This is a genomic window from Fibrobacterota bacterium (assembly GCA_019509785.1).
In the GTDB taxonomy this organism is placed as follows: Bacteria; Fibrobacterota; Fibrobacteria; order UBA11236; family UBA11236; genus Chersky-265.
This window is the reverse complement of the sequence record JAEKLQ010000028.1, coordinates 57,672-106,463: the sequence shown is the minus strand read 5'-3', so window position 1 is coordinate 106,463 and position 48,792 is coordinate 57,672. Positions and strand designations below refer to the sequence as shown.

Genomic DNA, 48,792 nt, shown 5'->3' with positions numbered 1-48,792 from the left:
AAAGATCAGCAAATGGCTTCTGCTGTCCCTCGAAATCGGGAACCTGCTGCATTGCTTATGCGAATTCGGGAACGCCCGGAATTCTTCGGACAAGCTTTGGGGCGCCGGTGAAATCGCCAGCGCCATATCCGACAGCATCCAGGCCCTGTGCGGCTTGCTTAAGCAAACCATAAAAAAGCTCGGCGCGGAACTGGCCGGATTGATCCTTGGGGTAATCGGGGTCCTGATCGACGTCGTCCTGAATACCCGGAAGGCGATCCTGAATTTGGGGAAGGGGCACTACGGTCTTGCGGCCGGTTTCGCCTTGACGGCGCTTTCTTCCGTCGCGCTCGGCGTAGGGGGCGTTTTGGAATTTCTCGGCGAAGGCAGCGCCTTCTTGGGAATGGCGGCATTTCCATGGTTGCTGATCGGGGGATTGCTTTTGATCGCGGGCACGGCCTTGGTTTACCTCTTCACCGAGTCGGATCTGGAGGAGTGGGCCAAAAATTCCTGCTGGGGCAAGCGGGGCAACCGCCAATCGGGAAAAGGGGATTTGGGCAAGCAGATCTACCGCTTGCACGAGATCCTGGCCAAGTTCAAAATCGATTGCTACGTGGCGCCCGGCGAAATCCTCTCCGAGTCGATCGGCGAGAACGGATCCTTTACGGAATACCAATATTATCTGGTCCTTTGCGTCGAGGCGGGAATGTTCCTGGACGGGAAATCGCGCTTCAAGGTTCGCCTGGAAGCGAAGGACGTCACCATGCTCTTCGAGGAAGACATCTACTTCTCCCGCAAGGAAAAGGAGATATTGATCCCGGAAACGCAGACGGTGGAAGCCAAGCCGGAGCATGAAGGGGAAGAGGGCGGCCGGAAATTCTTCAAGCGCTGGAAGTTGGACGATCCGCAGGCGAGCTTCCGCGCCAATAACGGCAAATACAAATATGACTTGGTGGCGCAACTGGATTTGAACGGCGATGGCAAGACGCTTTTACCCTCAGAGCCACTAGTCCAAAACGGAAGCTGCGGATACCTTCCGCCCTGGAGAAGATAATGATTCGTTCCGTCTCGGGTGCAATCGTTATCCTCATGATCCTCACCCTCTGCGCCTGCCGAAAGCAGGAGGTAACCCTGCCGATGCCGCCCGCCCCAAAATGGAAGCCCAACCGGGATTCCGTCATGGCCCATCCTCCCAAGGGCATGCGCTTGATCAAAGGCGGAACCTTTCGGATGGGAGGCCTCGACGGGCCCTATGATTCCCTCGCCGAGGCGAAGCATATCGCCGATTCGGGGATGAGCGTAGGGATCTCCCATCAATTGCCGAGCCATTCCGTCGTAGTCGGGGATTTCTTCATGGATACGGCGGAAGTAACCGAGGCGGACTGGAACGCCCTCCTAGGCAAGCCTCCCGGAGATCGCCATGGTGGCGCATATCCCGTGTTGCCAAGCTGGTATCAGGCCATCCTTTTCGCGAACGCCAAAAGCCGGCGGGACGGCCTGAAGCCCGTCTACAGCTTCTCCGGGTGCAAGATAGTCGAGAGGAGATATTCCAAAGAGCTCGTGATCAAGGACTCCATCCTCACCGGGTTGGCCGTGGACATGACCGCAAACGGGTATCGTCTACCCACCGAAGCGGAGTATGAATACGCGGAAGCCTCCGGGGGGGATACGGATCGCCCCGCCGACAACGACTCTTCATTGCACCCCGCGGCCTACGGGCGGCCCGATTCCTGGGGCGTTCATGATCTCCTGGACAATTTCAAAGAATGGGTAAACGACGGGTACGATGAGAATTATTACGCGACGTCCATTCGCGAAAACCCGTATGGACATGACGATACCCGCACCCGGGGTATCGCGTTAATGGAAGCCGGTGTACCTGAGCCCGGCATATTCACGGCCCGATCCGATCTTGCCGTTATGCGGGGCCCGGAATTGAACGTTCCTGGCAGCATAACCAGGAGGGTCAGGAACCGGCAATACAGCGACCCGGACGATCGGGGAAGCTTCCGCACCGTCCTTCAAGTCCGCTGAAAGCCGGAGTCCATGCAAAAGAAATACCTGGGCCTATTGCTCATCGTGACCGGCGCCTTCGTCCTCGGCATCGCTTGCCTCAAGCGGGGGTACTCGCCGGGCAGCCCCCTCTTCGCCAATTTCCTGCTAGGCTCGGGGGTTTTCGCCCAAGGGGTATCTTACATGTTACAGGGCGGGTCCGCTTCCGCCGGAAGCGGCTCCCGGCGCAAAGGCATGGCCTTGGTCTTCGTGATCTATTACATCGGCGTCGTGGCGTGGATGCTGGCCAGGCGATGAAGCCGGAGGGAACCGGATTCGATTTCGACGACACCCTTCCCATCGAATCCATGGACGGAAACCGGCTTGAGATCCGGGCGACCGACATCAGGCTCAAGTCCTATATCCGGGCTTTCGCGGTCTTCGCCATTTTCCTTGCGGTCCTGGTTTTCTGCATCTCCAAGGACAGGGAGTTCCAATTCGGAGCGTTCGCCGTGTTTACCGCCGGCCTCTTGACCCTTAAGTTCGTCCCCCGCGAGATAACCCCCATCCTCGTTTTCGTCCGAGGCTCCCGTGAGATTCGGCTTCGCCGCGGGTCCTTGGAAAGGACATTGGAGTTGCTCCCGGATCCTTTCGAAGTCCATACGGTAGGAGGAAGGGGGCCCCGGGTAAGGGCAATCCGGATTCATTGCCGGGATAGGAAAGGCGCGCAAATCTGGTGCAAGGGGTTCCCGCCCGTGGATCAAGTCGTGACCGTAGCCGCTTTCCTCGATGCCTTCATCCATGGCGAGGACCCGCCATCCCAAAGGCACGTCTCGAGGATCAAGACAGACTGAGGGAATGGCTACCCATGGCTTGGCCCGCCCGTAGGGTCCTGGCGAAATCCCCATCCACCCCTGGTTCTCCCTGATAGGATGTTGATGGCCGTCACATCCCTTTTGTGTCCGGCTATATAGATTCCTCAATCAGAGTCTGATGCCGCCCCAAGAGCCAAGCCATGACCAAGAAGACTGCGGTAAAGCCTATTCGGTATTGGAAGCCTGAACGCCATGGTTTGTATCAAGAATTTTTCGGAGGGGCGAATTCCCTCCAGGCCCCGCCCCGCTTGGCCTCCCAGATAACCGCCCCTGGCCGAATCCCAGTGCCATCAATAGTCCGGATTAATAGTTTGCAGGTAGAATCGCCCGAACCGCCGCCCCCTCCGGGAACGGTTTCCGGCCCTACGAAGCCTTTCCCTCGGAGCGCGCCTTGATCGACAAAGACCGCGAATCCTTCCGAAGCAAGTTCGATGCGTTGCGCACCGGGACGGGCGGAGCGCAGTTGCGATCGTTGGACGAGGCGCTCAAGAAATTCAAGAGCGGCGGCGCAGGGCGTTCCTATAAACCCTTGGAGGAGGAATCTTCCCTGGAGGATAGGCTCCTGGATACGGCCCCGGTCGAGCCCCCGCCGGAAGAGCCCGTCAAGAAGTCCGCCGTGCGGCTCTTCAATCCGGTCTGGGACGCGGAACGCGGAGTCTTCAACCAGAAGATGGGCTTTTCGGTGGAAGGGGAGTTGCCGCCGGAAAGCAGCCACCTTACCCGGGTGGGCTTCACGGTGCATGCCTTGCTCCCGAACGGGGAACTGGAGAAAATCGCCTCCATGGACGGGTTTCTCGATGGCGGCAAAGCCAAGGCCGATACCACGCTCTGGACCCCGAATTACAAGGACGCCAAAGGGAAGAGCCTGGAAAACTGCAATTACGTTTTCCGGGCCAAGCACCGCGACAGCGCCGAACTCCAATCGGGCCCTTTGCCGGTGGGCGGGCCCAAGGACGTCGCCCATCGCGTGCGCTTGATGGGAATGATCTTCGACGCCAATAAAAGCTTCCTGCTCCCCCAGGCCCTGCCGGGGATCAAGAAAATCATCGCCAAGCACCAGGCCTTTCCGCAGGCCCAGGTCCTGCTGGTCGGCCATGCCGGCGGAGACGAGGATATGGCCGGTTCGGAGATCGCTTTCGAGCGCGCCCAAATGCTGGCGGCCTATCTCAAGTCCATGCCCAGCCTTTGGCTCAACCAATTCGGCCCGGACAAGAAGCCCAGGTCGCGCTGGGGCACACGGGAAATGCAATTGATGCTCTCCGCCCTTCCCGCGGGAGGCAAACCCTATTACTCGGGCACGGCCGCGGGCAGCTTATATGGATTTGAGGGGCACCACCCTGGCCGATTCCGTAACGCCGATAGCCCACGGGGTGGATGGGCATTGCAAGGATATTGCCGGCGCTTCCGGCGTGGAAGCCGACGAACGGAGATTGGAGGCTTTCTTTTTCGAGAAGGAGATCGATCCCCGCCCCGCGGCGACGACGTCCTCCTCGTCGGGCGCTTACCCGCATTGGCTCGAGAAGGTCGAAGACACCGACGATTTCGAGAACCACGGCATCCACGTCCAAATCATCGACGCCAAGAAACAACCCGTGCCGTTCGCCGAAGTCGAACTGAAAGGCCCTACCGGCGGCAGCTCGACCTGCGATGCCCATGGCTTCGTCTCTTTCACCGGGCTGGTGAAAGGCGAGTACACCCTGGCCTCCTCGAAGAACGGTTATAAGATCGGGATCTCGAAACTCAAGTACCCGACGGCCAAGACGGTGCCCGGGCACGTCAAGTCGTCCAACGGGGCTTAAGGAAGGGCGCATGGGATTCGGATTGAACGTAAAGGTGGAAGCGCCTAAGATCGACGTCCCCAAGGTGGACGTGGCCGGCGCGGTGGGCGGCGCGGCAGCGGGTGCCGCTGCGGCGGTAGGCGGGGCGGTATCGGGAGCCGCCGCGACGGCGAAGGCGGCGGTAAGCGGGTTGGCGAGCGGGGCCCTGGGGGCGGTAGGCAAGGTAGCGGCCTCCTTGGCCGGCGTAGCGGGGGCCCTGGCGGAAGTGGCGGTGTCTTTCAAAGGGGCGGTGGTGGATATGGCCATGGAACCCCATGTCGTGCTGGATGCCAACGCCAGCTTCGGGGATACTAAGTTCGAGAAGGGGCCTATCCGCATCCGGATAGATTTGACCCCGGAAAAGGCGCAGGCGAATAACGAGAGCCTGTATCTGCGATCCGATGATGGATCGTTCGAGGGCCGGAAGCGCATCAGCGAATTCGACGAGAAGGCGGAAAAGACGGTGGATGTGCTTTTCGAGGATGCGCCCATGGATCAGACCTATTCCTTGGACGTGATCGACGCGAGCGGCAAGTCGCATGCCATGTTCGCCGAGGTCGCCTACGGCGATCTCCGCAATTCCCAAAAACGGTTCCAGGCCTGAGGGGTATAAGATGTTCGCGCGCGGATTCGGTTGGGATGGCGAAGTGCCCGGGGCGATGGCCTATCTCGCCTGCAGTTACCGGATACGCCTCACCGATCCGTTCAAGGATCCGCTCCCGTACGCGAAGTGCCGGATCGCCGATGCGCCGGATACCGTGTATACCTGCGACGAATACGGCATCGCCGAGATCCCGATCGAGGATCACAGCCTCGCCACCCTCTCACTGGAGTGGGAAAGCGCGGATGCCGAATCCGGGGACCCGGGGGATCGCTTCCCCTGGAGCAATACCTTCGATGTGGGCGTCCGTTCCGCCGACGATGAGGCCTGCGTAAAGCGCCTCACCCATCTCGGCTATACGGGAGCGACCTTGGCGGATCAAGTCATGGCCTACCAGACGCATTTCGGCTTGGAACCCACGGGCGAGATCAACGACATTCGCGATGCCCTCATGGATTGGCATGAAGGCGGCACCTATCCCGGCCAGCCCGAGGCGGACGATTCCGGCGCGCCCGCCAGCCCGGGCAAAGGGGACCCGGTCGGATATTCCATCCGCCTTACCGACCCGCATGGCAACCCGATCCCGAATACGGCCTGGAGCGGCGAAGGCGCGGACGGCGCGACCCGCAACGGCACCGCCGACGGGGAAGGATGGGCGGAGTTTACCGTTCCGGATACCCTGGAGTGGATCGATCTGGCCTGGGAGGATCCCAACGGGAAGCAGGGTGAATCGTACCGCAACAAGATCCATCTCCGCATCGGCGACGGGGATGCCGGCGTCCCGTTGATGCTGGCCAACCTGGGCTATCTGGGATCGACGCGCGAGGAGCAGATCGCCGACTTCCGCAATGATTTCGGTTATCCGCCCAACGTGCAGGACGAGAAGGTCCTGTCGGACATGACGGCATGGCATGACGGCGGCGACATGCCTCCGGACGGGCACGCGGCGTCGAATCAGGGACAGGCCTGAGGAGTATTCGGATGACGACCAAGACCAAGATCACGGCGGCTCCTGGCCCGACCACGGTCACCTCGATCCGGGTGTGGGTGCGCGAGTTCCTCGACGGCGTTCCGCAGGATCCGATTCCCGATGCCAAGGTCACGCTCACGGAATTCGCGACCGGCAAGGTGGCCGCGACGGGATTGACCGACGGGAACGGCAACTTCAAGGCCACCTTCCTCAAGGTCGGCGATTATTACGTTTCGGTCTCCAAGCCGCTGTACGGGCCGGTCCCGACCGTGGGGAACAAGCCCGCCGCGGGCGTTTGGACGAGCCCCAAGACCTACTGCGGCTCCATCGCCTCCCTGCCGAAGGATCCCAAGAAGCCCAGCGACGCCTTGCCCGTCCTCTTCGATGCGCGCATGGTCACCGAACTGGAGACCCCCAATTTCATGATGGAGTTCGGGGATCGCTTGGATTACGACTTCGGGGAATTGCTCAAGGATCTCTCCCGGTTCCCGGATGGATCGCATGCCCATCAGGTAGCGCACTTCACCCATTCCGAGATGAAGGGCGGGAACCTGATCGCCGTGGTCAGCGCCGGGAAATCGCTCACCGTATTGAAGGACAAGCTCCCGGTAGACGAATACGAAACTTTGAAGACCACCTACCTGAAATCCGGGGACATCACGGCGAACGCCTACTATTTCGGATTGCAGAACGATCCGCGACGCCGTGGCTATGCGCTTATCAGCAACTCGAACTCCAGCGTCGCGCGGGAGTCGGGGTTTTCAACGGCCAGGACCCGCCTGGCGGCGGTGTTCGGGCATGAAATCAACCATTTCCGCAACCGCGTGCTAATCGACGGAATAGGCGGGGGCATCAATGCGACCAACTTCGTCGATCCGGCCTTGGCCGGGTCCACCGACGGAGAGGGTACCCGCTACCGCTTCATCAACGAGCTCGCGGCGCGGCACGAAGGCTGGCATGTGGCGAAGGACATATCCGGTGCCAAGGGCCCGCACGTACCCGCGGTTGGCGCTTTCTGGAACAAGATCGTGGATTATTCGGCCTGGTACACCGCGTTTGAGGATTTGGGCTATATGCAGGGCCTGAGCGCTGTTGATCGCCAAAAGCAAGCCTGCATCTGGCTAACCACCTGCGCTAACGTGATGATTTACCACTACGACGACCCGGTCAACAAGGCCATCCAGGCCATGATGAAGAGCGAAGCGAATTTGGGCGTCACGAACAACTACCTGACCATTGCGGGCGTCGCGCCCGATGGACTCGCATGAAAACGTCGGGCGGCGGATGCGGCTTGGATGAAAAGGCGGGATAAGTCAGAGATGGGAGCTGCTGATTATGGCCGGTAGCGCGGATGCCGCCACCTTGGTGAAACGGCTGTACGATGCGTTCAACGATCCCGGGTTCCTGGGGCTCGGGGGAACCGACGAGGACGGGGTGTTCGCCGCCCTGAAACAGGCGCGCGACCAAGGCAACATGCGCGAGGTCGATGCGCTGTACCATAAAACCTACCCCGATGAACCGACCCTCAGGGCCGAATTGGACGACGAGCTTTCCGGCGACGACCTTACCAAGGCGGTCGGCTACTACGATGAGGGCATGAAAGGGCCGGCCGCGAAAGCCCCCGTCGCCGCGGCCCCAGGCTCCCTGAAGAACGCCTGCTGCGATGGGACCTTGACGCCCAAGGCGCGGAACTGGCCGGACGATGTCTTGGCCACCCTCACCGCCCTCCAGCGGAAAATCGAAGGCGGCTCGAAGCCCACCTTCGGATCCCCGGCGGAAAAGTTCACCCACTTCGACCAGGATAATTGGTCCCAGAATCTGAACGACGTAACCAGGGGCCACAGCGTCGCGTTCTCCCCGATCACGGCCCCCTACGCGGCCGTGGGCGCCCTTTTCGATAACCTGGAGAAATGGACCCTGGACTGCGCGACCTATGCCGAGGTCGCCCTGCTCTTGGCCTGGAGGCGATATTCGGGTAGCGAAGCGGCGTTCAATAAGCGGTTCTCCGGCTTGATCCTGCGCAACCAGCATTCCGCGGGACTCCCGATGCAAACCGCGGTGGTCCAACCCGACGAGGCGTCCCAAGCGGCGGGCTTCAACGCCGCTTGGGACGCGGCTCCTCCGGGGACCAAAATCTCCTGGAAGAATATGAGCAAGACCGTCTTCGGCACCGCTTGGGAACATGAGTTCGGGATCAAGCGTCGCTCGGATGGATCAGCGGCCGGGACGACCTATGACGCCTTCCCCCTGGGATGCGATTTGTCCGAGGATGCGGTAAAGCGATCGCTCGCCGAACAGGCTTCCGATTTCCCTATGCGTTATACCCTATCCCAGTCGGCGGTGGATGAAGTCGAAGCGGAAGAGGTGCGATTAAAGCCCTTGCACACGGCCATGGCGCAAAGCATTCCGGTGCCCCCCACCGATCGGATTCCCCCCGAGGTATTCCGGAACCTGAAGGACAACGTGGTCGGAAATACCTATGCCGGCTACGGTGAGTTCTTGCATGCCCTGGGAAGGGCGAAGGTCCCGCCGGGCTTCGTGGAAACCTTCAAGGGCCAGGCGTCCAAATCGGCCGATCCCGCTCTGGCGGATGCGTACGTCAAGAAAAACATCTTCCGCTACGATTTTTCCAGGCCCGTTCTCTAAGGGCGCCGCGCCGGGCGTTACTTGCGCAGCTTGGCTTGGATGTATTCGTCCAGCGCATCCGAATGCATGAGCCCGGCCAACCGTTCTATCATTGGGATCGAATAATCCGGCTTGGCCTGCTTGACGTTCTCGTAATAACGTATCATGCAGGTTACCCCCGCCTTCGCCTGCCCGAATTCCGTGGCCTTCCGGAATTCCGGCTCGGTCGCGTCCTCCGCGAAACCCACCCGCATCATGCTGGCGATGCGGCCCGCCACCGGATCCTTGGGCAGGTTCTGGATTTCCTTTTCGAAAACCTTGGCGGTGCCCAGGTTGGCGTACGGAACGTCATGGGCCCAGGTGAGGACGGTTTTCAGGCTGTCCCCCCAGGTTTTCGCGTCGGGATTGGCTTCCAACCATAAAGCCTGGCGGTGGACCATCGGAGCCGCATCGCGGAAATCCTTTTCGGACTTCCATTCCGGGTGGTCCTTGGCACGCGCGGGCGCGAAAGCGATCAGAAGCGCGAAAACGGGAGCCGTGCGGAGGGCGAAATGGTTGGGCATAGATCATCCAATGTAAGTACCCGCCTTATCCTCGTCAGCACGCTCCCATCCGCTACCGGAAAGAACCCGTCTTTAGGAAATTCACCGTATATCCGATGGCTTTCGGATCGCGCATCAGGAACGGGTGCGAGACCGGGATTTGGATATGGTCCTGCATGCCCGCCAGCTTGGTGTTCTCTACGGAAACCTTGCCATCGTTCGGGTTGGGCAGGAACAGGGATAGGAAGAGATTGATGGACCGGGTCCCGGCGATGACCCCGACTTCGAAATCGGCGGGACCTAGTCGGGCGGGGATGCCGGTCTCCGATGTCCCCAATTGCATACCTGCCGGACCGTTGTACCAGCTGAAGCCCGGCGCCCAGGCCAGCTTGTCGACTACCTGGCTCCCGTGATTGGGCGGCCCCAGCATAACTACCCGGCCCAACTTCGGGAGCCGATGGTCGTTCAGATATTGGCGGACGAGGATGCCGCCCAAGGAGTGGGTGACGAAATGGATCTTCCCGCATTCCGATGGCAGCGAGGACCGGGCGCATTGCGCGAGGGCCAAGGGCAGGAACCGGTTCGCGAGTTCTTCGATGGGGTACTTCCGGGAAGGATAGCCGTGATTGACGACCAGAAAGCCTTCCCGTTCCAGCCGGGCCTGCATGACGGACATGGATTTGTCCGTGCGGGCCAGGCCGTGGAGCAATACGACGCATTCCATAACGCGGGTATTAGACGCGCGTCTTGGGGGCGGAAGTAGCCCGCTTCGGCGCGGGTTTCTTCGCGTTCGGATGCTTCGCTTCCGGCGTTTTCGCCTCCGCGGCCTTCGCCTCCGGGGCTTTCGCTTCCATCCTCTTCGCTTCCGGAGGGAAGCCGTACTTCTCCCGGTTCCGGTCGATCAGGATCATGGCGATGATCTTAGGCACGTATTCCCGCGTCTCCGCCGACATGTATCCCATGCGGTAGATGTACCAGAAATCGCGGTCATTTATGGGATCCTCGATCCGGCGCAAGGTCTTGCGCATCTTGGTGGCGCCCGCGTTGTAGGCGGCCATGGCCAGGGGGGCGTCCCCGAAATCGGAATACAGTGTATGCAGGTAATCGGCCGCCGCGCGCGTGGCGGCCCGCGGCCGGGTCCGTTCGTCGAGGGCGGCCGGCGCCGCTTTCCAATCCTCCGGCACCTTCAGATCGAAATCGCGGGCGGTTTCCGGCACCAGCTGCCAAAGGCCCCGCGCATCGTTGCCGCTCCGCGCGGCGGAGTCCAATAGGCTCTCCTGCATGGCGATGTAAAGGAAGTCGTAGGGCAGGTTCCTTTTCTTCAGCTCCTGGCGGATGAGCGCCTCGTAGCGCGGCTTGCGCGCGAAGCAGCGCGCGAGGGTGGCGCGGTTCCCGGGCGCGATGAAGTAGTCGATCTGGCCTTGCACCGTCTTGATGAAGCTCTCGGGTACGATGAAGGCCTTTTTGCCGAGCTCCTCCAGCACTTGATGCACGTCCGCCCCCAAGGGGTCTTGATAGGTGGGCGCGCGATCGGGGAGCTTCAGTTTCTCGCGCAGTTGGAAAAGCTGTTTTTCCGCCGCCAGCAATTGGTGCACGGCCCGCGCCCGTTCCGGCGAATCCTCCCCCGCCGCCGCCGGCGCATCCAAGCCCTTCTCCAACTCGTGGATCTGGGAAAGCAAATCCCCCTGCCTCCTGATCTTCTGCCGATAGCTGAAATTCTGCCAGCCCAGCACGGATATCCCGACCATGGCGATCCCGCCGAAGGCGCCTCCGATCCATAGGATGCGCCGGCGCGAACGCGCGAAACGCGAGCCGATGCCTCCCAGCCAATCGGCCACGCGCTCAGGCATCACGCCCCCTTGCAGCAGCCGCGCCAGCCGCTCGGGATCGCGCAAAAGGCCCTGCATCACTTCCTGCGGGCTGTTGCTGCTGCGCAATCGCTTGGCCATCTCCAGGATCAGGCTGCGATTCCCGTCGCGGCGGGACTTGCGGGCGAAAAGGCCCAGCTCCGGGGCCAGCATGGTGGTGGTTTCGCGGCCCTTGGCCAGCAGGGTTTCCGAGCCGGAGCGCTCCTCGGGGATGTCCATCACCTCCACGCGCATGGCCGGCCCGTCGTGGCCCAGCATGATGATCTCGCCGCCCAACAGCTCCCGCTCGGTCACGCGGGTTTTGCCTACGAAGGTACCGTTGGTGCTGTCCAAATCCCGCAGCCACAAGGATGCGCCTTTGAGGGCCACCAGGGCGTGCCGGGCGGAAACGATGCCGTACTCCTCGCCGGTGAAAGCCAGGTCGTTGCCATGGCTGCGCCCCACGGTCACGGACGAGAACACCTCGACCTTGCGATCGATCGGGGCGCCATCGACTACGGTGAGGAAAAACCGCTTCAGGAAGCCTCCCTTCGGACTTCCTATCATAACCCGGGACCCCATCGTCGGCAATCGCTGGTTCGCCCCGGTTCCGGAATGTTGGCGCGTCGTTTCCGCGCGGATTCGGGCAATCATGCCCACGATTCCCAAACGGCCGGGCGCGCGCCGGTCTTGACTTTCCGGCGCCGGACGGGACGTATCCCATCCGGGCTTGGATCACTCCGAAAGAACGATGTTGCGTTTCTTCGGTTCCGGGTTGTCGAGGAGGATGAAGAGGAGGCCCGCGGCGCCGGCGGCGACGGCGGCTCCGCCGGCCACCCAGTACAAGGTGCGCGGATTCGAAGGCTTGGATACGGTGGCGACGGGGGCGGGAGCGGGCAGCGAATCCTTATGGGCCGCGGCCTGGGGCGCGGGAGCGGTATCGGCAGGCGCGGCCGCCGCCATCTTGCTGTGTTTGTTCTCGTACTCTTCCTGCACGTTGCGGAAGATGAGGTAGATCATGTCGCTGGCGTACATGTCGAGTATGCGCGCGGTGGGCTCGATGGAGATGAGTTGCAACATGTAGTAGCGGCCCTTCTCCCGCGTGGCCGGAGTGGCGGCGTACATGACGCCCAAGTGCTTGAAGGAGAAAACGCTATCGGCATGGCTCAAGGGCTTGCGGCCTTTCAAAGCCGTATCCAGCAGGCGGATGGCCTGGTCGAAATCGCCATCCAGGTAGAGGCCATGGACGCGAGCGGTATCGATTGCGGGCTTGGGGGCCTTGGCGGACGCGGTTCGCGGCATAGACGGGGCTTTGGCGTGTCCTGCCGAAGCGGGTTTAGAAGTATCGGAGGCGGAAGCCGCAGTCTTTGCGCCGGAGCCGACGAATTCTTCCGGGGATTTGGCGGCGCAATGGAGGGCGAACGCCGTCAACAATACGGGGAGCGTGAACCGGAATGGAGACATGACCGAGAAGGTAATCATTCCCATTCCCGATTACATGCTGCCATTGGCTACGGCCGTGATCTCGGTCTGGGAAAGGACCCGATTATAGTAGCGTAAGTCATCCAGCCTCCCATCCCAGAAAACGGAATTGAAGTAACCCAGGTACATCTGGCTCAGGTTCCCGGTAACCGTGCCGGGTTGCGGAGTAGTGGACTGTAAGACCCCATTCTTATAAATCTTGATGTCGCTTCCATCATATGTTCCGGTGATCTGGGTCCATTCCCCCACGTTGACGGTACACCACGCGCTATTGGTATTGGTCGTACTGACGGCGAAATAAATCGCGGAACCCTCCGAAGCGAAATTCACCCCGCCCGAATAGACGAAATAGCGCGTATCGGTCGAAGCGGACGACGCGAGATAAATCCAAGCGGAAACCGTAACGGAATTCCCCGTCAGAATGGAAGCGTCTCCCATGGTGATCTGGCCGTTCCCGGAAGCGAAACTCACGGCCTTGCTGGCCGCGCCGGTATGATCGGCGACGAAGGTCAGGGTACCCGAACCCGTCCCATCATTGGCATTGGGACCCGAATCCTTGAAGTTCCCATCGAATTTGTACCAGGAGATCGGACCCACGGTCACTGCGATCTTGAAGTAAGCCGTTTCGGACCAGTTCCCCACGGAATCCTCTTCCTGCACGTAGAGCGTATGGTACCCATCGGCCAAAGCCGGGGACGTGAAACTCAAAACCTTGGCGGTAACGGCCCCGGAGGTGAGGATGGAATCGTCTAATTTGTAGCGGAAGGTCCCGCTCCCGTCGCCGCCCGAAGTCCAGACCCAAGTTGGCGTGGGGGACTTGAATATCGTCGGATTGGACATCACCGGTATTCCGGGAGGCGTTTGATCCAGTCGCGTAACCGTAACCCGATAGCTTTTCCGGGAATTATCTTGCCCCGTGACGAGGATCGTGACGATGTTCTGCCCCAGATGCAGGGGGATGCCCGGGGACGACCCAGCTGGGACCCCGTTCACGGTGTAGCTGGTGCCGGGGGAATTGGGAACGGCGTTCACCGTGATCATGGATAGATTCTCCGGTACCGAAGCGGTATACGCCGTCACGGTCGGGGAAAACTCCGGCGCCAAGGTCCCGGTCGAAAGGGTAAGGCCTTTGAGGGTCGCGTCCGTGGATGCCCTTACGCTCACGATCACTACATCGGAATCCTTTTGCCCGTCATCGTCGGTAACCCGGAAGGAACAAGGCACCTCTACCTGGCCCGCCAGGGAGGCGACGAGCGATGTCTCCGGCGGGGCTACGCTATAGTTCCCCGAGCCGATCTTCCACTCCGTTTTGACCACTTTTCCTAGCCTATCCGACGCTTTGCCGTGGAGATAAACCAGGGCGCCCGCGTCAACGGCGGTATCCTTGCCTGCGTCCGCCTTGGGAGGATCGGCTTCCACTAGGACGGTCACTTGTTTGGTCTGGACTTTTCCCGCCTTGTCCGTCACCTTCAAGGTGACCGTATTGCTGGCCGCCGGTAGGAAACGCTTTCCCGCCTTCAAGGCGGCGTTCGTCCCGGATAGGGTCCCGACCAGGTCGGGCGATCCGTCTCCGTCGAAATCCCAACTGTAGGAATCGAGAGGGGCGGATCCCGTTACCGTAGCCGCGAAAGAAACGGAATCGTTAATGGAGATATCCGTGTCGGAAGGGGTGAACGCCAAGATGACAGGAGGCGAGGACTGGGTCACGGTGGGGGCGACGCTTATCATGAGCGAAGCTGAAATCCGTACTCCGGCATCATTCTCCACCGTCAGGACGACCTTGAATGCCCCCTCCTTGCCGAAGCGGTGGCCGCCGGCGATGGTCGCCGCGATGCCCGATAGGGTTCCCGCCGAGGCGGGGGATGCGTCACCGAAGTCCCAAGCGTACTGCTTGAGGGAACCGGCGTTGACTTCCGCCTTGGCCGCGAAGGAAAGCGAATCCCCTACCGTAATCGAGGAGTCCCCGGGAAAGGCCGTAATCTTGGGTATTTGGCTCGAGATCGAAAGCGCTCGGGTCGCGATGGTCTCATTGCCTTCGCCGTCGCGCACCAGGAACCGAAGCGATAGGGTCCCGGCCTGGCCGAAGGTCCGCGGGGGCGTGATCAAAACGCTGGCCTGGGAAGGCATTCCCGAGGCGGAATCGTCCCATGCGCTATCGCCGTCTAAGCTCCATTTGAAGGCGGATATGCCGCCGAATTCCTGGCGCACTTTCACCGCGAAGCTGACGATGGCGCCGATCGAAACGGCGGTATCCCCTCCCGGATCCAGAATGGGTGAATCCCGTACCACGGTCACGCGACTCGAGTCTTTGGAATTGCCGCTCCCGGCCCGGATGAAACAACTACCGGGGCCGATGGCGGTCACGAAGCCCCCGTTCACGGTCGCGATTTTCTCATTCGCACTCGACCAGGTTATGGTTTTACCCGTCCAGAATGATCCGCTCGGGGCGAGGGGGACGGCGGGGCCGCCTAGGTAAATGCGGAGAGTGTCGGGCTTGAGATCGAGCGAGGAATCGCCGCCGGATCCCGTATCGACGGGGATGACCACCACCAGGTTGGGCCCGGTCTCGGATTGGCTGCGCCCGTCATAATTCCGGGTTTCGGTCTTGGCCGGTTTTCCATCCTTGAAGCCGATCAATACGATTTGCACCTGTCGGCCGTCATAGCCTGGCGCGGGCAACTTCCGTAACTGCGAGGGGGAGGTCAACTTTCCCTTGAACAAGGTATCGATAGGGGTGCCGTTTTTCTCGGTCAGAACCACGGCTACCTGATCGAATGCCGTCCAGGTGGAATCCGCGCGTACGTCGAGGAAGGCCTGCTCTTCCCCGGTCATACGGCAAGCCCATACGAAGAGACCTAAAGCGACTGCGGGCAGTAACCTCCGGACTGCCTTACGGCACCACATAAGTCTTATCTGTGTTCTTCGGGTTCGCGCTGAAAACGAAGTAAGCGGCGATGCCCAAAGCCACCACGGCCGTGCCTCCGACCACTAAATATGTGGTCTTATGGCTGTTGCCTTCCTCCCGCCCCGCTGGGGCCGCGGGGCCGGCCGGCACGGGCCCGGAGGCGGCTTCGCGCCCTTCCCGCGACGGCGATTTCGCGGGTACGCTCACCTTCGCGGTATCCACGCCGAAGGATTGCTGGCGCGACATGAATTCCTCCCGCACCTTTTCGAAGATGCGATCGATCTCATCGCTCACGTACATATCCACCAGCTTGGCCGAAGGCAACAAGGCGAGCAGCCGGTACATGTAGTACTTGCCCTTTTCCCGCGTCTCTGGATTGGCGGTGTACACGACGGCCAGATGCTTGGCGATGAACACGCTGTCCTCGAAGCTATAGGTCTTATGGGCGGCCATGAACCCTTCCAGGGTGGCGGTCACCTTCTCGAAATTCCCGTCGTTGTAATCGGAATGGATCTTTTTCTGATCCAATCCGGCCGGATGGGAGGCGGCGGCAGAGGGCGCGGAAGGGGCCGCGGCGAAGGCGGCGGCTGAAAGAAGTAGGAAGTAGGTGATCCCGGAAAGGCTCGGCTTCATGTAAGGCCTCGAGTTGAAATGAATCGCGTGCCATCGGTCCCCTCCCCGGCGGGAGGCGTCCCCTGCGGCATCGTAACGAGGTAAAGTTAATTATCCGGGGATGGGCGGAGAGATCGGGTCATTCCCACGCATTGGGGGAACGCGCCTGATTGGTGTCCGGAACCGCCGGCCCCAATAGCATTTTCGAGAGCGTAGCCGCGTCGACGGCCGGGCGCCGGGGCACGGTCATGGGGGCGGGCAACCGGCGGGGCCCGGTTTCATCGGCGGCCAGGGGGAAGTCCTCCGGTCGGCCATGCTGTTCGCGAGGCGCCAGCAAGGGCATCAGGTCGGGGGCCATCAGCCGCAGGATGCTGACCGGAAGGGCGCTCGTGAACCCGTACTTGTCCGCCTCCTGCCCGTGCACGTGGGCGGTAAGGGTGCCGAAGAAACGATCGCCCAGGAAGAAGACGAAGGTGGCCGTGCGGTTCACCGCCCGGGATTCGATGAGCTGACCGCCCTTGCCGAAGGTCTCGAAGCGGTCGTCGCCCGTGCCCGTCTTGCCGCCCAACGGGATGTAGCCTCCGCCCGGAAGCGGGAAGGCCTTGTAGCCGCGCGCGGCCGTGCCCTTCTCGACGATGTCTAAGAGGCAAGGCATGAGGGTGCGGCAAATCTCGGGGGCCAAAAGGCGTTTGGGCGCGGCGTCGGCCCGGGAGAAGATGGTTTCGTAAGGCGTGCCTTCCGCGAAGCGGAGCCGATCGATCAGTTCGGAAGGGTATTTCACCCCATCGTTGAGGATGATGCCGACGAGTTCGGCCAGGGAGTTGGGTCGATCGGCCGAGCTTCCGATGGCGGTTGCGTAGGAGGGCACCAAGGATCCGAAGGGGTAACCCAGGCGTTGCCAGGCGCGGTGGATTTCCAGGAAGGCTTCCACTTCCATGATGCCGCGGATGCGCAGGTCCTGGGCCTGCTTGTGGCGGGTCTTGAAGAGCCACTGGTAGGTCTCCTGGATTTGGTCGCGGCTGGCTTCCTTGACCTGGCTCCAAGCGGCGCCGGGATGCGCGCGCAGGTAGCCTACCAGCCAGAGTTCCAGGGGATGCACGCCGGCCACGTAGCCGAGATCGGCCAGGTTGAGATCCTCATCCTGGTGTTGCCGGTAAAGCTGGGACAGGGACTTTTGGGGATAGAGGGAATCCCCCAATTGCCCGCGCATGAAGTCCGCGAAAGCGGAGGTGTCGGCTTTGGGATCGAGATACAGATAGGCGGCGGCCAAGCGTCGCGGCACCGGGCGGAAGCCGTGGAAGAAAGCCTCGGTGACCTGGGCGGGATCGAGTCCGCGGTACTTGCGATAGAAGCGCCCGAGGAACACCTGCCCCTCCTGTTCCGCGAACTTCGCGAGATAGGACTGGCGTTGCTCGGTAGAATTGGAATCCAGCAAGGTCGCGCGCGAGATGGGGAGCTGCGCCTGATAGTATTGGACGATCTCCCGCATCAGCCGGATGAAGACCAGGTTGACGGAGTGGCGGAAGGCCGTCTTGATGGATTGGATCCCGCCCTCGTTGGCCTCGAAGTTGACGAAAGAGTGGACGCCCCCGCCGGTGAAGAACTTCTCGTTGGTGGCTCCCGAGAACTTGCGCTCCAGCGAAGCATCGAGCATGGCCATCAGGCCTTCGTCCGACTTGGGCATGAGGGCTTTAGCAGACTGCGTTTTCGCCGCGACGGTCCCTGTTTTCGCTTTGTCCCCTTCGGCCTTAACCCTGGCGACTTCTGCTTTCGCTTTGGCGCTGTCCGGCTTGGGGGTGATCCCGGCCGCCTCGTCGGCCAGGTAACCTGCGGCCCAACGCGTGAGCGGATCGGGACCGGAAGCCTCCAGGTCCTTCAGGGTCTGGCGGTCCTTGCCTAAAAGGCTCGCCCGCAAATCGGTCATGATCTCCAGGTAGTTCACCAGGGTACGCAGCTTGGCGGTGGATCCCAGATCGAGCTTGATGCCCTCGTTGATGTTGAGCGGTTGCTCGTAGTTGTCGGCTTGCACGCGCAGCAGGTTGCGTCCCTCCACGGTTTCGTAGAGGGTGAAGCTGTAGACCACCTTGGCGGGATCCCCTTTCTCCAGCAAGCGGAAGGAATGCAAGCCTACCGAGTCGACGAAATCCGGATCGGCCAAGCGCCTCAAGGTCCGCACCACCGACTTCTGCGCCCGGCCGTCCAAGGTGGTGCCCACGGTGAGGTCGAGGCGATCGAGATCGTAAAGCCGGGGAAGGCCCAGCTGGGTGAGCAAGGTGTTGCGCACCGAGTTGACGTGCTTGCGTTCGACGAAGGCGGCGGGAAAGAAGGCCGCCGCGCGGCGCATAAGCTCCGGGTCGGAACGCAGGGCGGCGTCGCGCAATTGCGGGCTGATCACCCCATCCCGCCCCAGGATGCGCAGGTAGTTCTCGCTGATGGACTTGAGCGCGTCCCGGTGCTGCAACAGATAGGAGGTAGGGCGGCGATGGGCGATGAACAGGTTAAGGACTTGGCGGTAGCCTTTGCCCAAGGCTTCCATGTCCACGCCCGTATCTATCCCGTTCTTTCCGGCGCCATGGCTCCCGGGCGAACGCATCATGCGGTTGATGGAATCGAGGGAGGCCCCGTACCAGGCCAAAAGCCCGTCGGAGAGGCCGTTGACTTCGCCGTAACCGGGGAGCGCTGCCAAGGGTACGGTGTTCACGTATTCGAGCAGGATCCGTTTGCGCGCATCCAGGGTGTTCGCTCCGCCTTGGTACGCGCGCAAGCTGGCGGAGAGCATCTGCCGCCATTTCTCCTTGGGGCCCAGGGTGCGGCCTTCTTCGGAATGCATGTACTTCTCCAATTGCGTGGCCAAGGTGCTGCCGCCCGCCACGTTGCCCGGGTGGCCCAGCTTCTGCCGCGCCAGTTCCACCGCCGCCTTCGCCATGCGGCCCCATTCGACGGAGGGATTGCGCTCGGGCCATGCCGAATCGAGCAAGGATTTGTTCTCGATGAAAAGCAGGGTCTTGACGATCGGATCCGGGATGGAGTCGAAGGCGGGATAGATCTTCAAGGGATAGTTGACCTTGAACATCGACTGCCCGCGATTATCGAGCAACGCCAGCCCGGCCTGGGTCTTTTCGGGATAGGTCGGATTAATCCCCTTCTCGGCGAGCTTAAGCATCAACGAGGAGAAGCGGGCCTGGCTTTCCACCTGGTAGCCTTGCGCGCGCAGGTTCGCCGTGAACCCGGGGATGTCCGTATAGCCGCGACGCTCGTCGGTGGGGCCCTTGTCGGGGAAACGGATCTTGTCGGTGGCGCCCGGCCCGGGCGCGTACCACAGCCCGCGCGCGAGGCCGGCGAAATAGCGGGCCTGGAAATGCGAGGTCGAGATCTCGTAGCTGGCGAACGCGATCGCCGCCGCCCCGGCCAGGATGGCCATCGCGATCAGGTAAAGCAGGATGCGCCGGACGAAGCGGCGCTTCAGCAAGGCGGGGATAGCCGAAAAGGGATCGCCGAAGGGGATGTGCCGCGACGCGCCGCCGCGCGCAGGGGGTAACATCGACGCTTCCCCGGTCGCCGGACCGTCCGCTTGCCCCGGCCCCTCCGCGGGCTTGATCATTCTTCCTGTGCCTTCGCGCCGCGATGTACTGGAGGAGTCCATTCACTCGCCCCGCCGGCCCCGTTTTTGGAGCCCGCCGCGGCTTGGAGTATATTGTAGCATCTCGGACTCGCCGAGGCCGGGAGTGTGATTATGAAAATTGATCCCGCGCGCCAACCGGAAACCGAACACGCGGGGGGAGTGCCCCAAGGAGTCCGGGTTCTGGCTTTCCTGTGCGGCATCCTGGTCTGTTGGCTCGGCTTCAAATCGGCGCGCCAGGATTGGCGCCGCATCGACACGCTCGTCCATCTCGATCGCCTGTCCCCCGCTTCCGGGAAATTCCTCCGCGTCAACGTCCGTAAAGATACCCTCGCATCCGGGGAGGATTGGTACCCCGACGTGCTGTACGATTATTCCGTCGCCGGCCAGAGCATTTGGGGATGGCGCCTTTCCTTCGAGGAGGAGCCCAGGCCCAAGGCGTATTGGGAGGAACGCTTGAAGGGATATGCGCCGGGAGCCCCGGTCACCGTATACTTCGACCCCGCGGCCCCCAAGGAATCCATCATCGAAAAGAAACACGACGGCCTGTTCCGGGTATGGATGAAATTGGGCCTGGGAGCCGGATTCCTTTTGGTCGGGCTGATGCTATCCGGCTTGTCCCTGTCGGGATGGTTCCGGAAATGAATCCAGGCCTCTGAAATGTATCCGGGACTTTAGAAGATAAAGCCGGCCATGAGGGCCAGGTTGGCGGTGCGCAAGTCCACCGCGTCGGTCTTGTCCAGGCTCTTCTGCCCGAAGTTGACCCGCAGCTGGAACGATCCCAAGCCCCATTCCACGCCCGCCCCCACGCATAAGCTCCATTCGTACGGGGTAAGGTTCTCCGGGAGCACGATGGGCTGTTCTTCCTGGGGAACGACTATGCCGTCGGCGACGTCGATATAATCCGAATAGGATTTCCGCGAAAAGAACCATGCGAAGGAGGGCCCGCCGAAGAAGATCGGCTGGACCTCGGTTCCGGTCGGGGCGGTCACCTTGATCATGAAGGGGATTTCCAAGGCGTGCAGCTTGAAGGTGCTGACCAGCTTCCGATCGGACCCCAAGGTGGAATCGTAGACGTTCCTGCGGGTGGAGCCGCTTTTGCCCACGTAGAGCAAGTCGGTTTCGACGCCCAGGAACGCGGGCAGATGGAAAGCCAGGGAGAATCCCACGGTGGGCCAGATTTCGAAATCGAAATCCCGGACGTCCTTGCCGTAGTAAGAGGTGCTGGTGACGCCGCCCAAGAGACCCAAGGCCACGGGCTTGCGTTCGGCGGAAGCGCTCCCGGCGCCGAGGGCCAGGAGCAAGAGGACTAAGCTGGGAAGGCGGGCGTGAGTGCTCATCCGTGGGATTATCCCAATTGTCGGATGGAGCCGCAAGCGGGGTCTTGCGCCGGCGCGGAAAAGCGCCGTCAATCCCCGTCCGGCTTACTGGATCTTGACTTTCAATTCCTTGCCGAGGGCCTGGGCCACCCGTTCCAAGGTGGAGAGCTTGATATCGTCCGCATGGTTTTCGATGCGGGAGATGGCGGTGCGCTTGGTCTTGAGACGGCCCGCCAACTCTTCCTGGGAAACCCCGACGGATTCCCGGGCCTTACGCAGCATTTCCCCGACGCGGGTGTCGCCGGCGGCGCCGGTTCCGCCTTTGGCGGACGTCTTCTTCGCGGGCTTGCCTGCGCTCTTGCTCTTCTTCGCTTTTGCCATCAAGGCCTCCTTCTCGCCTCGGAGAACGTCCGTGTAACGGGCATATAGGTTAACTCCTAGGTTAACCCCTGTCAACCCTTCCCAGCCTGCCCGCGCTCGTTTCGAGGCGGCTGGCGGAGGACGGAACGAACGCGCGGGCGCATGCCTAAAGGCGGGAAAATATGGTAAATCCGTCCCTTGGCGGCTACCCCCGGGAGAGGCGCAAGCCCGGGAAAGCCGGGCGGTTAGATCCCGATGCGATCCCGCTCCAGGAGATCGGAATTCGCTTGGCGGGTACGCGGGATGCGGCCGGGCAATCGCCGCACGTTCTCGTGGATGGCGTCCAGGATCCAATCCTTCTGCGGGAAGAAATCGTTTTCCATCTCGGCGGCGGGCGTAATCCAATTGCGCGCCCCGACGGTGGCCACCGGGGCGTCGAGATCATCGAAGGCGGCCCCGGAGATGCGCGCGGCCATGGTATGCAGGAAGGACCCGCGTTCGCAAGCATCCGAGGCCAGCACCGCCGCGCCCGTCTTGCGCACTGAATCCAGGATGGGGCCGTAATCGAGGGGGTTGAGGAAGCGCGCATCGATGACCTCGGCGGCGATCCCGTAGTCGCGTTCCAACTCCTCGGCGGCCTCCAGAGCCCGGTAGAGCGTGGCTCCCAAGGTGATGAGGGTAAGATCCTTGCCGGAGCGGCGCACGGCGGGCATGCCGAGTTCGATCTCGTAATACCCTTCCGGAACGCCTCCGGGCGCGAAGCGTTCGGTCTCGGCGTATAGCCTTTGGCTTTCGAAGAAGACGACGGGATCGGTGCCGCGCAGGGCCAGGTTGAGCATGCCTTTGGCATCGTAGGGCGTGGCCGGGAAGAACACCCGCAGGCCCGGGATATGCGCGGCCAGCGAAGTCCAATCCTGCGAGTGCTGGGCGCCGTATTTGGATCCTACGGAGACCCTGAGCACCAAGGGCAAGCGCAGGGCCCCGCCGGACATGGCTTGCCACTTGGCCGCTTGGTTGAAGACCTCGTCGCCGGCGCGGCCCAAGAAATCGCAGTACATGATTTCGGCCACCGCGCGCCCGCCCGAAAGCGCGTAGCCCACGGCGGCCCCGACGATGGCGCCTTCGGAAATGGAGGTATTGAAAAGGCGATGGTAGGGCAGGCACTCGGTGAGCCCGCGGTAGACACCGAACGCCCCGCCCCAGTCGCGGTTCTCCTCGCCGAAGGCGATCATGCCCGGGTCCACGCGGAAGCGGTGCAGCATGGCCTCGAAGAGGGCGTCGGAATAAGTCAGGTGGGCGCGGCCCTTATCGCGCAGGGCCAAAAGGCGCGGATTGCGATCGGGCTCGATGCGGATGTCGGCTTCGCCCTCGCCCGTCCGTTCGGCGGTCCCGTAAGAGAACATCAATCCCCCGATGGCCTCCGCGGGAAGGCGCGGGGTCCGTTGCGGGGAGGCGCAGTGGGAAAGGGCGCGCGCCATGCGGGCTTCGGCATCCATGCGCAAGGCTTCCAGATCGCCCGGCCCGCAATGCCCGTTCTCCGCCAGGTACCGTCCGAAGGCGGCGATGGAATCGGCCTGCTGCCAGCGTTCCACCTCGTGCCGATCGCGATAGGAAGAGGCATCCGAAGGGGAATGCCCGGAAATGCGATAGGTGATGGTATCCAGCAGGGCCGGCCCCCGGCCTTCCTTCAGGATCTTGATCTTGCGTTCGAAGGCGTCGGCCAGCGCCAGGGGATGGTAACCGTCCACCCGTTCGGCATGCAGGTTTTCCGGGTTCACCCCCGCGCCGATGCGGGCCAGCACCCCGAAGCCCATGGTCTCGCCGAAGGTCTGCCCTCCCATACCATAAAAATTGTTCATGAAGTTGAAGAGCACGGGCGGGGCGCCGCCCAAGGCCGGGCTCCACAAGGTCCGGTATTGATCCATGGAGGCGAACATCATCGCCTCCCATACCGGCCCGCAACCCGCCGCCGCGTCCCCGAGGTTGGCCACCACCACGCCGCCCTTGCGTTGCACCCGCTTGTGCAGGGCCGCCCCCGCCGCGATATCGGCGCTGCCACCCACGATGGCGTTGTTGGGCATGATCCCGAATGGCGGGAAGAAGGCATGCATCGATCCGCCCAAGCCCCGGTTGAAACCCGCGTCGCGCCCGAGGATTTCCGCCAAGGTCCCGAAGATCAGGTAATCCAGCGCCAGCTCGCGCGGCCCGCCCGTGGCGGATTCTGGGTGGCCGCTTCGCATACCTTCGACGGCGCGCAAGGTGCGACCGCCGCCGTAGGCCTCCAGCATGGGAAGGATACGGTCTTCCGGCAATTTGGCGATGGCGGAGAATCCTTTGGCGAGGATCTCGCCATGGCTGCGATGGGATCCGAAGATGAGATCCTCGGGCCCCAAGGCCCAGGCCATGCCCACGGCCGCCGCCTCCTGCCCGATGGAAAGGTGGCAAGGGCCTTTGTGATCGCAAGCGATGCCTGCGTATTCTCCTTGCACTTTTATGCGCTGTAACATGGTTTCGAATTCGCGGATGAGGATCATGTCCCGGTACATGCGGATAAGCCCCAGGCGCCCGAAACGCGCGGTTTCCTCGGCGGGCGTGGCGCGGTAGGCGTTCAAGGCGATGGGGCCGATTTCCAGGACGCCGGGTTTGCGCACTTGGGCGGGCAGGATGGGGAGGCTTTTGGGCATGGGGCAAAGTTAAAAACCGGCGGCTACCTCCCCACCGAAGCTGGGATCACCCGGGGATGCCTTTAGTAAATTCTTACCTATGAAGTCCGTGCGTGTCCGGTACTACGCCCAATTGCGTGAAGCCTTGAAAACCGGCATGGAAGAGGTGGAAGTGGAAACGCCCGTGGACGAGCGCGGCCTTCTGGAGCGCTTGGCCGCATTGCATCCGCGCCAACGCGATTTGTTCCTGGCCAGCCGTATCGCCGTGGGCGACGCGTACGCCCAAGCGGGCCGGTCTTGGCAAGGTTCCGAACTCGATTCCGGCGTAGATATCATCTCCCCCATCAGCGGCGGATGACGGACGAGAGCCGGATGACGGACAAGAATATGGACGCGACCATTCCCGACCCGAAGATCGTCGGGCTCACCCCGCAGCCCCTGGATATCCCGGCCTTGCGGTCCCAAGTGGCGGATCCGGCCGCCGGCGCTATCTTGGTCTTCGAGGGGACCGTGCGCAACCACTCCGAAGGGCTAACCGGCGTCATCGCGCTGGAGTACGAAGCCCATCCGACCATGGCGCAACGCGTCCTGGCGGAGATCGTCGCAGCGGCCCATCAAAGCTTCCCCATCGCCAAAGCCGCCGTATGGCATCGGCTGGGCCGCGTCGAATTGGGCGAGCCCACCATCGCCATCGCGGTCAGCGCCGCCCATCGCGACGAAGCCTATCGCGCTTCCCGCTACATCATCGATCGCATCAAGCACGAGGCCCCCATTTGGAAACGGGAGATCTGCGCGGACGGGACGAGCGGATGGAGCCGGGGATGCACGGCGCATTCCGGGCACGGCGGAAACAGCGGGCACGTCGGGGGTTGAAACCCGCAGCGAAGCATCAGACGTAAGGACTTCCCATGGCTCCCATCGCACCCATCCTCGACAAGGCCCTTGCGGGCATCCGCCTAAGCCAAAGCGATGCCTTGGCCCTTCTCGCTTCGGACGATTGGACCGACATCGTCGCGGCCGGGCACCGGAAGAGGCTGGTCATGCACGATCCGGGATCGGTGAGCTATACCGCATACAGGGTGGTCAATTACACCAACTTCTGCGACGTGGATTGCTCGTTCTGTTCCTTCAAGGACGAGATCGAAAGCGATCGCGGCTACACCCTCACGCTGGAGCAGATCGCGGCCAAGACCGAAGAGGCCTTGGGGCTGGGCGTAGACACCATCTTCCTGCAGGGCGGCGTCAATCCCAAGCTCCCGCTCAGCTATTACGTGGACGCGCTACGCATGCTCTCCGGGAAATACCGGGTCCACGTCCGCGGATTCTCCCCGATCGAATTGCTGCGCCTGGCCCAGAAGGAGAATCTGCCTCTGCCCGAGCTGCTCGTCATCCTGAAGGAAGCGGGCTTGGGTTCGGTTCCGGGAGCCGGGGCCGAAGTCCTTACCGCGCGCATGCGCGAGATCCTCTCGCCGAAGAAGCTGAGCGCGGCCGACTGGTGCCGGGTGATGGGCGAATGCCATAAGCTGGGCCTCAAGGGATCGAGCAATATCGTGTTCGGCTCGGTGGAAACCCGGGAGGACGTCGCCGAGCATTTGTCCGCCATCCGCGATCAGCAGGATCGCACCGGCGGCTTCCTGGCCTTCATAGCCTGGGCTTTCCAGCCGCAGACCAAGAAGTTCACGGTACGCCACGTGCGCGGCTGGGAATACCTGCGCCTCATCGCCGTGGCCCGGTTGTTCCTGGACAACATCCCCAACATCGAGGTGAGCGTGCTCGGGATGGGGAAGGAACTCGGCGAGCTGGCGCTCTACTCGGGCGCCAACGACATCAACAGCATCGTGATTGAGGAAAACGTGTTGCGTTCGTCCGGGCTCAAGACCCTGGGGGCGGCGCGCAAGTTCATCCGCGAGGCAGGCTTCACGCCGAAACGACGGACCCTAGGATACGAGTTCGGCCGCTATCCGGAGGAGGAAGCGGCCGGAATCGGCAGCGCTACAGCGCCGATACGTGGGACTTGAAGCGACTGGCATAACGGGTGGCATCCCCTTGATCGGCCAGGGCCTTCAGTTTCGGATCGCCGTTGACGATCTTGGTGATCGCCTTCACCCGGTTGCCGTTGCCGGGATGGTCCGATAGCCATTGGGGTACGCCCATGCTCTTGGCCCGTTCGAAGTACTTGGCGATCCCCAGGGTATTGCGTTGCACCCTCCCCAATGCCAAGGTCCCGCCCCTATCCGCCTCGGTCTCATCGCTGCGCGAGAACTTGAGGCCGGCCAATTGGAAGGCCGCCCCGGCGGCCATCTGGCTTCCTTGTCCCGCGTTGGAGGCCACCAACACGGTCTGCAAGGCGATGCCTAAGGTGGTGTTCTCCGCCAATTGCCGGCTGTAATGGTGGTTTATCACGTGGGTGATCTCATGTCCGAGCACGCCCATCAGTTCCGACTCGTCGTTCAGCTTCTTCAGGATTCCGGTATAGATGTAAACGTATCCGCCCGGCACGGCGAAAGCGTTCTCCACGTCCTTATCGATCAGGGTATAGGTGAAGGGATACGAGGGCTTCTGGCTGGCGGGCCAGCTGTCCACGATCTCCTTGGCCAATCCGATGATATAGGTTTGCATCTCCGCTTGGGCCTGGTTCTTGGGCACGAAGATCGGCATCTCGCGCTTCGCGGTATCGTTGGTGGTCAGGGTCTTGTTGAATTCGGCGCCGAGTTTCATCTCATCCTGTTCCGACACCAGCATCTTCCCCATGCCCCCGAAGAAGCCGGCGCATTGGACGAAGAGGAGCAAGGATACGGAAGCGGCGGAATAGCGGAGGGCGGATGCGGTTCGCAGGCGAAGCATAGTCGGCCTTTCCGGGTGGACGGTTCCAGAAGACATGGGCACTGTTCCAGGGGAAAAAAGCTATTCAAGCCGGCCCAGGCAAGGACGCAACTTCCCGAGGCACCATGCCGGCATCGAGAATCTGGCGTACCTTCCGGGTTAAAGCCAAGGGGCTGATGGGTTTCGGGAGGAATCCCTCCCCCGCGCCGTTGGCGCCGCTCTGCAGCAATGCGTCGTCGGTATAGCCCGACATGAACAGGATGGGCAGATTGGGCCTTTCCTTGGCGAGATGGTCGGCCAGCTGGCGGCCGCTCATCCGCGGCATCACCATATCGGTCACCACCACGTGGATGGTTCCGCGGTACTCCCTTGCGATGGTGAGCCCTTCCTGCCCGTCGGCGGCCTCCAGCACTTTATATCCGTAGGATTGCAAAACCAGGCGCGCCAGGGTCCGAACGGCCTCTTCATCCTCGACCAGCAAAATGGTTTCGTCCCCTCTGGGAGTCCGGAAATCCTGCTGCACGGTAATGCGGGACGGTTCGGTTTCCTCGCTAAGGGGAAGATAGAGCCGGAAGTTCGTCCCCAGGCCCGGAAAGCTTTCCACTTCGATATGCCCGCCCGATTGCTTCACGAAACCATATACCATCGCCAAGCCCAGGCCCGTCCCTTTCCCCGCTTCCTTGGTGGTGAAGAAGGGTTCGAAGATGCGCGCGAGAATCGTCTCGTCCATGCCGTTCCCCGTATCGGAAACCTCCACGACCACGTACTCCCCGGGCCGCGCCTCGGGATGCCGGCGTTTTTCGGCCTGGCCGATACGCACGTTGCGGGTCGCTATGGACAGCGTTCCCCCTTTAGGCATGGCGTCGCGGGCATTGACCGCCAGGTTTATAATCGCCTGTTCGAATTGGCCCGGATCCACCTTGGCCATGCCCAGGCGGGGATCCAAGGCTTGCGTCAATTCGATATCCTCCCCGATCAAGCGCCTCAAGAGGCTGATGAGTTCCTCGATCAGCACGTTGAGGCGGATTACTTGGGGCTGGAGCACCTGCTTGCGGCTGAACGCCAGCAATTGCCGGGTCAAGGCTACGGCCCTTTCCCCCGCTTTCTGGATCTCGGCCAAGGGAACGCGGCTGGGATCTTCCGGCCGGAGCCGATTGAAGACCAATTCGCTGTACCCGGTGATAATCATGAGCAAATTGTTGAAGTCATGCGCGACGCCGCCGGCCAATCCCCCCAAGGCTTCCATCTTCTGGGCCTGGCGGAACTGGTCCTCCAGCCGCTTCAGATCGGTGACGTCCCGCGCCAGGCCCACCAACCCGATCACGTTCCCTTGCCGATCGCGATAGATGCCCTTGGTCGTCAGGAAGATGCGCGGCCCTCCGGGGGTGGCCACGGTTTCTTCGAACGTCTCCGTTTCGCCGGTGGCCAGGATGTGGAGTTCGCGCTCCCGGATGACCGCGGCGGCTTCCTGCGCCATGAACTCCCCGTCCACCTTGCCGATCACCTCCTCCACCGCCTTCCCCATGACGCCGGCGCCGGCCGAGTTGATCATCCGGTAACGGCCTTCCACATCCTTGACGAGGATGGCGTCCGGAGTGCCTTCCACCACGGCGCGCAGCAGGTCATGGCTGTCGTTCAGCGCCTTCTCCGCCTGCTTGCGCTCGGTGATATCCCGGCCGAGGGCGACGGACAATCGCTTTCCCCCATATTGGAAGGGCCGCACGCGCAGTTCTACCGGGAATTCCGTCCCGTCCTTGCGGCGATGCCGGGTCTCGAAGGCGAACGTCTCGCCCGCCGCCACGCGCATCCCGATCTTGATGACGTCTTCCGGGGAAAGCCCCACATCGAATTCCCTCGGGTAATGCCCGAGCAATTCCTCCCGGCTATACCCGAGGCTTTCGCAGGTCTGGCGATTGACGTCCAGGATCCTCCCGTAATCATCGGTATCGTGCAGGAAGAACGCGTCGGCCGCATGGTCCACGAAGGTGCGGAGCAAGGCTTCGCTTTCGCGCAGCGCCTCTTCGGCGCGGACCCGCTCCTTGGCTTGCTCTTGCTCCAGGTCCGCCAACTTCGCCTGCGCCAGGGCCCGGGAAGCCCTTTCGTGCAATACGCCCGCCATCCAAGCGGTCAATGGCATCGAAAAGGACCAGATGATAACGCGGTTCAGGTTTTCCGGAGAGTAGTAGAGAACGCCCGGCCCCGAGAAGAAGTAGGCGATATAGCCCCAAGCCACGGCGGCCCCGGCCAACGCCGGGAAGAGGCCGCCGCGAAAGCCCGCGAAGACGATGGCGGGAATGAAGAAGGCGGGAGGATTGGAAATGCGGAAAGGCGTGGCGCGCAGCACCTCGCAGAGGACGGCCAAGGCAACGATGAGGAGGATACCTCCCAAGCGCTCCCTGCGATCCCTGCGATCCCTGCGATCCCTTGGGCGGGGAGATCCCGCCTGGCCCTGCCCGGATTCAGCCATAACGGTAATATGGTTTCAGCGTCCGGATCCGACTACTCCTTTTCCGCGCCGATTTCCGGGCGCGACCATTCATTCCGGCAATTGGAGGAAGGGGATCAATTCCCCTAGTCCGCGGACTTCCACGGACAGGCCCTCGGCCCGGAACGGATGATCCCCATTATCCACGCCGGCGAAGGCCATGCCGGCCGACTGCGCGGCCTCTTGATCCATGATCGCATCCCCGACATACAGGCAGCGGGCGGGGTCGGCCCCGGCTTCCTTCGCCAAGCGGGTCAAATGCTCGGGCTTGCTTCCCGGGGATCCGTGCACCTGGGCGAAAAATCCCCGTAGGGAAAAATGCTCGAGGGTCCGTTCAATGACCTCTTGGGGGGTTCCCGTGACGATGATCATGGGAATGCCGCAGGCCCTGGCCGCTTCCAGGAATTCCCGCGCCCCTGCCATGAGGCGCATTTTCTCCCGGCTCGCCTCGTCATGCTCCCGGAAGCGATCGACGGCGCGGGCGGCCGCCTCGGCGGACATCGGCTTGCCCGTAAGGGACTGGTACATGAAGGGAATGGTCTTGAAGCGCGATAGGCCCGCCGAAGCCAATTGCAGGCGGCGGACGTCTTCGCGGGCGAAGCCCTCGCCGGCGAAGGCGTAGCAGTAAGAGTCGAGCTTGAGGCCCATGGAATCCATGATCACGCCGTCGAAATCGAGGCCGATCAGCGTCGGGGGCCGGGGAACCGGCAAGAACCCGGCCTGCGACGGGTTCTCGGTCACTTCCGCAGGACCGCCGTGGCCTGCAGGAAGCGGCTGGTATAATTGGTGACCGCGCTATCGGCGGCCAGCGCCTTCAAGGAAGGCGAGCTTTGCACCTCGTCTTGCACGTCGGCCACGCGCGTCTCGGGGGCGGGATGGGTGGATGCCATGGCCGCCAATCCTTCCGGGGGCATGCGGCCGAAGAATTTGGCGACGCCCAGGGGATTGCGGCCCACGTTGCCCGCGTATTCTGTCCCGTAATGATCCGCTTCCGACTCGTTGTCGCGCGACACCTTGAGCACCGCCAACTGGCCGAGGGTTTGCCCGACCAACTGGGTCAACTGGCCGGAGTTATTGCCCAGCAAAGCCTGGAGCAATAAGGAAAGGCCCGCCTCCTTGGCCATGGCGTCCCGGTAATGATGGTGCGTCACGTGGGTGATCTCGTGGCCCAGCACGCAGGCCAGCTCGGATTCGTCCTTCATGTTCTTGATGATGCCGGTGTAGATATAGACGTATCCCCCCGGTACCGCGAAGGCGTTGATGATGTTCTTGTCGACCAGGGTGAACTTGAAAGCGTAGCCGGGCTTATCGTCCTTGGGGATGGCATTGAGGATTTCGTTGGCGAGGTTCACCACGTAATCCCGCGCCAGCGCGCTATCGGCGCTCTTGGGCGCGAAGATGGGGTAGGCCGCTTTGCCCGAATCGGTTTGCGACAAGGTGGAATCGAAGGTAAAACCCAGGCGCGACTCGTCGTTCTCGGAAATGAGCAGGGCGCCGGTAGCGCCGAAGAGATCGCAAGAGCACAGCGAAAACACGAGGACGGCGGCGATGGGAAGCAATAACCGATGGATGGGGAAACGCATTTTCACTCCTTGCGGCCCGGATGCGGGCCAAGGGCCCTCAGGCCGCCTGCACGCGGCTCCGGGCCTGGTACATTTTGTAAAAGACCGCCGCATGGATGCCGATGGCGATCGGGAACCAGAAACAATAAACCCAATTTTGGGGGTAGGAGATCATGTATTGGAAGATTTCGCGGGAATACCGCGTAAATGGCAGTTTCGGATTGGCCAGGAAAATCTTGTACTCGGCCGAGAGCACCGAAGTAAGGCCGTAGGTGTTCCAGAAGATCAACAAGGTGCGGTACCATCCTCGATCGGGGCGATTGGCGAGGTACAGCCCTAACGCGCCCAGCCCGGTGAGGATTTCGCTGAAGCCGACTTGCAGCCCGAATTCATCCGGCGCGAAGCCGCCGTAGATGGCGAGGATGAAATGCACGCCCATCAGGCGCGTGATCTGCCAGAGCAGGAGCTCGCGCATGGGTATGGCCAGGACCTTGGGCGCGAGCCGGCCTTTGAAAAGCAGGTCGGCGACGAAAAGGATCCAGGGCAATTGCCCGCAGACGATGAAAAAAGTGGGCCCCTGCCAATCGAGATAGTCCCAGATGCCCAGGAGAAAGGCGAGGTTGAGGGCCAGGAACCAGCCCACCAGGAGCCAAACCTTGCGGCCGAAATGCGCGGGGATGAACGCGAAGGAAAGCAGGCTGAAAGCGTAGAGGGCGAGATCGGGCACCAGCTTGTCCGCCCGATCGATTTCCGACAACCACTCCAGCAAGAGTCTCCCATGGGACCGCCGCGCCGCGGTTCATGGCCCGCGGCATCGCAGATCGTGCGGAAATCTACATAAGTTGGGCCAGGGAATGGGTCCGCTAAATGGGTTTGCCGCCGCCGGAATGCGGGGGCCTAAAGCGCGGAAGCGGGATCAGATTTGCCCGAGGCCGGACAGGACCAGGGAGCAGGCTTCTTCGACTTCCACGCCGGCTGCGGAGAGGCGTTCCGCCAAGCCGGGGTTTTCCGCCCCGGGATTGAAGATCACCCGGGGGATGCCGCTGGCTACGATGGCATCGGCGATCTCGGAGCTGCGCTTGGCGTTCATATAGATCGAAAGCACATCGGCCCCGGCGGGTATTTCAGCCAGGTTCCGGTAGACGGGCAAGCCCTCGATGGCCTTCAAGGCGGGATTGACGGGATACACGGTATGCCCTTTGCCCCGCAAGCGTTTGATCAGCATGTTGCTGTAGCGATCCGGTTTGTCGGAGGCCCCCAGGATGGCGACGGAATGGGGCATAAGAGGAAGATAAGAAGGTCGAAGATGAGAGGGTACAGGGTTAAGGGTAAAGGGTTAAGGTGAATGCGGATTTCATACCCTTCACCCTAAACCCTTTACCCTCTCGCCCGTTTAGGCCCGCCTCCAGACGTCAGGCGGCCGCCTTCCCGCCGCGGCCCGTTCCCTTCAGGAAACCGAAAAGGCTGCCGCATATTCCGCCGATGATATGCGCGAATTGCGAGATGTCGTCGTGATTGAAGGCGTTGGCCACTTCCTTGGCCAGGAAGAGCAACACCACCAGGACGAAGGTGAGCGGGAGTTCCCCGTCCCGGTGATTGGTGAAGGACGAAAGCAGGATCATCATGAAGGCCAGGCCGCTGGCCCCCAAAAGCCCGGTCGAGAAAAAGGCCGCGTTGAGGATGCCGGTGACCAGGGCGGTAATCAACATCATCTTCAGCAGCCGGCCCGATCCGTACTTCTCTTCGATGAGCGGCCCTATCAGCAGGATGACGGAGAAATTGGCGGTGAGATGGGCCCAGTTCTTATGGCCCAGCACGTGGGAAACCAGGCGGAAATAGAACAGGGGATCGGTCCAATGGAAACCGGGATAGGTCGCGAAGAAGGTCGGGGTGAAACGCCCATGCGCCAGGTTGTCGGCCGCCATGATGAGGCAGGCCGCCAGGGCGAAGGACAAGACGACGGGGGAATTCCACGCCGGCCTGAGAGGGAGTTTGGTTTTCGCCATCGGGCGCTCAGGCCATCCGGGGCGCCCGGCCTAGGCGCGGCCGTGCATGAGCTGGTAAGACAAGATACCGTGGGCCACCGAGACGTTGAGGGACTCCACCTTGTTCTTGAGGGGGATCTTCACCACCGTATCGGCCATGTCCAGGTAGGTCGCGCCCGTGCCCGCGCCTTCGTTGCCCATGATGAGGGCCACCTTCTTGCGCACCTTGGCTTGATCCAAGGTAATCGGCGCATGCGAAGAGGTCGCCACGATGGTGAACCCCTTCTGGCGGAGGAATTCCATTTTGCTTTGCAGATCCTCGCCGGTCTCGAAGGGCAGTTGCAACAAGGCGCCCACCGAGGAACGGACCACCTTGGGATTATAGGCGTCGCAGCAGCCTTTACCCAATACCACCGCGTCCATCCCCAAGGCCAGCGATGTCCGCAAGATGGCCCCCACGTTGCCGGGATCCTGCACGGCGTCGCATAAGGTCACGTAACGCGCGGTGGCCCAGTCCGGCTTCAAGGCCGCGAAATTGGCGACCGCGATGATGGGCTGGGGCGTCTCGGCATCGCTCAGGACCTTCAATTCCTCGGCGGTCACCTGCATCACCTGCACGCGGTTCTTCTTCAGAAGGGCGGCGAGATCCTTGTCGTCGAATTCCTCGGTGATGTACGCGGCCTGGATGATGCCGGAAGAAATGGCCAACGCATCGGCGATGTTCTTGGCTCCCTCCAACAGGAAGCGGCTTTCCTTCCAACGCCCCTTATCGGTCTTGAGCGGCAAAGCAGGCTTGATGTCCGGATGCACGGGCTTATGATCCCCGCTGCCGGCCACCCGTTCGATGGTACGCGGTCCCGCGGGGGGAAAGCTGCGGGGGGCTCTGAAGCCCCCATCCCGGGGGCCGCCACCGCTTTGGGGGCCACCTGCGCCCGGGGCGCGCTTCTGGTATTCGCCGGTACGCGGTCCGAACTCGCGCGGGCCTTTATAGCCTCCGGCTCCTGCGCCCGGACCTCTAGGGCCGGTGCCGGCGCTCGGGCCGCCGGGAGCGCGATCGCGCGGTGCGTCGGGACGGCGGAAATCGCGGGACTCGTTGCGCGGGGAATGGCCGCCGGAAGCTTGGCCTTCGGGGCGCGAGCCGCCTGGGCCTTGGCCGCGCGGGGCGAACTTGGAACCGCCGGGGGCATCGAAACGGCGCGTGGATCGGGACGCATCGGCGTCGCGGGAATTCGTGCGCGGGCCGCGGGGGACGCCCGCGCCTCGGCTGGGAGGCACATCCGCGGGACGGAAACCGCGTCCGGCCGGACGCGGACCCTTGGCGCCCGGACCCTTCGCATCCGATCCGCCTTCGCGGGGTACGTCCCCTATCGAGCGGACCGCGCGCGGGCCGCTCTTGGGGAAACTGCCTTTGATCTTCGGGCCGGCGGGCGTCGCCGCATCCTGGGACGAGGGCGGCCCCCGAAGCGGGGGCTTTTGGGCCTTGGCCGGCTTGGCAGCGGCCGCATCGGAGGATCCGGGCTTAAAGCCCGACAAGTCGAAATCGCCGTCGGAGTCATCGGCTCCGCCGTTATGGCTGGGTTTGTCGGACATTTGTTACCGCGTCTTGGGTTGCAGGGAGGTTTGCCCAAGCATTTCCAGGGCCTTCTTATGGATGCCGTCGGCGTCCATGCCCAGGATCTTGTGCAGCACCGGGATCTCGCCATGGGTGACGAATTCATCCGGCAGGCTGATATGCCGCAGATTGCGATCGGTAATGCCCAGCTCGGTCATGAGCAGGGCGACCGCCTGGCCATATCCACCCATGGGGACGTTGTCCTCCAGGGTCAATACGTGGCGATGGCGGGAAAGGAGTTCGCCGTAGACGGCGCGGTCGAGAGGCTTGGCGAAGCGCGCGTCCACCACGGTCGGGTGCACGCCGTCCTTGGCCAACAGTTCCGCCGCCTTCTTGGCGGGAGCGACCATATTGCCCAAAGCAAGGATCAGGAGGTCCTCGCCTTCCTGAAGGGTATTGGGCTTTCCGAGGGGGATCTTTTCGAAAGGAAGCTTTTCGTCCGGCCTGAAGGCGCTGCCGCGCGGATAACGCAACGCGACGGGGCCGTCGTCGTATTGGACGGCCGTCCATAGCATGTTGCGCAATTCCTTCTCGTCCGACGGGGCCATGATGACCATGCCCGGGATCATCCCCAAGTAGGAAAGGTCCATGGCGCCATGATGGGTCGGCCCGTCGAGGCCCACCAGTCCGGCGCGGTCGATGGCGAAGATCACGTTCAATTCCTGGATGGCCACGTCGTGGATGACCTGATCGATGGCGCGTTGCAGGAAGGTGGAATAGATGGCCACCACCGGCTTCATGCCCTCGCAGGCGAGGCCGGCGGCGAAGGTCACCGCGTATTGCTCGGCAATGCCCACGTCGTACACGCGGTTGGGCATTTCCTTGGCCATGATGTTCACGCCGCAGCCTTCGGGCATGGCGCCCGTGATGGCGAGGACGCGCTTGTCCTGGCGGGCGATCTCGAGCAAGGCGTCGCCGAACACCTGGGTGTAGCTGGGGGTCTTGGCGGGGGCGGCCTTGGGCTTCCCGGATTCGATGTCGAAGGGATTCGAGGCATGCCACTTGATGGCGTCCGCCTCGGACTTGTCCCAACCAAATCCTTTGGTGGTCACCACGTGGACCAGGTTCGGGCCAGGGCGTTTCTTCACGGCCTCGAAGATCTCGATCAGGCCTTCCAGGTTATGGCCGTCCACGGGGCCGAAATAACGGATGCCGAGATCCTCGAAGAAACCGCCGGGCAGGAAAATCTTCTTGAGGCCTTCGTCCACCTTGCTGGCCAGCTTCTGCAAATCCTTGCCGCGCGGCAGTCGGCCGGTGAAATCCCACACCTCGTCCTTGAGGCGGTTGTAGGTCGGATTGGAGATGATGCGGTTCAGGTACTTGGAGATGCCGCCCAGGTTCTTGGCGATCGACATCTTGTTGTCGTTGAGGACGAAGGTGATCTTCTCTTCGGTCTCGCCAGCGTTGTTGAGGGCCTCGTAGACCATGCCGCCCGTCATGGCGCCATCGCCAATCACGGCCACAACGTCGAAGTCCTTGCCCTGGTGGGTGCGGGCGGCGGCGATGCCGAGCGCCGCCGACAACGAAGTCGAAGCATGGCCGGCGCCGAACACGTCGTATTCGCTTTCCTCGCGCTTGAGGAAGCCGGACAATCCCCCGAATTGCTTCAGGGTGTGGAATTCCTTGTAGCGGCCGGTGACCAGCTTATGCGGATAGGCCTGATGGCCGGTATCCCAGATGAGCTTGTCCTTGGGGGTCTCGTAAACCTTGTGCAGGGCTATCGTCAGCTCGACGGCGCCCAGGCTGGAGGCCAGATGGCCGCCCTTGGAGGCCACTTGCCTCACGATGGTCTCGCGGATTTCCGCCGCCAGGGCCTTGAGTTGCTCGAGGGATAGGCCGCGCAGGTCGGCGGGCGAATGGATGGATTCCAGCATGTGGTCAGTGCACCCGGGTAATGATGTAATCGGCGATGAGTTCCAGCGTGCTTCCTTGGATGGGAAGCTTCCGCAATTCCAGTTTGGCCTCTTCGATCAGCTGGCGTGCCCGTTCCTTGGAGGCGGGGATGCCGATCACGGCCGGATAGGTGGCTTTGCCCTTGGCCAGATCCGAGCCGGCGTCTTTGCCCAAGGCTTCGGTGGTCTGTTCCAGGTCCAGCACGTCATCGACGATTTGGAAAGCCAGGCCGATGCCGTTGCCGAAGGCGCCCAGGCCGGCGATGACTTCGTCGTCGGCGCCGGCGAGTTGCGCGCCCATCACCAGGGAGGCCTCCAGGAGGGCGGCGGTCTTGTGGTTATGGATGTAGTTGACGGTCTCCAGGCCCACTTTCTTGCCTTCGCTTTGGATATCCACCACTTGGCCGCCCAGCATTCCCTTGGTTCCCAAGGCGCGGGCCAAGGTCGCGATGCATTCGGGTTTCCCGGTCTTGGCCAAAAGCTCGAAGGCGTATACGAGGAGGGAGTCCCCCGCCAGGATGGCGATGGCCTCTCCGAAAACCTTGTGGTTGGTCGGCCGGCCGCGGCGGAAGTCGTCGTTATCCATGCACGGCAGATCGTCGTGGATGAGGGAGAAGGTATGCGTCATCTCCAGGGCGCAGGCCGCCAGCAGGACGGCTTCCCCGGTCCCGTGGCAGGCTTCGAAAGAAGCCAAAGCCAAGGCGGGACGCAGGCGCTTGCCGCCCGCGAAGATGGAATAGCGCACGGCCTTATGCAGGTCGGCAGGGGCATCGGATTCGGGGGGCAGATGGCGCTCCAAGGCCGCGTTCACGCGCAAAGAAGCCTGCTTAAGGTACTCCTCGACCGTGACGGCGATTTGGTTCTTTGGGGCTGACATGCTACCTGGGCCGCTTAGGGTTCCTGAATTGACCGCTTATCGTTCCTGAATGTACCGGATCGGTCCGGGACAGGCCTGGGAAAGATACAAAAACCGGCCGGAAATCCGGAAGTCAGCGTGTCCGGGGGGCCCGCGCGGCCGCCGTCATCTCCGCGCTCCGGACCGTATTGCTCAGGAGCATGGCGATGGTCATGGGCCCCACCCCGCCGGGCACGGGCGTGATCCATGCGGCCTTGGCGGATACGGATTCGAAGTCCACGTCGCCGACCAGGCGGAATCCGGATTTGGTCTTGTCGCTCTTCACCCGATTCACTCCCACGTCGATTACCACGGCGCCGGCTTTCACCAAGTCGCCCGTGATGGTCCCGGGACGGCCCATGGCCGCGATCAGGAAATCGGCCTGGCGGGTATACTGCGCGAGATCAGGGGTCCCGGTATGGCAGATGGTGACCGTGGCGTTCGCGAAAGGCTCCTTCTGGAGCAGAATGTTGGCTACGGGCTTGCCGACGATATTGGATCGGCCCGCCACCACCACGTGCTTGCCTTCGGGGCTGAGGTTATACGCGCGCAGCAGCTCCTGCACGCCCCAAGGGGTGCAGGGCCGGAACCCGGGACGACCCAGCATGAGATTCCCCAGGCTGATGGGATGGAAACCATCCACGTCCTTCTTGGCGGAAATGAGATCGAGCAACTTCTCGGAGGGCAAGCGCCCGGGCAAGGGCAACTGGAGCAGGATCCCATGCACGGCCGGGTCTTCGTTCTGCCGGAGCAGATGCTCGGTCAACTCCCCTTCGGAGATCGAAGCCGGCAAGCGGTGGGTCCAAGCCTGGATGCCGACCTCCTTGGCCGCCGCATCCTTGCCGTTGACGTAGGAGACCGAGGCGGGATCTTCCCCCACCAGGGTCACCGACAATCCGGGACGCATGCCTTGGGCGATCAAAGCGGCCACGCGGGGCTTCAGGGCGTTGCGGATGTCGAGGGAAACCTTCTTGCCGTCGATGAGCTGGGCCATGCGGGCAAAGGTAGAAAAGGGGTCTTGCGGGCCAGTCGCCCGCGGGGGGAAATAAGAAACTCCGTCGGCTTACCGCCCATTGTTCTCGGACCTTGTGATCAAAGGATTAATGGACCCCTTCCAGTTCGCGCTTCCCCTCGTGCATCGGACCGCGAGGGCCCGAAGTTGGGGGCATGCGCTAGATGAAAAGAAATGCCATTTTGTTGATCTAGGTTTGTAAGGCCGAGACGCATGAAGCGCGCGACGGAGTTCTTTTCAGGACTCGTTGCCTTTTTCTGGCTCGCTGCTGTAGCCTTCAGACGGGCTTGAGGGCCCGATCCAGGCTCGCGTTGAGCGACCTCGCTTTCTCTTGGATTTTGTCCTGCTGCTTATTGTGCTCTTCGACCTGGGCGCGGAGTTCGAATAATTCCCCCGCCAGATTCATCGCGGCCAAGACCACCACGCGGAACTTGTCCACGTTGATGCCGCCCTTGCCCAGCTCCCGGATCTTAAAATCCAAATATCCGGCGACGCGTTCTATCGTCTGGGGAGGCTGATCGGACTTGACCTGGAAGGTCTCGCCGCAGATGTTGACCTTGTAGGAGTGTTCCACTGGTTCCATCGAGGATGCGGCCTCCACCGCGCGTCCCGCTTGTCCGGGACGGGCGTATCGTTCCTAATATACCATCAGGGCCGGAAAAGCCGCCAGCCCTTGTGCCCCGCCGATACCGGCTTTTTCAGGCGAGGGCCGTATCGAGCCGGCCCACCAAGTCCCGGATCCGCTCGCCGACAAGGTTGATATTGTCCGACTTGGCGTCGATCTCATGGCGGAGCCCGGCCAATTCCTCATCCTTCGCCGCCACCGCCTTCTCCAAATTCCCGGCCCGTTCCAGGGCGGCATGCAACTCCGTCTGGAGATGCTCCCGCTCCTGTTTCAGGCCGTCGATGATGGATACGGCACGCTCCACCTTGTTGGCTAATGCGTCGAATTGACTGAAGTCCATTTGTGCTCCTTCCCGCGCCCGCGGGCACAGGCAAAACTAAACTCCTGCCGGGGCCATGTCTATTAGAGTCCCTAACTTAATGGTTGCCCGGCTGCGACCGCTATTTGAACGCGATCCCCGCGTCCTGGGCCAGCTCCCGATTGACCTTTTCCTGCGCCTTGTTCACTTCTTCGTCCGTTAAGGTACGCTCGGCATTGCGATAGGTAAAGGTGTAATGCAGCGCCTTTTTGCCATCGGGCACCCCGGTACCGCGATAGACGCTATTCAGCCGCGCTTCGATGAGGTTGGGAACGCGGGCCGGGACGCGCGCCAGGATGTCGCCATGGGCCTTGCCTTCGTCGACCAGCAGGTTCACGTCCCGGGACATGGAAGAGAAATTCCCGAAGGGCTTGAACTTGGGGCGTTGGCCGGCCGCGGCGAGCAGGCCGGAGATGGAAACTTCGGCTGCCAGCACCGTGCCTTTCAATTCGAATTGGGAAGCCACGCGCGGATGCAGGATGCCGAAAACGCCGATGCGGGTTTCCCCCGCGGACGGGAGCTTGCGGCCGAACAGGACCCCGGCGCCGGCGGGCGCTTGGCCCAGTTCGGCGTAGATGGCGCCCGATTCCACGGGATGCAACCAGGCCTCGCCGGAGGGATTCCCGAAACGGGCGCTGAGGCCCAGGGCCGCCAAGGCGTTCTCCAGCAGGCCCTTGAGATGGAAGAACTCCACCGGCGCGGCCGCGGCGGCGTCGAGGCTCCATGGCCGGCGATCCGGCCAATCCCCGGCCAGGACGATGCCCAGGGTCTCCTCTTCCCAGATCCCGGGCAAGCGCGCCGTGCGCTCTTCGGGGTGGTGGTAGAAGCAGCGGGCGATTTCGAAGAAGCGGATATTCCGCTCCTGATTGTTCTGGTTGTATGCCGCCGAGGACAACAGGGACGGGAGCGGGGAGGTGGGGAGGATTTCCCATTCCTCGCTCAGGGGATTGCGCAGGGGCACGCAGGCCATGCGCGCATCGTCGGCGGGGAAACCCAGTTTCGCCAACGCCTTGCGCGAGGAAAATCTCAGGGACAAGGTTTCGTTCAGGCCGGCATCCCGCAGGTGATGGCGCAGGGAGCGCGCCAAGGACTCCGCGGGCGGCAGGGCCTTGAACCCCAGGGGCAAGGAAGGAAGCGTGACGGGGATCGCGTTATAATCCCCCAGGCGCGCGATCTCCTCGATGAGATCGACTTCGCGTTCCAGATCCCCGCGGAATCCGGGAACGGAAAAGGCGAGGGCGACCTGTCCGTGGACCAGGGCCGGTTCGTCGCCTGGCGTCCCCCCGGCGGGCGCGCCGCCGGCCTTTAGCTCGATGGATTGGAGCCGCCGCATGCACTCTTCGGCCGACAAGGACGCCCCCAACAGCAGCTCGGCGCGCGCGGGACGCAGGTAGACGCGGCGCGGGGAAGACGGATGCTCCGGGGAAGCCTTTTCCAGCCGGCCTTTGGCCACGACGGGCGTCGCTCCCGCGCCGCCGCACCAGCGCGCGATGAGGGCGGCGAGGTAATCGGCGATCTCGGAGGTGCGCAAGGGATCGATGCCGCGCTCGAAGCGGTAGGACGAATCGCTGGAAAGCCCATGGCGACGGGCCTGGCGGCGGACCACGGCGGGAGTGAAATAGGCGACTTCCAGGAAAACGTCGGTGGTGGCCTCGGATACTTCGGAATCCTTGCCGCCCATCACCCCGGCCAGCACCATCGGGCCTTCGGCGTCGGCGATGACCATGTCGGCCTCGCCGATGTCCCGTTGCGCCCCGTCGAGGGTGGTCAGCTTCTCGCCCGCCTTCCCCTTGCGGATGATCACCTTCTTCCCGCGGATGCGGTTCAGATCGAAGGCATGGGAAGGCTGGCCGAATTCGAACAACACGTAGTTGGTGAGATCGACCACGTTGTTGATGCTGCGTTTGCCGATGGATTTGAGGGCCTTGGACAGCCAATCGGGGCTGGGCCCCACCTTGATCCCCTGGATCACGCGGCCCACGTACTTCGTGCAACCGACCAGATCGTGCAGCTCGATGTCGACCAGGGATACGATGGGCGCGCCCCGTTCATGGATGGCTTCCGAGGGGTAACGCAGCGGTTTCCCGAACTTGGCGGCGATCTCGCGGGCCACGCCGAGATGGCACAGGGCGTCCGGCCGGTTGGGGGTCACGTTGAGTTCCAGGATCACGTCCGAGAGGCCGGGGATCTTTTCCATGGGCAGGCCCAGCGGCGTCTCCGGCGGCAACACCAGGATGCCGTCATGCGATTCGCCCAATCCCACCTCGTCCTCGGCGCAGATCATCCCGTGCGAATCCTGGCCGCGCAGCTTGGCCTTCTTGATTTTGAAACCGGGTTCTCCGCCTTTGCCCGGGATCTCCGCGCCCACCTTGGCGAAGAGCACCTTCTGGCCCTTGGCCACGTTGGGCGCCCCGCATACCACGGGATAGATCTCGCTCCCGTCGCTTACCTTGCATACGGAGAGCTTGTCGGCTTCGGGATGCTTCGCGCATTCGATCACCTCGGCCGAAACGACTCCGGCGACCGAGCCCACGCGGGTCAGGCCTTCGACCTCGAGCCCGAGGGAAGTAAGGGCCTTGGACACTTCGTCCGGATCCTCGCCCGAGGTGCCGGAGAGGTCGACGTATTTCTTGATCCAGTACAGAGAGACGAGCATTTTGTCCTTTATGGCTTCGGGGGGTACAGGGTTAAGGGTTAAGGGTACAGGAAAATCGGAAATCGCCCCGATCTTAACCCTATACCCTGTACCCTGTACCCTTTACCCTCTTTTAGAATTGCCTCAAAAACCGATTGTCGTTCTTCGTCAAATAAGAAATGTCGGGAATGCCGCATTTCAGCATGGTGATCCGATCGATACCGAAGCCGAAGGCGAATCCGGTATAGGTTTCCGGATCCCAGCCCAGCTTGTTGAACACGTTGGGGTCGACGCTGCCGCAGCCGCCGATCTCGATCCAGCCCGTGGTCTTGCAAGTGCGGCAGGGCTGCCCCGCCAGCTTGCCCGTTCCTCCGCAGAAGTAGCAGGAGACGTCCATCTCCGCCGAGGGCTCGGTGAAAGGGAAATAGCTGGGCCTGAACCGCATAGTCGTCTTCTCGCCGAACATGTGGCGGGCCCAAAGGAAGAGGGTCCCCTTCAGGTGGGCGAAGGAAATCCCCTTGTCCACCACCAGGCATTCCACCTGCTGGAACATCGGCGAATGGGTGGCGTCGTTGTCCACGCGGTAGACGAAGCCCGGGGCGATGATGCGGATGGGCGGTTCCCGATGCGTTTCCATGTAATGCGCTTGCACGTTGGAGGTATGCGTGCGCAGGACCACCTGATCGTCCACGTAGAAGGTATCGTGCATGTCCCGCGAGGGATGATCCTGCGGAATGTTCAGGGCTTCGAAGTTGTACCAGTCGTTATCGACTTCGGGGCCGCCCGCCAATTCGAATCCCAAGCCTTGGAAGAAGCCGATGATTTCCTCGCGCACCTGGGACATGGGATGCAACGATCCCTGCGGCACGCGATAGCCCGGCAGGGTCGCATCCAAGGTCGATCCGGCCAAGCTGCCGGCGATGTCCGCTTCTTTGATACGGGCCTGCAAGGCCGAAAAACGTTCCTCGGAATAATCGCGCAGGTCGTTGACGAGCTTGCCGAACCCGGGGCGCTGCTCGGCGGGCAAGGCGCCCATGGAGCGCAACAGGCCGGAGATATCGCCTTTCTTCCCCTGGTATTTGACCTTCACGTCCTCGAAGGCCTTGGCTAAGCCTTTTCCGCCGGCGGCGAGCTGGGATTCCAAGGCGTTCAAGTCCGCGTCCAGGCGGGCGCGGATGTCTTGTATGGGTTGCATGATTCGGAGGGGCTCCCGGCTGAACCTGCGGAAATATAAAAAGGGCGGAGGCGCCGCGGGGAAAGCGTCAGCCCCGGGTTTTCTGCCGGGAACGTCGCAAAGGGTTTTTGTACCTATTACCCGACGCGGACGGGACGCTTGATTTCAGCATACGAAAAGGCGTCCCGCTTTGGAGAAACCGATGACGACCCAGATACGCTTATCCGGAATCCATTTCCGCTACGCCCCCGGCGCGGCCGAGGCGCTGCGGGGATGCGACCTGGCCATGGACGCGGGCCGCATCACCGTCTTGATGGGCCAGAACGGCGCGGGAAAGAGCACGCTCATCCGCCTGCTCACGGGGCAGTTGCTGGGCTATGCCGGCGAATACCGCATCGACGGGGAAAGCCAGCTTCCGGCGCGCGGGGAGATCCTCCACAAGAACCGGATCGGGTATATGCCCGACGCGCCGGCCCTGGAAACCCATCTTACCGGCGAAGAGATGATCCGCATGGCGGCCGGATTCCGCGGGCTTCCCGAAGCCCGCTTCCGCGAGGCCTTGGCGCCCTTGCGCGATCGCTTCGAATTGGGATCTTGGCTGGAAGACCGGACCTGTTCGGAATATTCCAAAGGCATGGCGAAGAAGGTTTCCTTGGCAATGGCCTTCATAGGCGATCCGGCATTCCACATCCTGGACGAACCCTTCGACGGACTGGATCCTCTCGCGGTCCTCAATCTGAGGCGCTTGTTGGAAGCCTGCCGGGCCGAAGGCAGGGGCGCCCTCGTCTCGTCGCATGCCTTGGACGCCGCCGAAAAGGTCGCCGACGACGTGGTCCTGATGCGGGCCGGCGAAATCGCCTTCGCAGGCGAGATGGAATCGTTACGCGCTTCGCAAAACGGAGCCGGGGGCCTGGAGGCGTTCTATATGCGCAGTCTCGCCCTATGAAAACGGCCCGGCTACCGCAAGGGAAGGAACGGTTGCGGATGGCCGCTGCGGCCATTGGTTTGGGATTATTTCTCACCGCTATGGATTTCTATTGGGGCAACGGACGTATCCATGGGTATGGGCACGGCATATTGGCTTTGGCGCTCCTCCTGATCGGCTCGGCCGGGGCGCAATGCTTCGAATACTCCCGCTATGCCGGGCTGTTGCGGCGGCCGCGGCTTCCCGACGCCTATCTCGTCGCGGGCGCCAGCTATTCCCAACGCGAGAGGCTCGCATTATCGGCCGCCGATCGCATCGCCTCGCAATCGGGAATGGCCGCCCTGTTGGCGGGTCTAACGATTCTGGTCCCGCATTTGGGCCGGCCCGTCTTCGTCGTCGCCGGCCTGGCCGGAATCGCCCTGGAAGCATTCCTGATGCGGGCGGCCTTCCGGCTGGCGGTGTCGCGCGGATGGTTCCCGCCTTCGCGGGCCGCCTTCCATGGCCGCGCCGACGACGGAAAACGCTGGACGCGAAAAGCGGGATCCGCCTGGCTTTCCGTTTCCGGCGCGCTTGCCCGCAAGGCGGCCTCCCGGCTTCCCGCGCCCTACGGATGGCTCTTCGGGCGCAAGGCCCTTCACGTGATCCGCGAAGATCCCCTCGCTCCCGCCCTGCTCTCGGCCTTGGTGCTGGGAGCCGCGGCGGCCTTCCGCGCCTCGGGGGATTTATTCCTGTGCGGCTTCTTCGCCCTTGCCGGATGCATGGCTTCGCTCTGCCTGGCGCGCCGCTTGGGCGGCGCCTGCGATGCCTTCGCGGCCGCCCATGCCTACCTGTTCCCGCCGCGGCGTTTCCTTTTCCGTTGCGACTGGGCGCTTGCGCTGCTTCTGGCCGCGCCCTTCCCTATCTATTACGCCGGTTGCGCCGTATCGCTTTCGGGCGCCGGCGCGGCGCTGCGTTCCCAATCGGTTTGGCAGATGGCTTTATCCGCCTTCGCCTTCGCATGCCTGATCGTGAACGACGGCTACGTGCGCGGCCGCGGCGAGGGGGCCCAGGGGATGCTGGCCGCGGGATATCTGGGCATCGCGGGCGTCCTGTTCATGTTCCCCGGCTACGGGGTTGCCTTGGCCGGGGCTTGCGCCGCGGGGGCTGCGGCCGTCAACATGCGCATGGCCGGATAAACGAAAAGCCGGGATCCTTTAGGGACCCCGGCTTTCCAAAGCGATGGATGCTCCGCTTACTTGGCCTTCGCGGCTTCCACCACCTTGGCGAAGGCGGAGGAATCGGACAGGGCCAGGTCGGCCAGGATCTTGCGATCGAGGCTGATGGCGGCCTTCTTGAGGCCCGAGATCAGACGCGAGTAAGTGGTCCCGAGCTCGCGGGCCGCGGCGTTGATGCGCACGGTCCACAGGCTGCGGTAAGCCGACTTCTTATCGTGACGATGTTCGGTCGCGAATTTGCGGGACTTGTCGACCGCTTCCTTCGCGAGCTTGAGATTGGACTTGCGGCGTCCGTAGAAACCCTTGGCGCGCTTGAGGATTTTCTTGCGACGCGCGCGTGAGGCTACACTTGGTTTACTTCTGGGCATGGCTTACTCCTAAAACTCTATGCGCTCAGCCGCCGATGGCGAGCAGGCGCTTCATGCGCGGCGCTTCGGTGGGGCCCACGTAAAAGGCGCCGCCCTGGCGGCGCTTCATCTCGGGCTTCTTCTTGCCCATGATGTGGTTCTTGTTCGCGCCCTTGCGCTTCAGCTTGCCGGTGGCGGTGACTTTGAACCGCTTCTTGGCTCCGCTGTGGGTCTTCATCTTCGGCACTGGATACCTCTCCTTCGAAATTCTCTAGTCTCAGGCCTGGTTGGCCGGAGCCGCTGCCTTGCTTTCGCCGGGAGCGGGTTTGGCAACCTCTGGCGCCGCAACCCCATCCGCTTCCGCCGCAGGCTTAGCCCCCGCAGGCGCGGGAGCGGCTCCCGGTACTCCGGGAACCTTAGGCTTGGCGACAGGCTGCACATGGTGCTTCACCGGCGCGAAAATCGTCGTGACGTTACGGCCTTCCTGGATGGAGCCCGTTTCCGCCTGACCGATCCCGTTCAGATCCACCGTCATCTTCTTGAGCCAGCGGGCCCCGAATTCGATGTGGGCCATTTCGCGGCCACGGAAAACCACCGTAGCCTTGACCTTGAATCCCTTTTCCAGGAATTCTTTCGCCTGAACGAGGCGGTAATTATAGTCATTTTCTCCCGTCTTGGGATGGAACTTGATCTCCTTGACCTTGATGACGTGCTGCTTGGCCTTGGATGCCTTTGCCTTTTTGGAGATTTCGTATTTGTACTTGCCGAAATCCATGATCCGGCAAACCGGAGGCTGGGCGGTAGGGCTCACTTCAACCAGGTCGAGGCCCCGCTCCTTGGCTCTTTCCAAGGCGGCCGGAACCGTGAGCACCCCGAGCTGTTTCCCATCGGCGTCGATGACTCGCACCTCATAGGTGCGGATATGTTCGTTGATGCGGATGGTTTCTTTGGGGGCGCTGAAAAACGGTCGTCTCTGCAATCTTTACCTTTCGCTGAACCTAACTTCGCCTCTTAAGAACCCTTGGGACTCTTTTAGGGAGGCGGGGACCTGGCGGATAGAATTCCCTGCCGGTCCCATTCCCGGGAAGTCGAACCGTTTTAAGGCTCCACCCCTTTAGAGGAAACTTCCAATTTAATTTTTTCCAAGGCTTCGTCTAAGGAAAAGGCGCCCAAGTCCCCGATTTTCCGCTTCCGCAGGGTGATTTTGCCGGATTGCTGCTCTTTTTCCCCCAAAATCACCAGGTAAGGGACCTTTTCCCGTTCACCTTCCCGGATCTTGAACCCGATTTTGTCGTTCCGCTCGTCCACTTCCGATATCATTCCGGCATCCAGGAAGCGCTCGTTAATCATCCGGCTATAGTCCAGGAACTTTTCCGAGACCGGCAGGATACGGATTTGTTGGGGATTTATCCATAAGGGCAAATCGCCGGCGAAATTTTCCATCAGGATGGCGATGAAGCGTTCCAAGGATCCGAACACGGCCCGATGCAGCATGACGGGAGCCTGCTTGCCCCCGTCCGAACCCACGTATTCGCCGCCCAAGCGTTCGGCGGTATTGAAGTCCACCTGGATGGTTCCGCATTGCCAATGGCGGCCCAAGGAATCCTTCAGGGTGAACTCGAGCTTGGGCCCATAGAAGGCGCCGTCGCCCGGGTTCATCACGAACTCCAGCTTGGCCCGTCGGCAAGCTTCGCGCAAGGCTTCTTCCGCCATGTCCCAGTCGGCGTCGGTCCCGACGCGCTTGTCCGGCGTGGGACGATCGGCCAGCTTGACGATGATATCCGAGAATCCGAAATCGGCGTAGACCTCGTGCAGGAGCCCGCAGAAGTCGGCGACCTCGGACGCGATCTGATCCTTGGTGCAGAAGATGTGCGCATCGTCCTGGGTGAAGCCGCGCACGCGCATGAGGCCGTGCATGGTGCCGGCCAGTTCGTTGCGATGGCATTTGCCGAACTCGGCCATGCGGATGGGCAAATCGCGGAACGACTTCATGCCTTGCTTGAATACTTCCACGTGGCAGGGGCAGTTCATGGGCTTAATGGCGTACTCGCGGTTCTCGCTCTCGGTGAAGAACATATTATGCGAATAATTCGCCACGTGCCCGCTCTTCACGAAGATCTGCTTGTCCACGATCTCGGGGGTCCGCACTTCGACATAGCCCTTGCGATTCAGCTTGGCGCGGATGTAATCCATGAGCTTCACGTAAAGGCGCCAGCCGCGCGCATGCCAGAAGACCATCCCGGGCGAACCTTCCTCGAGATGGAAATAGTTCAACTCCCGGCCCAGCTTGCGGTGATCGCGCTTTTTGGCCTCGTCAAGCATGAAGAGATGCTTTTCCAGGTCTTCCTTGTTGGTGAAAGCGGTTGCGTAGATACGCTGCAGCATGGGGCGCTTCTCATCGCCGCGCCAATAGGCGCCGGCCACCGAGAGCAGCTTGAAATGGCCAAGCTTGCCGGTCGAGGGCACGTGCGGACCGCGGCACAAGTCGCCGAAGGGGCCCTGCTGGTAGAAGGAAACGGTATCGTCCGTCCACTCTTCCATCATCTCGACCTTGTAGGGCTCGCGATGGGCGGGGTCCTTGTAATAGGCGATGGCCTCGGAGCGGGGCTTGACGGAACGGACCACCGGGAAATCCTTCTTGGCCAATTCCCGCATCTTCTCCTCGATGACGGGGAAATCCTCCGGGCTGAACTTGTGGGGCGAATCGAAATCGTAGTAGAAGCCGTTCTCGATCACCGGCCCGATGGTCAGCATGGTGCCGGGGAACAATTCGGTAACCGCCATGGCCATGAGATGCGCGGTGGAATGGCGGATGATCTCCAGGGCCTCGGGATTCTGGGTGGTAAGCACGCGCAAGGACCCGTCCTCATGGAGGGTGCGGGACAAATCCATTTCCTTACCATTGTAAATGGCGGCGATAGCGCTCTTGGCCAGACCGGGGCCGATTTTCTTGACCACGTCGAGGATGGTAGATCCGGCCTCGACTTCGAGGACGGAATCGTTGGGCAGGGTGACCTTGATGTTGGGCACGGCGTCTAAC

Annotated in this window: 45 protein-coding genes; 14 read left to right on the top strand and 31 right to left on the bottom strand. The window is 62.2% G+C overall.

Annotation, left to right across the window (positions count from 1 at the left end; all coding sequences use genetic code 11):
* The 3 genes from JF616_06570 to JF616_06560 all read left to right on the top strand — a co-directional run.
* A partial coding sequence (locus JF616_06570) for a hypothetical protein (protein ID MBW8887409.1) occupies positions 1–1,033 on the top strand: 1,033 nt, incomplete at its 5' end.
* Entirely contained in the window at positions 1,033–2,013 is a 981-nt protein-coding gene (locus tag JF616_06565; protein ID MBW8887408.1) for an SUMF1/EgtB/PvdO family nonheme iron enzyme, read from the top strand. The genes JF616_06570 and JF616_06565, both read left to right, overlap by 1 nt.
* Before the next feature lie 12 nt (positions 2,014–2,025).
* Positions 2,026–2,289, top strand: a complete 264-nt coding sequence (locus tag JF616_06560) for a hypothetical protein (GenBank protein MBW8887407.1) — start codon at positions 2,026–2,028, stop codon at positions 2,287–2,289.
* On the opposite strand, the gene JF616_06555 is transcribed toward JF616_06560, so the two are convergent.
* A complete protein-coding gene (locus tag JF616_06555; GenBank protein ID MBW8887406.1) occupies positions 2,250–2,774 on the bottom strand; it encodes a hypothetical protein in 525 nt (174 codons plus the stop codon). The genes JF616_06560 and JF616_06555 overlap by 40 nt on opposite strands.
* A gap of 274 nt (positions 2,775–3,048) precedes the next feature.
* Positions 3,049–3,996, bottom strand: coding sequence for a hypothetical protein (locus JF616_06550; protein ID MBW8887405.1), 948 nt, complete (start codon positions 3,994–3,996; stop codon positions 3,049–3,051).
* A 166-nt stretch (positions 3,997–4,162) separates the two neighbouring features.
* Here JF616_06550 and JF616_06545 point away from each other — a divergent pair, with 166 nt between their 5' ends.
* The 5 genes from JF616_06545 to JF616_06525 all read left to right on the top strand — a co-directional run bounded on the left by JF616_06545 (position 4,163) and on the right by JF616_06525 (position 8,880).
* On the top strand, positions 4,163–4,645 hold the full coding sequence (locus JF616_06545; protein MBW8887404.1) for a carboxypeptidase regulatory-like domain-containing protein: 483 nt from the start codon (positions 4,163–4,165) through the stop codon (positions 4,643–4,645).
* 10 nt (positions 4,646–4,655) lie between these two features.
* Positions 4,656–5,267, top strand: a complete 612-nt coding sequence (locus JF616_06540) for a hypothetical protein (GenBank protein ID MBW8887403.1) — start codon at positions 4,656–4,658, stop codon at positions 5,265–5,267.
* Between the two features lie 10 nt (positions 5,268–5,277).
* Positions 5,278–6,234, top strand: coding sequence for a hypothetical protein (locus JF616_06535; protein ID MBW8887402.1), 957 nt, complete (start codon positions 5,278–5,280; stop codon positions 6,232–6,234).
* Positions 6,235–6,245: 11 nt separating this feature from the next.
* Entirely contained in the window at positions 6,246–7,502 is a 1,257-nt protein-coding gene (locus JF616_06530; GenBank protein MBW8887401.1) for a carboxypeptidase regulatory-like domain-containing protein, read from the top strand.
* 67 nt (positions 7,503–7,569) lie between these two features.
* On the top strand, positions 7,570–8,880 hold the full coding sequence (locus JF616_06525; GenBank protein ID MBW8887400.1) for a hypothetical protein: 1,311 nt from the start codon (positions 7,570–7,572) through the stop codon (positions 8,878–8,880).
* A gap of 17 nt (positions 8,881–8,897) precedes the next feature.
* Here the strand turns inward: JF616_06525 and JF616_06520 are convergent, their stop codons facing one another.
* From JF616_06520 to JF616_06490, 7 genes are all read right to left on the bottom strand, one after another.
* Positions 8,898–9,422 (bottom strand): hypothetical protein, encoded by a 525-nt coding sequence (locus JF616_06520; protein ID MBW8887399.1) that lies wholly within the window; start codon positions 9,420–9,422, stop codon positions 8,898–8,900.
* A gap of 52 nt (positions 9,423–9,474) precedes the next feature.
* Entirely contained in the window at positions 9,475–10,125 is a 651-nt protein-coding gene (locus tag JF616_06515) for an alpha/beta hydrolase (GenBank protein ID MBW8887398.1), read from the bottom strand.
* A gap of 10 nt (positions 10,126–10,135) precedes the next feature.
* Entirely contained in the window at positions 10,136–11,815 is a 1,680-nt protein-coding gene (locus tag JF616_06510; GenBank protein ID MBW8887397.1) for a transglycosylase SLT domain-containing protein, read from the bottom strand.
* A 168-nt stretch (positions 11,816–11,983) separates the two neighbouring features.
* Positions 11,984–12,550 (bottom strand): hypothetical protein, encoded by a 567-nt coding sequence (locus JF616_06505; protein MBW8887396.1) that lies wholly within the window; start codon positions 12,548–12,550, stop codon positions 11,984–11,986.
* Positions 12,551–12,742: 192 nt separating this feature from the next.
* Positions 12,743–15,562, bottom strand: a complete 2,820-nt coding sequence (locus JF616_06500; protein MBW8887395.1) for a cadherin-like beta sandwich domain-containing protein — start codon at positions 15,560–15,562, stop codon at positions 12,743–12,745.
* 58 nt (positions 15,563–15,620) lie between these two features.
* Positions 15,621–16,268 carry a hypothetical protein gene (locus tag JF616_06495; GenBank protein MBW8887394.1) on the bottom strand — a complete coding sequence of 216 codons (648 nt, stop codon included), beginning with the start codon at positions 16,266–16,268 and terminating at the stop codon, positions 15,621–15,623.
* A gap of 118 nt (positions 16,269–16,386) precedes the next feature.
* Complete coding sequence (locus JF616_06490; GenBank protein ID MBW8887393.1) at positions 16,387–19,788, bottom strand: transglycosylase domain-containing protein; 3,402 nt, start codon at positions 19,786–19,788, stop codon at positions 16,387–16,389.
* Positions 19,789–19,980: 192 nt separating this feature from the next.
* Between JF616_06490 and JF616_06485 the strand changes: the two genes are divergently transcribed.
* Complete coding sequence (locus JF616_06485; GenBank protein MBW8887392.1) at positions 19,981–20,511, top strand: DUF3592 domain-containing protein; 531 nt, start codon at positions 19,981–19,983, stop codon at positions 20,509–20,511.
* Between the two features lie 29 nt (positions 20,512–20,540).
* On the opposite strand, the gene JF616_06480 is transcribed toward JF616_06485, so the two are convergent.
* The 3 genes from JF616_06480 to JF616_06470 all read right to left on the bottom strand — a co-directional run bounded on the left by JF616_06480 (position 20,541) and on the right by JF616_06470 (position 24,229).
* On the bottom strand, positions 20,541–21,206 hold the full coding sequence (locus JF616_06480) for a PorT family protein (protein MBW8887391.1): 666 nt from the start codon (positions 21,204–21,206) through the stop codon (positions 20,541–20,543).
* Between the two features lie 84 nt (positions 21,207–21,290).
* Positions 21,291–21,566: a helix-turn-helix transcriptional regulator gene (locus tag JF616_06475; GenBank protein MBW8887390.1), complete on the bottom strand. Its 276-nt coding sequence runs from the start codon at positions 21,564–21,566 to the stop codon at positions 21,291–21,293.
* Positions 21,567–21,790: 224 nt separating this feature from the next.
* Positions 21,791–24,229 (bottom strand): dehydrogenase, encoded by a 2,439-nt coding sequence (locus tag JF616_06470; GenBank protein ID MBW8887389.1) that lies wholly within the window; start codon positions 24,227–24,229, stop codon positions 21,791–21,793.
* A gap of 79 nt (positions 24,230–24,308) precedes the next feature.
* Between JF616_06470 and JF616_06465 the strand changes: the two genes are divergently transcribed.
* Genes JF616_06465 through JF616_06455 form a run of 3 tightly spaced genes read left to right on the top strand, consistent with a single transcriptional unit; the run spans position 24,309 to position 26,226 of the window.
* Positions 24,309–24,566, top strand: a complete 258-nt coding sequence (locus JF616_06465) for a hypothetical protein (GenBank protein MBW8887388.1) — start codon at positions 24,309–24,311, stop codon at positions 24,564–24,566.
* Positions 24,567–24,622: 56 nt separating this feature from the next.
* Positions 24,623–25,081 carry a molybdenum cofactor biosynthesis protein MoaE gene (locus JF616_06460; protein MBW8887387.1) on the top strand — a complete coding sequence of 153 codons (459 nt, stop codon included), beginning with the start codon at positions 24,623–24,625 and terminating at the stop codon, positions 25,079–25,081.
* Positions 25,082–25,116: 35 nt separating this feature from the next.
* The gene (locus JF616_06455; protein MBW8887386.1) at positions 25,117–26,226 is read left to right on the top strand and encodes a CofH family radical SAM protein; all 1,110 of its coding nucleotides are present in this window, start codon (positions 25,117–25,119) and stop codon (positions 26,224–26,226) included.
* On the opposite strand, the gene JF616_06450 is transcribed toward JF616_06455, so the two are convergent.
* The 15 genes from JF616_06450 to pheS all read right to left on the bottom strand — a co-directional run bounded on the left by JF616_06450 (position 26,201) and on the right by pheS (position 43,269).
* Entirely contained in the window at positions 26,201–27,052 is an 852-nt protein-coding gene (locus JF616_06450) for a M48 family metalloprotease (protein MBW8887385.1), read from the bottom strand. The two genes, JF616_06455 and JF616_06450, sit on opposite strands and share 26 nt — an antisense overlap.
* Before the next feature lie 64 nt (positions 27,053–27,116).
* A complete protein-coding gene (locus JF616_06445) occupies positions 27,117–29,420 on the bottom strand; it encodes a PAS domain S-box protein (protein ID MBW8887384.1) in 2,304 nt (767 codons plus the stop codon).
* 147 nt (positions 29,421–29,567) lie between these two features.
* A complete protein-coding gene (locus JF616_06440; GenBank protein ID MBW8887383.1) occupies positions 29,568–30,257 on the bottom strand; it encodes an HAD family hydrolase in 690 nt (229 codons plus the stop codon).
* Positions 30,254–31,099 (bottom strand): M48 family metalloprotease, encoded by an 846-nt coding sequence (locus tag JF616_06435; GenBank protein ID MBW8887382.1) that lies wholly within the window; start codon positions 31,097–31,099, stop codon positions 30,254–30,256. The genes JF616_06440 and JF616_06435 overlap by 4 nt, the downstream gene beginning before the upstream one ends.
* Positions 31,100–31,136: 37 nt before the next feature.
* Positions 31,137–31,847: a hypothetical protein gene (locus JF616_06430; GenBank protein ID MBW8887381.1), complete on the bottom strand. Its 711-nt coding sequence runs from the start codon at positions 31,845–31,847 to the stop codon at positions 31,137–31,139.
* A gap of 147 nt (positions 31,848–31,994) precedes the next feature.
* Positions 31,995–32,360 carry a CoA-binding protein gene (locus JF616_06425; protein ID MBW8887380.1) on the bottom strand — a complete coding sequence of 122 codons (366 nt, stop codon included), beginning with the start codon at positions 32,358–32,360 and terminating at the stop codon, positions 31,995–31,997.
* 130 nt (positions 32,361–32,490) lie between these two features.
* Positions 32,491–33,084: a rhomboid family intramembrane serine protease gene (locus tag JF616_06420; protein MBW8887379.1), complete on the bottom strand. Its 594-nt coding sequence runs from the start codon at positions 33,082–33,084 to the stop codon at positions 32,491–32,493.
* A gap of 30 nt (positions 33,085–33,114) precedes the next feature.
* Positions 33,115–34,653 carry a hypothetical protein gene (locus JF616_06415; GenBank protein MBW8887378.1) on the bottom strand — a complete coding sequence of 513 codons (1,539 nt, stop codon included), beginning with the start codon at positions 34,651–34,653 and terminating at the stop codon, positions 33,115–33,117.
* 3 nt (positions 34,654–34,656) lie between these two features.
* Positions 34,657–36,549 carry a 1-deoxy-D-xylulose-5-phosphate synthase gene (locus JF616_06410; GenBank protein ID MBW8887377.1) on the bottom strand — a complete coding sequence of 631 codons (1,893 nt, stop codon included), beginning with the start codon at positions 36,547–36,549 and terminating at the stop codon, positions 34,657–34,659.
* A 4-nt stretch (positions 36,550–36,553) separates the two neighbouring features.
* Positions 36,554–37,444 carry a polyprenyl synthetase family protein gene (locus JF616_06405; protein MBW8887376.1) on the bottom strand — a complete coding sequence of 297 codons (891 nt, stop codon included), beginning with the start codon at positions 37,442–37,444 and terminating at the stop codon, positions 36,554–36,556.
* 112 nt (positions 37,445–37,556) lie between these two features.
* Complete coding sequence (locus JF616_06400; protein ID MBW8887375.1) at positions 37,557–38,456, bottom strand: bifunctional 5,10-methylene-tetrahydrofolate dehydrogenase/5,10-methylene-tetrahydrofolate cyclohydrolase; 900 nt, start codon at positions 38,454–38,456, stop codon at positions 37,557–37,559.
* Positions 38,457–38,751: 295 nt separating this feature from the next.
* Positions 38,752–39,057, bottom strand: a complete 306-nt coding sequence (locus tag JF616_06395) for a cell division protein ZapA (GenBank protein ID MBW8887374.1) — start codon at positions 39,055–39,057, stop codon at positions 38,752–38,754.
* A gap of 115 nt (positions 39,058–39,172) precedes the next feature.
* Complete coding sequence (gene zapB, locus JF616_06390) at positions 39,173–39,439, bottom strand: cell division protein ZapB (GenBank protein ID MBW8887373.1); 267 nt, start codon at positions 39,437–39,439, stop codon at positions 39,173–39,175.
* 100 nt (positions 39,440–39,539) lie between these two features.
* Positions 39,540–42,113: a phenylalanine--tRNA ligase subunit beta gene (locus tag JF616_06385; GenBank protein MBW8887372.1), complete on the bottom strand. Its 2,574-nt coding sequence runs from the start codon at positions 42,111–42,113 to the stop codon at positions 39,540–39,542.
* Positions 42,114–42,225: 112 nt separating this feature from the next.
* Entirely contained in the window at positions 42,226–43,269 is a 1,044-nt protein-coding gene (pheS, locus tag JF616_06380; protein ID MBW8887371.1) for a phenylalanine--tRNA ligase subunit alpha, read from the bottom strand.
* 199 nt (positions 43,270–43,468) lie between these two features.
* Between pheS and JF616_06375 the strand changes: the two genes are divergently transcribed.
* Positions 43,469–44,212 (top strand): ABC transporter ATP-binding protein, encoded by a 744-nt coding sequence (locus JF616_06375; protein ID MBW8887370.1) that lies wholly within the window; start codon positions 43,469–43,471, stop codon positions 44,210–44,212.
* An 80-nt stretch (positions 44,213–44,292) separates the two neighbouring features.
* On the top strand, positions 44,293–45,366 hold the full coding sequence (locus JF616_06370) for a hypothetical protein (GenBank protein ID MBW8887369.1): 1,074 nt from the start codon (positions 44,293–44,295) through the stop codon (positions 45,364–45,366).
* Between the two features lie 56 nt (positions 45,367–45,422).
* Here JF616_06370 and rplT read toward each other — a convergent pair whose 3' ends face one another.
* From rplT to thrS, 4 genes are all read right to left on the bottom strand, one after another.
* A complete protein-coding gene (rplT, locus tag JF616_06365; GenBank protein MBW8887368.1) occupies positions 45,423–45,773 on the bottom strand; it encodes a 50S ribosomal protein L20 in 351 nt (116 codons plus the stop codon).
* Positions 45,774–45,798: 25 nt separating this feature from the next.
* Complete coding sequence (gene rpmI / locus JF616_06360; protein ID MBW8887367.1) at positions 45,799–45,999, bottom strand: 50S ribosomal protein L35; 201 nt, start codon at positions 45,997–45,999, stop codon at positions 45,799–45,801.
* A 30-nt stretch (positions 46,000–46,029) separates the two neighbouring features.
* Positions 46,030–46,692, bottom strand: a complete 663-nt coding sequence (locus JF616_06355) for a translation initiation factor IF-3 (protein ID MBW8887366.1) — start codon at positions 46,690–46,692, stop codon at positions 46,030–46,032.
* Positions 46,693–46,850: 158 nt separating this feature from the next.
* A complete protein-coding gene (gene thrS / locus JF616_06350; protein ID MBW8887365.1) occupies positions 46,851–48,782 on the bottom strand; it encodes a threonine--tRNA ligase in 1,932 nt (643 codons plus the stop codon).
* Positions 48,783–48,792 lie beyond the last annotated feature (10 nt).

Excerpts from the sequence above, each read along its gene's own strand:
- JF616_06475 (MBW8887390.1), bottom strand. The coding sequence starts at position 21,566 with ATGGCAAAAGCGAAGAAGAGCAAGAGCGCAGGCAAGCCCGCGAAGAAG.
- JF616_06505 (MBW8887396.1), bottom strand. The coding sequence starts at position 12,550 with ATGCCGCGAACCGCGTCCGCCAAGGCCCCCAAGCCCGCAATCGATACC.
- JF616_06515 (MBW8887398.1), bottom strand. The coding sequence starts at position 10,125 with ATGGAATGCGTCGTATTGCTCCACGGCCTGGCCCGCACGGACAAATCC.
- JF616_06480 (MBW8887391.1), bottom strand. The coding sequence starts at position 21,206 with ATGAGCACTCACGCCCGCCTTCCCAGCTTAGTCCTCTTGCTCCTGGCC.
- JF616_06455 (MBW8887386.1), top strand. The coding sequence starts at position 25,117 with ATGGCTCCCATCGCACCCATCCTCGACAAGGCCCTTGCGGGCATCCGC.
- JF616_06410 (MBW8887377.1), bottom strand. The coding sequence starts at position 36,549 with ATGCTGGAATCCATCCATTCGCCCGCCGACCTGCGCGGCCTATCCCTC.
- JF616_06385 (MBW8887372.1), bottom strand. The coding sequence starts at position 42,113 with ATGCTCGTCTCTCTGTACTGGATCAAGAAATACGTCGACCTCTCCGGC.
- JF616_06545 (MBW8887404.1), top strand. The coding sequence starts at position 4,163 with ATGGATTTGAGGGGCACCACCCTGGCCGATTCCGTAACGCCGATAGCC.
- JF616_06555 (MBW8887406.1), bottom strand. The coding sequence starts at position 2,774 with ATGGATGAAGGCATCGAGGAAAGCGGCTACGGTCACGACTTGATCCAC.
- JF616_06525 (MBW8887400.1), top strand. The coding sequence starts at position 7,570 with ATGGCCGGTAGCGCGGATGCCGCCACCTTGGTGAAACGGCTGTACGAT.
- JF616_06400 (MBW8887375.1), bottom strand. The coding sequence starts at position 38,456 with ATGGCCCAGCTCATCGACGGCAAGAAGGTTTCCCTCGACATCCGCAAC.
- JF616_06490 (MBW8887393.1), bottom strand. The coding sequence starts at position 19,788 with ATGTTACCCCCTGCGCGCGGCGGCGCGTCGCGGCACATCCCCTTCGGC.
- JF616_06540 (MBW8887403.1), top strand. The coding sequence starts at position 4,656 with ATGGGATTCGGATTGAACGTAAAGGTGGAAGCGCCTAAGATCGACGTC.
- JF616_06495 (MBW8887394.1), bottom strand. The coding sequence starts at position 16,268 with ATGAAGCCGAGCCTTTCCGGGATCACCTACTTCCTACTTCTTTCAGCC.
- JF616_06500 (MBW8887395.1), bottom strand. The coding sequence starts at position 15,562 with ATGACCGGGGAAGAGCAGGCCTTCCTCGACGTACGCGCGGATTCCACC.
- JF616_06535 (MBW8887402.1), top strand. The coding sequence starts at position 5,278 with ATGTTCGCGCGCGGATTCGGTTGGGATGGCGAAGTGCCCGGGGCGATG.
- JF616_06420 (MBW8887379.1), bottom strand. The coding sequence starts at position 33,084 with ATGGCGAAAACCAAACTCCCTCTCAGGCCGGCGTGGAATTCCCCCGTC.
- zapB (MBW8887373.1), bottom strand. The coding sequence starts at position 39,439 with ATGGACTTCAGTCAATTCGACGCATTAGCCAACAAGGTGGAGCGTGCC.
- JF616_06565 (MBW8887408.1), top strand. The coding sequence starts at position 1,033 with ATGATTCGTTCCGTCTCGGGTGCAATCGTTATCCTCATGATCCTCACC.
- JF616_06370 (MBW8887369.1), top strand. The coding sequence starts at position 44,293 with ATGGATTTCTATTGGGGCAACGGACGTATCCATGGGTATGGGCACGGC.
- JF616_06485 (MBW8887392.1), top strand. The coding sequence starts at position 19,981 with ATGAAAATTGATCCCGCGCGCCAACCGGAAACCGAACACGCGGGGGGA.
- JF616_06470 (MBW8887389.1), bottom strand. The coding sequence starts at position 24,229 with ATGCCCAAAAGCCTCCCCATCCTGCCCGCCCAAGTGCGCAAACCCGGC.
- JF616_06405 (MBW8887376.1), bottom strand. The coding sequence starts at position 37,444 with ATGTCAGCCCCAAAGAACCAAATCGCCGTCACGGTCGAGGAGTACCTT.
- JF616_06465 (MBW8887388.1), top strand. The coding sequence starts at position 24,309 with ATGAAGTCCGTGCGTGTCCGGTACTACGCCCAATTGCGTGAAGCCTTG.
- JF616_06520 (MBW8887399.1), bottom strand. The coding sequence starts at position 9,422 with ATGCCCAACCATTTCGCCCTCCGCACGGCTCCCGTTTTCGCGCTTCTG.
- JF616_06530 (MBW8887401.1), top strand. The coding sequence starts at position 6,246 with ATGACGACCAAGACCAAGATCACGGCGGCTCCTGGCCCGACCACGGTC.
- JF616_06435 (MBW8887382.1), bottom strand. The coding sequence starts at position 31,099 with ATGCGTTTCCCCATCCATCGGTTATTGCTTCCCATCGCCGCCGTCCTC.
- JF616_06510 (MBW8887397.1), bottom strand. The coding sequence starts at position 11,815 with ATGATAGGAAGTCCGAAGGGAGGCTTCCTGAAGCGGTTTTTCCTCACC.
- JF616_06375 (MBW8887370.1), top strand. The coding sequence starts at position 43,469 with ATGACGACCCAGATACGCTTATCCGGAATCCATTTCCGCTACGCCCCC.
- JF616_06395 (MBW8887374.1), bottom strand. The coding sequence starts at position 39,057 with ATGGAACCAGTGGAACACTCCTACAAGGTCAACATCTGCGGCGAGACC.
- JF616_06450 (MBW8887385.1), bottom strand. The coding sequence starts at position 27,052 with ATGCTTCGCCTGCGAACCGCATCCGCCCTCCGCTATTCCGCCGCTTCC.
- JF616_06425 (MBW8887380.1), bottom strand. The coding sequence starts at position 32,360 with ATGCCCCATTCCGTCGCCATCCTGGGGGCCTCCGACAAACCGGATCGC.
- JF616_06415 (MBW8887378.1), bottom strand. The coding sequence starts at position 34,653 with ATGTCCGACAAACCCAGCCATAACGGCGGAGCCGATGACTCCGACGGC.
- rplT (MBW8887368.1), bottom strand. The coding sequence starts at position 45,773 with ATGCCCAGAAGTAAACCAAGTGTAGCCTCACGCGCGCGTCGCAAGAAA.
- JF616_06560 (MBW8887407.1), top strand. The coding sequence starts at position 2,026 with ATGCAAAAGAAATACCTGGGCCTATTGCTCATCGTGACCGGCGCCTTC.